We start from the raw sequence: 40,505 nt of genomic DNA on the forward strand, positions 1-40,505 counted from the left end.
ACCTCAGCGTGCGCTCCATGCTGACCGCGTCGGTGCAGGGCCTGGACCCGGCGATCGCGTTCCGGTTCCGGCTGCTGGCCGCCGTGCCCGGTCCCGCCGTGGACGTCGAGACCGCGGCCGCCGCGTGGGACGTCGGCGCCGACGACGCTCGAGGCGTGCTGGAGCACCTCGTCGACGTGCGGCTGATCGACTCCGCCGCGCCCGACGAGTACCGCTGGCACGACCTCGTCGACGACCACCTGCGCGCCGTCGCCGACACCCACCGCGTCGTCGCGGCCCGGCGCCGGCTGGTCCGGTACTACCTGCGCTGCCTGCACAACCTGTGGCCGGTGCTGCGGCCCGGCGGCACCGCCGCCGAGTCCGGCGCCTGGTTCCCCCACGAGGTCGCCGGGCGATCGTTCGCCGACCGCGCCGAGGTGCATGGCTGGCTGCACCCGCACGCCGCGCTCATGACCTCGCTCGGCCTGGCCGGCCTGCACAGCGACCAGCAGGACATCGTCGACGAGTCCGCCGCGCTGCTGCTGGCGCTGGCCCGGGCCCGGTACGAGTGCTGCCGCGAGGCGCACACCGAGGACCTGTCCCGGGCGGTGCTCGACATCCCGGCCAAGCTCGGCGACCCGGCGCTGACCGCGCGGGCCTGGCACTCGCTGGCGCTGTCGCTGGGCGCGCAGAGCCGGCGCGAGGAGGCGCTGGAGGCCGGCGCCCGGGGCCTCGCCGCCCGCCGCGAACTGGGCGACCGGTACGGCGAAGTGATCATGCTGCACAACATGGCGGTCTGGTACGAGCTGGACGGCCGGTACGAGGAGGCGGCGGCGCTGTTCGAGCGCTGCGCCGACGCCGACGACGTCCTCGCGCCGGAGGTCCGGCGACGCTGCCGGCGCAACCTCGCCGACGTGCAGGTCAGCCTCGGGCTGTTCGACGAGGCCCGGCGCAACCTGGCGCTCACCGGCGAAGGCCTCGGCGACGAGCCCGGCGTCGAGCTGTTCGACCAGCTGCTGGCCGACGGGCACCTGGCGCTGGAGACCGGCGCCGCCGACGACGCCGTCGCCGGGTTCGCCCGCGCGGTGGCCGTCGCCGCCGAGCTGGGTTCGCTGCCGCTGCAGGCCGCCGGGCTGGTCAAGGAGGCCAACGCGCTGCGCCGGGCCGGTCGCGACGGTGGCCCGCCGGCCGCGCGGGCGGCGGCTCTGGCCCGCGAGGGCCACCTCATCGACGTCGAGGCCGAGGCGCTGGCCGAGCTCGGCCACAGCCGGGCCCGCGACGGCGACGGCGAGACCGCGCGCAAGCACTGGACCGCGGCGCTGCGCATCTTCGAGTCGCTCGGCTCGCCGCGCGCCGACGAGCTGCGCGAGCTGGTGGCGGAGCGGCCGTGACCAGCGCTCCGGACCTCGATCCCGGCCGGCCGCTCGGCCCGCCCGGGCCCGAGGCCGGCGCGGACACCACCGTCGACATCCGGCTGCTCGGCCCGGTCGAGGTCCGTCGCGACGGCGTGCCGGTGCCGGTCCCGTCCGGCCGGCCGGCGGTGATCCTCGCCGCGCTGGCGCTGCGGACCGGCGGCGTCGTCTCGCAGGGCACGCTGGCCCGGCTGCTGTGGCCCGACGTCCAGCCGGAGCATCCACGTGCGGCGCTGCAGACGCACGTGGCCCGGGTCCGCGCCGTGCTCGGCCGGAGCGCGATCGAGTCCACCGGCGACGGCTACCGGCTGGTGCTCCCGCCCGAGTCGGTCGACGTCGGGCGGCTGCGGGCGCTGTCCGCCGCCGCGCGCACCGTCGAGGAGCTGCCGGAGCGGCTGGCGCTGCTGGACCGGGCGCTGGCGCTGTGGCGGGGCAACCCGCTGACCGGTCTCTGGCCCGACGTGCTGACGCGGCAGAGCGGACCCGCCGTGCTGGACGAGATCCTCGGCGTCGCCGAGCGTGCCCACGAGCTGCGGCTGCTGCTGCACGGACCCGACGACGGCGTGATCCGCGAGCTGCGCGAGCTGGTGACGGCGCACCCGGAGCGCGAGGGCGCCGCCGCCCAGCTGATGGCGGCGCTGTACCGCGAGGGCCGCCAGGGCGACGCGCTCGGCGTCTTCAACGACACCGTCCGCGCGCTGCGGGCGGCCGGTCGCCGTCCGGGCCCGGAGCTGGCCGCGCTGCACACCAGGATCCTCGCCGTCGCGCCCGACGCTCCGGAGGTCGCCGGCGCGCCGGTCGAGGACGCCGGGCACGCGGCCGCCCCGTCCGGCGCGCCGTCCCGGCCCGGGCAGCCGCGACCGGCCCAGCTGCCGTCGCGGCCCCGGTCCTTCGTCGGCCGCGCCGGCGAGATCGCCGTACTCACCGCCGCGCTCCGATCCGGCTCCGCCCCCGAGGGGCGCTGCCGGACCGTCGTCATCTCCGGCCCCGGCGGCACCGGCAAGACGACGCTGGCGCTGCGGGTGGCGCACGAGGTCCGTGACCACTACCCCGACGGCCAGCTCTTCGCCGACCTGCGGACCAGCAGCGACGCGGCGGCGCTCGGCACCGACGCGCTGGCCGGGCTGCTGCGGGCGCTCGGCGTCGGCGGCCCGGACCTGCCGCCGTGCCCGCAGGAGCGGGCCGAGCTGTTCCGCCGGCTGTGCGCCGGCCGGCGGCTGCTGGTGCTGATGGACGACGCCGACCCGGAGGCGGCCGCGTCGCTGCTGCCGGCCGAGCCGGGCTGCGCCGTCATCGTCACCAGCCGGCGCCGGGTCCCGGAGCTGCCCGCCGACGCGCGGGTCGATCTCGGCATGTTCACCGAGCCGGAGGCGCGCGAGCTGCTGGCCTCCGTCGTCGGCGCGGAGCGGCTGGCGGCCGAGCCCGACGCGACCGCCGCCGTCCTGGACCGGTGCGCTGGGTCGCCGCTGGCGGTGCGGATCGCCGCGGGCCGGCTGGCCAGCCGCCCGGCCTGGCCGATCGAGCACTTCGCCGGCCGGCTGCGCGGCGACGACCGGCTGGGCGAGCTGCGGGCCGGCGGGCTGGCGGTGCGCGCCGCGCTGGACGCCACCTACGTGAGCCTGCAGCCGGTCCAGGCGCAGCGGTACCGGCTGCTCGCGGCGCTGACCGGCGCCGCCGTCGACGCTGAGACGGCGGCCGTCGTCTGGGAGGTCGACGCCGGAGAGGCGCGCCGGGTGCTGGACCGGCTGGCCGGCATCCGGCTGGTCGAGCCGGCCGGCGACGGCTACCGCTGGCACGACCTCGTCGACGACCACATCCGCGCGGTCACCGACCCGCAGGCGGCCCGGGCGGCCCGCCGGCGGCTGCTCCTCCACCTGTTGCTGACGCTGCGCAACGCCCGGCTGCGGCTGCGCCCGCACGACGCCGTCCCCGGCCTGCCCGGCGCGCGCGACGACCTCGCCGGCGGGCGGCCGTTCGCCGACCGGTGCGAGATCCACGCCTGGCTGCATCCGCGGCGGACCCAGCTGGTCGCGCTGGCCCGGACCGAGCTGGCCGGCGGTGAGCAACCGGCCGTCGACCACGCTGCGGCGCTGCTGGTCCTGCTCGACGCCGTCGCCCGCGAGTGCTGCGACAGCGGCGACGACGAGGAGACGGCGCGGACGGTGCTGCGCGCGGCCACGCCGCCGTCGGACCCGGCGATCACCGCGGCCGCGTGGACCAACCTCACGCTGACGCTGGCCGCGCAGCACCGGCTGGACGAGGCGCTGGCCGCGGCGGAGCGCGCCGTCGAGCTGCGCCGCGAGCTCGGCGACCGGTACGGCGAGCTGATCATGTTCGAGAACCAGGCCTGCATCCACATCGAGGCGGGCCGGTACGAGGACGCCCTCGCCGTCATCGCGGCCTGCGTGGACGACCGCGAGTTCCTGTCCGCGCAGATCCGGGCCCGCAGCCTGCGCACGCGGGCCCGGGCACACGCCGGGCTGGGCCGGTGCGCCGACGCCCGCGCCGACCTCGCCGCCGCGAGCGCCGTCGAGGAGCCGGCGCCGGTGTCCTACGACGCGCACTACGAGGCGGCCGTGACGGCGGCCGTGCACCGGGCGGCTGGCGACCGGGCCGAGGCGCTGCGGGCCTGCTGGCGCGCCGTCGACCTCGCCGTCGCGCTCGGCTCCACGTGGATGCACGCGCTGTCGCTGCTCGACACCGCGCGGACGCTGCGGCACTTCGGCGCCGACGGCCGCGCGCCCGCCGCGGACGCCGTCGCCGTCGCCGTCGAGAACCGGCACGTACGGCTGGCCGCGGAGGCCCGTGCGGAGCTGACCCTCGCCGGCGCCGGTCGCTGAGCCCGATTCTTTGTCCGCATTGCCGGACCGGTGATATCTCGGGAGAAATGTTCTGCGGAATTCGGTGTGACCACTTGGTGATGCAGCTGTCATGTGCCGATCGACTTGTGTAGCGTGATCTCGCCCCGGTTTCCGCACGTCAGCGGCCGTATTCCGGCCGAACGGGCGAATCCGGGCAACGCCATGTCAAGTGGAGTATTTGGAGAATTTTGTGAGCGCAATGCTGCCGCGACGGCGGAATGCGGCACGGATCGCCGGGGTGCTCGTCGCCTCGGCCGTGGTGAGCGGCGGCATCTTCGCCGCCAGCACCGCGGCCCAGGCTGACGAGCAGATCCCGGTCACCGTGCCGACCTTCGCCGCCGACGACTTCATCGAGCTGGCGGCGCAGCTGCCGGCCACTCTCCGAGCGGCGATCGAGCGCGATCTCGGCGTCGCCCCCGAGCAGTACCTGGCCAACGCGGAGCGGGCTCGTGCCGCCTCCGACGCGGCCACCGTGCTGCGCGACCGGGGCGTCGGCGTGCTCGGCGTGTCCATCGACGGCCAGGACGTCACCATCAACGTCGAGAGCGAGTCCGACGCCTCGACCGTCGAAGCCAGCGGCGCACGTGTCGTCGTCGGCCCGATGGACTCGCTGCGCACCGAGCGCGAGGTCCAGCCGGCCCGCGACCACAAGGGCGGCTACGGCTACGCCTACCAGATCAGCGAGCCGGACGAGACCGGCGCGTTCGACCTGAGCCGCTGCTCCGTCGGGTTCAGCGGGTACGACCCCGACGGCGACTCGCGGTTCCTGACCGCCGGGCACTGCGGCGTCGACGAGACCGGCACGCAGTACACCTACCCGGTGCACCACATCGAGCTCGACGCCCCGATCTGGGCGACCGAGGAGTGGGCGGCGGAGTTCCCCGGCGAGGACCTCGGCGAGTTCGTGCCGGGCACGTTCACCTACGGCAACGAGCACGACGGCGGCCTGGTCGACGTCACCGGCGCCGACTGGGAGTCGGTGCCGCAGGTGGCCGGCTGGGGCGGCGGCGCGGGCGCGCCCGACGACGCCTCCGTCACGATCCGCGGTCCGATCACGGCCGTCGCCGGCGCCCAGGCCTGCAAGTCCGGCGCCACGTCCGGCTGGACCTGCGGCGAGGTGCTGGTCCCGGCGCAGAGCACGGCGGTCGGTGAGCAGAACGTCACCGGCTTCATCTTCAACGCCTGCATGCTCGGTGGTGACAGCGGCGGCTCGATCGTCGTGGGCAACTACGCGCTGGGCGTGAACTCCGGCTCCACGCACGACGGCCGGACCGACTGCGACAGCTGGGTCCCGGCGCAGTCGCCCGACACCGGCGACGCCGACTTCAGCATCGGCTACTCGCTGGCGACCGGCGAGTACAACGCGCTGAACCTGCTCGGCAACCAGTGGGAGCTGGCCGTCGCCGTCAGCACCCCGGTCGTCACCTCGCCCGAGGACGGCGGCGAGACCGGCCCGCGGCCGACGTTCACCGGCACCGTCGAGGCGGCCCGGTCGACGCACAAGGTCCAGGTCGTCATCGACGGCGAGCACACCTACGAGGGCGACGTCACCGACGAGGGCACGTTCTCCGTCCCCGTCACCGACGAGCTGGTCCCGGGCGAGCACACGTACGAGGTCACCGCGTCGTACGGCAACTTCTCGCGCTCCGAGGTGGCCGAGGGCAGCTTCACCTCGACCGAGCAGCAGGTCGAGCAGCTCACGGTCGCCTCGCCGAGCGAGGGCCAGACCACCGGCAACGCCCGGCCCAGCTTCACCGGCACCGGCCAGCCCGGCGCGACGGTGACGCTGTCGGTCGGCGACACGGTGTACGGCGAGGCCACCGTCGGCGACGACGGCAGCTGGACCATCGCCCCGTCGGCGGACCTGCCGGTCGGCGAGCGGTTCGACGCCGCCGTCACGCAGTCCTTCGAGGGCGACACCCAGTCCGTCACCGTGGCCGGCCTCGGCATCACGGCGCCGGCGGTCACCATCGACGAGCCGGCCGACGGCTCGACCGTCGAGGGTGACGTCGTGTTCAGCGGCACCGCCTACCCGGGCGCCTCGCTGACGCTGGCGATCGAGGGCACCATCACCGAGGCGTCGGAGCGGGTCCAGGCGGCCGCCGACGAGTGGGCCGGCGACCTGGAGATCGGCGAGGACGGCACCTGGACGTTCACCCCCGACGAGGCGCTGAAGGACGGCGAGTACACGCTCACCGCCACCGCGTCCGTCGAGGGCGGCGACCCGGAGCTGACCTCGTCGGAGGCGTCGGTGTCGTTCACCGTCGCCGCGGGCTCCGACGACGACGAGCTGCCCGACACGGGCTCGTCGAACCTCTGGATGCTCGTGGTCGGCGTCGCGCTGCTCGCCGCGGGCGGTGTCGCGATCGCGATCCGCGCCCGGCGGGGCGGCTCGACGGCCTGACTGACGCCGTAGTCCGCGTTTCGTACCGGCGGCCCCGGTCCCGCAGCCAGCGGGACCGGGGCCGCCGTCCGCGTTGACCTGCGTGAATGTGCGATGAAAGCGATCTGAAAGCGGGCCTGCCTAGGGTTTGAGTCAGCGCGGGACAGAGGAAGTCCTCCACCGCCTCGGTCCGGCGCTCGCCCACGGGCGCTTCCACGGGGGAGCTGTCCCGGATATAGACCGGCCCCGCAGGTCCGTGCCCGGCCTGCGGGGCCGCCCTATGTCCGCCCGGTCTCCGCGGGTGCGGTCACTCCGCCCGCTTGGCCGCCTTCTTGGCCTGCTTGAGCGGCAGGTCCTTCGTCTCCTCCGGCAGCCGCCACACGTCGATGCCGCCCATGAGGTTGTACGCGAGGATCCGGATCCGCGGCGCGCCCGCCCGGGCTGGTCGCCGGCTGCCCCGCTCACCGGTGCCGCCCATCAGCGAGAACCCGCCGACCTCGACGTCGATGGTGTCAGGCACGTAGATGTCCATGCCGCCCATGATCGTGATCGCGACGATCGTGGTCTCGTCCGAGTCGAGCTCGGCGTGCCGCAGGTCGATGTCGTGGCCGCCCATGACGGCGACCGCGTTGATCCGCTCCGCCGCCCGCCAGCGGCCGCGCTTCTCCGTCCCGCCCATGAACGCGACGATCCACCTGGTGGCCGACCGGCGCGGCGCGTCGCCGCGGAACACGGGGCTCGTTGCGGCCGCCGGCGCCAGGCCGCCGGGGCCGGGCAGGTCCGCCGTCAGCTGGGCCAGGTCGTCGCGGGTGACGGCCCGATAGGCCAGGCCGATCCGCTCCTCCAGCTCGGCCAGCGTGAGCCGGCCGGTGGTGGCGTGCTCCGACAGCGCCTGGACGACCTGCTCCCGCTCGTCGTCGGAGGCGCGCACGCCGGGGACGACCTGCGGCTCGCGGGGGACGATCGGCTCGCCGGGCCGGCTCGGTTCGGGCCGGTCGGGCGCGTCGGCGGGTTCGGGCGGGGTGGTCATACCCGCCAGGCTAGTGCCGGCCGGCGCGGGCGTCGTCCACCGCTCAGTGGACACCTCGGGGGTCAGGCCCGGGCGGACGGGCAGCGCTCGAGCAGCGCCTCGACCACGGCGACGTCGGCCGGCAGCCACGGCACGCCGGCCCACTCGCCGGGACCCAGCCAGCGCAGCTCGTCGTGGTCCTCCAGCGGCGCCGGCACACCCTCCTTCACCACCGCCAGCCACAGCCGCATCGACAGGCCGGCGCCGAGCGCCCATCGGCCGTCGTACGGTCCGGGGACCTCCGGGCCGACCTCGACGGCGATGCCGAGCTCCTCGCGCAGCTCGCGGTGGAGTGCGGCCAGCGGTCGCTCGCCCGGCTCGACCTTGCCGCCGGGGAACTCCCAGCCGCCGGCGAGCTCCGGCGGCTCGCTGCGCCGGGCCGCCAGCAGCCGGGCCGGCCGGACGAGGTCGTCGACGATCGCGGCGGCGACGACGAGCCGTTCCGGCGTCGTCTGCTGTTCGCTCATGCGGGACATCTTCGCCGACGACGGTGGCCGGTGAGTTCTCTGGCTCTGTGTTCAGTGTTCACATTGGCATTTCTTGATCAATGTTTGAGATGTGAGGTTCCTGGACAAAACTGCCCGATGGCTGTGAAATGTCGGTTCTGATCTAAATCCGGTGCGGTGCCGCCGAACCGGGTGGAAGGGGTCTATCCCGGTGAGCGCGAACCAGCCGCGATTCGGACAACGGCGCGTTCGTGGCGTGCCCCTGGTGGTCAGGGCCGGCCTTGTGGTGCTCGTCGGCCTCCTGGCGATCGCGGGGGTGGTCATGGCGATCACCGACGGTCCGCCCGTCCTGCACGCGCGTGCGGAGGGTGGGTCGGGCGAGCCCGACTTCACGACCGGGGAGCCGACGCCCGAGCCGGGAGACTCGCCGTCGGGCAGTCCCAGCGATCCGGGGGAGACGCCGTCGCCGTCGGACTCCGGTTCCGGCGACCCGTCCGAGGACTCGTCCGACGGTCCGGGTGGCTCCGGTGACTCCGGTGACGGGTCCGACGACGTGCCGGGCGACGAGTACGTCGCGACGACGCCGCCGCGGGATCCGGACTCGCCGGACCCGTCGGAGCCGTCCGAGCCCACCGAGGAGCCGTCGGAGGATCCGTCGGACGAGCCGTCGCCGGAGCCGTCCGAGCCCACCGACCGGCCGACGACCGAGCCGTCGGAGCCGTCCGAGCCGACCGACGACCCCACATCGGGCTTCCCCGACCTGCCGATCATCGAGCTGTCGTCGTCGGAGGAGAAGCTGCTGGACTCCGCGGAGGAGGCCCGGTCCGAGGCCGGCTGCCCCGCCCTGCGCGTCGACCCGCGGCTCACCACCGCCGCCCGCGAGCACAGCGAGGACATGCGCGAGCGGCTCTACTTCTCCCACGTGAGCCCGGACGGCCTGACGCCGGAGGACCGCGCCGCCGCCGAGGGGTACACCGCGCCGGTCGGCGAGAACCTGTCGTACGGGCTGCACAGTGCTCAGCAGGTGGTCCGCGACTGGGAGGGCGAGGAGCGCGACCGCCTGCTCGACTGCTCCTACACGTCCGTCGGCATCGGAGTGGAGCGTGGCCTGCTCAGCGCCTGGTGGACGCTGATGCTCGGCACCGACTGACCCGCGGCGGGGGATCGAGGGGGTCGACGGAGTTCGCGGCGGGTGCCGGTGACGTGCCTGGCGGGGCCGGAAATTCGCTCGCGGCAGGGTGCGACAGGCCCGTACGGTGTCCACCGTGAGCACCGTCGACCTCGAGCCCCTGGCCGTCCGTGCCGCCGCACCGGCCGAGTTGCCGCCGCTCCCCGCCGACGTCGGTCTCACCTGGCGGCCCCTGACGCCCGATGACGTGCCGGCCTGGTTCGCGTTGTGCGAAGTCGTCGACGATCACGACGACGCGAACGAGCGGGTGGCGAAATCCGAGCTGATCGACCGGTTCAAGGGCAGCTGGCACGACCCCGCCCGCGACAGCGTCGCCGGCTTCGACGCCGACGGGAACGTCCGGGCCTATGCATGGTCGGTGTACCGGCAGGTCACCGAGGGCACGCAGGCGCCGGTGCTGTTCGGCGCGGTGCATCCCGGCCATCGGCGCCGCGGCATCGGGCGGGCGTTGCTCGCGTGGTCCGAGGCACGGGCACGGCAGCAACTGGCCGCGGCCACGGTGAACCTGCCCGCGCGGATCCGCGTCTACCTCGACGAGTCGCACGCCGAGGCGCGCCGGCTGGCTGAGGCGGCCGGCTTCACGCCCATCCGCTGGTACGTCGTCATGCGGCGGGATCTTGCGGTCGCGCTGCCGTCCGGCGACGTGCCCGATGGCCTGCGGCTGGTGCCGTACTCCAAGGAGCGCGACGAGGACATCCGCGTCACGCACAACGAGTCGTTCGCCCGCGACCACTGGGGTTCCAGCCCGATCGACGCCGAGGCCTGGTCCATCGACGTCGTCGGCGGCGAGAAGTTCCGCCCCGACTGGAGCTTCGTCGCCGTCGAGGAGGCCACCGGGCGGGTCGTCGGGTACTTGCTCTCCGGCGCCTACGACCAGGACTGGGGGCCGCAGGGCTTCACCGAGGGCTGGACCGACCTCGTCTCCGTCCGGCGGGAGTGGCGCGGCCGCGGGGTGGCCGGTGCGCTGCTCACGGCCGCCATGCGGGCCTACGCCGGCGGCGGCATGCAGTACGCCGGCCTCGACGTCGACACCGACAACCCGAGCGGCGCCCTCGGCACCTACACCCGCCTCGGTTACGAGCGCCAGCAGGGCAGTGTGCTGCTGACGAAGGAGATCTGAGCTTCCGGTCCACCGGGAACTGCGAGCTACTCTCAGTTGACCGTGATTCGGCGCTACTATCGGCGCTGATGACCGAACAGACGACTCAGCGCCCGCCGGGCCTGCGCGAGCGCAAGAAGCTCAAGGCGATGCGCCACATCCAGCAGGTGGCGCTGGACCTGTTCGACCGCGACGGGTACGCGCACGTCACGATCGAGCGGATGGCCGCCGAGGCCGAGGTGTCGCCGAGCTCGATCTACCGCTACTTCGGCACCAAGGAGATGGTCGTCCTCTGGGACGAGTACGACCCGATCATGCTGCAGGCCTTCGACGACCGGCTGCGGGCGAAGGACCCGATCTCGGCGCTGCGCGACGTGCTCACCGAGGTCGTCACGACCGCGATGTTCGAGCAGGACGAGGAGTTCCTGCGGCGGCGCATGTCGTACGCGATGGAGGAGCCGTCCATCCGGGCCGCGATGAGCAGGCAGGCCGACGAGACGGCCGTCGACCTGCGGCGCACGATCGCGAAGCACACCGGCCGCGACCCCGATGGCCTGGAGCTGCGGGTCGTGACGGTCGCGCTGATCGCCGCGTTCATGGAGGCGATCGCCTACTGGCACGAAACCGGGTTCCGCGATCCGCTCCAGGACATCGTCGCCGGCGCTCTGGACGTCATCGAGCGCGGCCTGCGCGTGAGCTGAGCCTCCGGCGTTTTCTAGCGGGCCAGCCGGGCGCGCTCGAGGAAGGTGAGCACGGCGGCGTTGAAGGCGGCCGGTTGCTCCATGGCCAGCGTGTGCCCCGTCCCCGGGACGACGGCGCTGGCGGCGAACTGCGCCTCGGCCTCGATCCGGCCCGCGACCGCGTGGATGTCGCTGGAGTCGAGGTCGCCGACCAGCACCAGCAGCGGCGTCGTCAACTCGCTGAGCCGATCCAGCGCCCCCAGCTCGCGCAGCGCCCCCGACCCCGCCGAGTGCGCGTCGATGACGGCTCGCGCCATCTGCCGGCAGCGCTCGCGCAGCCGCGGGTCGACCGCGTCGGCGCCGCGCTGTGGCCCGTCGACCCAGGCGCGCAGGAAGTACTCCACGTACCCGTCGACGTCGCGGGCCTGGGCGGCCTCTGCCTGCTGCCGCATGAGCGCGAGGATGGCCGGGTCGGTGAACTGCATGCCGCTCACGCCGGGACTGGCGAGCACCATCATCTCGACGGTGTTCGGGTACGCGAGGGCGAAGTCGATCGCCGTCCGCGCGCCGTACGACAGGCCGACGAGCGAGGCGCGGGAGATGTCCAGTGCGGCGAGCAGCTCACGGAGGTCCTCGTAGGCCGCGAAGTCCGACTTCGGCGTCGTCGACTGGCCGTGCCCGCGGGCGTCGTAGCGGATGACCCGATACCCGGCGCGGACGAACGGCCCGACCTGGTCGTCCCACATCCGGTGGTCGAGCGAGCCGCTGTGCAGCAGGATCAGCGGATGCCCCGCGCCCCGCTCGTCGAAGTACAGCTCGCCGTCGCGGACCGGGACTCGGCCACTGGACATCGCACGCATCTCCCGTTCGGTCGTCGTGAACAAGGCGACCCTGTCGCAAGGTATGACACGACAAGACGACCTCGGTAGCGTCGTCCATCTCGTGGGCACCCGCGGCTGCGGCCGGGCTTGCAACGACAACTGTGTCGGACCGAGCGGCGATGATGGGCCGGAATGCTCGGTTCGGGTGATCTTTTTTGGATTGGCGAGAGGTGATCGGTGCTCCCCCACGACGGTGACCGGTTGCGTTCGGGCGGTGACCGGCCGCGTTCGGTGACGGTCCAGGTCGTGGCCGAGTGGCTGCCTGCCCTCGCTGCCGACGGTCTGCGACGCGGACCCGCCGCGCTGGCCGACGGCGTACGCATGGTCTCGTCCGCCGCGCCGCCCCGGGTGGTCGACACGGCGGTCGTTCAGGTGCTCCGCGCCCAGGTCGACCGTCTCTGGACCGCCGGCTGGCTCCCCGTGGATCTCTACGAGGTGACGCGGCGGCAAGGCTCTGCACTGGCTGCCCTTGTCGCTGTCGACGCCATGGCCGACGCCGCGGCGCAGTATCCCGTCGCGACGACGCATCCGCGCTGGCTGGCGCAGTTGGATGAGGTCGGTGCGGAGCGTTGGTGGGATCCCGCCGTGCCGTATCCGGCCCAGTGGACCACGCGTCACGACGCCGATCGGGACGCGCTGCTCGCGGCGGCGCTCGAGCTGATCGGCCTGACGCTGCGGCTGCCGGCGCTGCAGACGATCGTGCCGCCGCCCGGCCAGGCGACCAGCCCTCCCCGTCAACACGCCGCGGGTACGGATCGCGAGCCGTCCGATCCACGTGCCCGCAGCGCCCGCCCAGCCGCTGACCCTACTGACGCCCGGCCGCCCGCCGACAGCGCTGGTACAGGTGGACCGGCCGCCGGTGGCGCGAGTGGTTCCCGTCGTCCGCATTCGTCGCCGGAGAAGGTGCTCGGCCGAGTGCGCGCGCTGCTGGCCAAGGCCGAATCGACGCCCTATCCGGAGGAGGCGGAGGCGCTGTCGGCGAAGGCGCAGGAACTGATGAGCCGCTACTCCATCGAGCAGGCCCTCGCCGACGCCCTCACCCCGGAACGTCGCACCACCGTCGCCGCGGCCCGGCGCATCTGGCTCGACGCGCCGTATCTCGGCCCGAAGACCCTGCTGGTCGCGGAGGTCGGGTCGGCCAACCACTGCCGCACCGTCTCCAGCGAGAAGCTCGGCTTCGTGACCGTCCTGGGCACCGAGCTCGACCTCGACGTCGTCGAAGTGCTGTCCACGTCGCTGCTGGTCCAGGCCGCCCGCGCCATGCTGGCCAGCGGCTCTCACCCCAGCCGCCTCGGCACGTCACGCATTCGCTCGTTCCGGCATTCCTTTCTGCTGTCGTACGCCACGCGCATCGGCGAACGGCTCCGCGACACCGCCGCCCAGACCGCCGCGGCCGCCGGGACCGACCTCGTCCCCGTCTTCGCGGACCGCTCCCTCGCCGTCGACACCCTCTTCGACTCCCTGTTCACCACCACCGTCCGTCGCTCGTTCTCGGCCGGCAACGCCGCTGGATGGGGAGCCGGCCGCAGCGCCGCCGATCGTGCGGTGCTGACGACCGAGCGGCGTGCGGTTCGCCGATCACCCGGGCGCTGAGCGCTGCCCGAGCACAAGCGCTCACCCACCGGCAGAGAGACCGCGTGTGCGGACCGCCGACATCGCGGCACCCGGTCCATGCGCCGGCGGAGGGACCGTGTGCGCAGGGCGCAGCCACACCGCGACACCGGGGCTCAGGTAGCCGTCTCCTTCGTAGTCGCCCGAAGCCATCACCTCGTTCCCGTGGTGTCGGCGAGCTCGACCCGGGCCACGAGCCAGCTACCCGCTGCGGCGCGGTAGCTCAGGCCGACCCGCAGCACCATGCCGGTGTCGTAGGTCAGCGTGCCGCGAGTGTGCGCCGTCGCGCCCGGCTCGGAGACGTCAGCTCTCAGCAGCCGGCCGCCCGGGATCGCCTCGACGGGCACGTCGCGGTACGCGGCAGCCTGCTCCGGCGTGAGCCACGACGACATCGTCCCGAACCAGGCCTCTCGGCCGACGCCGGTGCGGGTGAACGCGAGTCCGAAGCCGCGCGCGACCTCGGACCAGCCCGACGGGACCTGATCGTTCGCCGTGGACGTCGGCGGTGCGCGCTTGCTGTGGTCACCGCCGTCCGGTACGCCACCGGTCGCGCCATCCCCGGTAGCCGCATCGTGCGGTGTCCCCGGCTCGGCGCGGGGCGGGCTGCCCGGCACGTCGGCCGTGTCTCTCGTCGCGCTGTCGAGCGGATCGTCCCGCGCAGCGGATCCGCTGCCAAGGCCGTCGTCGACCATTCCTGGCGGGTCGGCGTAGTGACCGGGGACCTCCGGTGCGGTGGCCGCGCCTGATGGGATCGGCGGCGGAGCAGCCGGTGCGCCGCTGCTCGGGCCGGCCGTCGCGGCGAGTGGGGCGCCGGCAGCAGTCCCATCGGGCGGCAGGACCGCCTCTGGACCAGGGCCGGAGACCAGCGTCGTCGCGATGATCACCGTGCCGGCCACCACGACCGCAGCGACCAGCAGCCACAGGATCGGCTCGACCCGTCGACGTCGCCCGGCGGAAACACCGGGCGCCCCCAGCGGCGGCCAGCCGTCATCGTCCGGTGCGGTCGCCGGGTCGGGCGGCAAGACCCTCCGCGGCGGCCGCACCGGCGCACCAGTGTGAGGCGCGCCGACGTCAAGAGAGTCAGTCCCGGCCATGCTGCCACCCTTCGATCGACGCGCCTCACACCTTCTATGGGTGCTTTCGCGAAGCCGAATGTGACAGCGGCGGTGAAATTTCTCTGATCGTTTTCGGTGGAGCGCGGAGTCAGTCCAGGCCGACCGCGTCGGCGAGTGCGTCCATCTCCAGCGCGAGCACCGTCGCCGGCCGCAGGCCCATCCCGTTGAACAGGCCGACGGCCTCGATGCTGACGACGCCGTGCAGCCGGACCCACGCCGTCACGACGCCGGCGAGCGCGACGTCGGGGGCGGTCGTGGCCGCTGGGCCGAGCGCCGCACGAACCCAGTCGGCGACCGCCGGGATCTCGTCGATCCAGTCCGCCAACTCCACGCGCAGCGGCTCCGCCCGCGGCCAGGTCCGGCCGGCGGCCAGGATCTCCAGCAGCGGCGCGAGCACGGCGCGAGCGCTGTCGACGGTCTCGGCCGGCGCGTCGTAGCGCGGCACCGGCGTCCCGGTCAGCAGCAGATAGCGATGCGGCTGCGTGACCGCCCAGTCGCGGTACGCGCGGGCGATGGTGTGAAGACGCTCGCGGGCCGGCGAGCCCTCTGACGCCGCCGCCGCGTCCCGGAGCGCGTCCGCCAACGAGGCGTAGCTGTCGACGATCAGCTCGGTCAACAGGTCGTCGCGCCCGGCGAAGTACTTGTAGAGCGCGGGTCCGGAGACGCCGATCTCCTTGGCGACGCCGGTGAGCGTCAGCGCCGCCGCCCCGTCGCGCGCGATCTGACCGAGCGCGACCTGCTTGATCTCGTCGCGGACCTGCTCGCGGTAGCGCTTGCGGCGTTCGGCGGCCTCGACCACGGCTCCTCCTCGGTGTTGATAGGAATCCTAACTTGAGTTAGAGTCCGTAACTAACAGTTAGAACTAGTAACCAGGAGGAAGAGATGAGTCGGGAACTGCATGTTGTCCTCGGGACCGGACCGGCGGGGATCACGCTCGCCGAGGAACTGCAGCGTCGCGGGCACGCCGTCCGCGCGGTCGACCGACGCGGGTCGACGCAGCTGGCCGGCGTGGAACCGCACGCCGCCGACGTCCGCGACCCGGCGGCAGCGGCCGACGCGGTCGCCGGTGCGGCCGTCGTCTACCACTGCGTCAACGTGCCGTACGAGCAGCAGATCGAGGTGATGCCACGCATCCAGGAGTCCGTGCTGGCCGCGGCCGAGACCGCGGGCGCACGCCTCGTCGTCACCGACACGCTGTACCCGTACGGCCCGACCGGCGGCGAGGTGATGACGGAGGCGACGCCCTGGCGGGCGGTCGCGGCGAAGGGCCGGATGCGCGCGGACCTGGACCGTCGCTACCTCGACGCCCACGCGAGCGGACGGGTCCAGGTGTCGCTCGGGCGGGCCGCCGACTTCTTCGGTCCGCGGGTGTTCACCTCCAGTCTCGGCGCGATGGTGTTCCCGGCGGCGTTGATGGGCGAGACGGCACTCGCCCTCGGCGACATCGACCTGCCGCACAGCTACAGCTACATCCGCGACGTCGCCGCCGGGCTCGCGCTGCTGGGCGAACGGCCGGACGCGGCCGGCCGGGTCTGGCACCTGCCGACGGCGCCCGCGGTGTCGACGCGCCGGGTGCACGAGCTGATCGCCGGGCTCACCGGACGCCCGCTCGCCGTCGACGTCCTGCCGGAGCCGCGGCCCTGGGGACCGCTCGACGACACGTTCATGGCCGAGTACGAAGAGCTCTTCTACCAGTACCTCGAGCCGCAGATCATGGACTCCTCGGCGTTCGAGCAGGCCTTCGGCGTCCGTCCGACACCGCTCGCCGACGCCCTGGCCGAGACCGTCGACTGGTATGCCGCCGCGCTGCGCCCGGCCGCGGGCTGACGCCGTCGACCCTGTCGGACCCGAGCGGCACAATCGACCGCATGGTGACGATCGACGACGTGCGACGGCTTGCGCTGACGCTCCCTCGCACCACCGAAGGTCTGGTGCGCGACAGCGTCAAGTTCCGCATCGGCAGCATCGTCTACGCGGCGATCTCGCCCGACGAGACGATCATGGGCTTCGGATTCCCCAAGGACGAGCGGGACGACCTGGTGGCGTCGGATCCGGCCAAGTTCCTCCCGCCGTTGAAGTCGGACGAGCGATATCAGTGGGTCCGGGTGCGGCTGGCGGCGATCGACGAGGACGAGATGCGCGAACTGGTCACCGACGCCTGGCGCATGTGTGTGCCGAAGAAAGTGGCCGCCGCCTACGACGAGTCCGGCGGAGCGGCCCTGGGCTGACCGGTCACAGCCGTGACGATGTCGGCACTCGCTGTGCCGCTCGCCTCCAGTGTCGTGATGCCGACGAGGGGCAGGATCGCCGCCGGCTCGGTCGCGTCGGCCCGCACCACGATGCGGTTGCCGTCGATGCTGACGGACCCGCTGAGGCCCGCCGCGGCGAGGTGATCGCGGGCGGCCGCGACCGCCCGGACGCGGTCGAGCCCCGGCGAACCCGTCAGCGTCGATCCGTCGATCTCCTGGCCCGCCGCTCTGGCGGCCTCGGACGCGACGGCGTCGGCCCGCTGCTGGGCGGTCAGCTGCCGCCGGCCGTCATGGACGAGGCCGGCGATCGCCAGCAACGCGATGGTCAGGACCGCGAACATCAGGGTGAAGCTGCCCGTCTGGTCGGTCAGGCGGCGCATCGGTCTCACCTCTCTCGATAGGTGTCGACGGGACTGACGGCGGTCGCCGTCAGCGTGGTGGCCGGGACGCGCAGCGGCAGGTCCGCGACCCGCAGCCGACAACTGACGGTGACGGTGACGCGGCCGGGCCGGCCGGGCGGCGCGCGCAGGCCGGCGACGTCGACGTCGATCTCGGTGCGCAGACACGACAGCCCCTGATCGGCCAGGGCGGCACGGGCGACCTCGGTCGCGGCGTCCCGGCCGGCCGACGGGGTGCGTTGCAGCGAAGCGGCCCGGGCAGCCTCGGCGGCGGCCTGGTCAATGGCCCCGTCGGCGATGGCGTGGCGGCCGGCCAGCGCGACCAGCGCGATGAGCAGCAACAGGCCGGGTGCGAGGACGGCGAGCTCGAGCGTCGCCGAGCCGCGCTCGTGGGTTCGGCTCATGGGCTGCTCCAGCGCCGGATCGGCGCCGTCGCCGACTGGCTCACATCGACCCGCCAGCCGGGGATCAACGTGGTCGAGGAGCCGGTCACGGTCACCGTGACGGTGTCGGCGTCGGAGAACTCGCGGATGTCGCCGACCCGCATCACCGTGCCGTCGGTGGTGGCGGCGAGCAAGTCCGCCGCCCGTGCGGCGCCGCCGCTGCCGTCGTCGAGGCTGGCCGCCCGGGCGCCCTCGCGTGCGGCCGACAGCGCGACGTTGCGGGCGTGGAACCAGAGGCCGGCGTGCACGATGCCGAAGATCAACAGGAACACCGCCGGCCAGAGGATGACCGTCTCAAGCGTGGTCGAGCCGCGATCGGAGCGTCGTCGAAGCATCGCGGTCACCCGATCCGCATGGCGACGGGAGCGGCGAGAAGCAGCATGAACACGACCGCCGTGGCCGCGAGCGGCGCCGTCGCGCGCTCCGTCCGTGCGCCGGCCCGCGCCTGGTCGCCGGTCAGCAGCTGGGTGCGCATGGCCGACGCCCGGGACCGGAGCACGTCGTAGACCGTCGCGCCTTCGCGTGCGGACATCCGCAGGACGTCGCCGATGTCAGTGAGCTCGGGCAACCGGAGATCGCGGCCGACCGTGCGCAGCGCCTCCCAGGCGGGTACGCCGGCCCAGCGCGCACGCGCCAACTCGTCGCGCACCCGCTGGAACGCCCACGACGCGCCGATGCCGGCCGCCGACTCCAGCGCCTGGGTGGGTCCGGACCCGGCCGCCCGTTCGAGCGCGACGAGGTCGACGTAGGCAGCCATGGCTCGCCTGAACTCCATCCGCTTCGTCCGGGCCAGGTCGGCGACGGTGTAGAGCGGCAGGTACGACAGCGCGACGGCCGCGACCAGACCGGCCACCGCCGGTACGGCGAACGGCAACCGCACGACGGCGATCGCGAGGGCCGCGGCGGCCGCCGTCGGTGCGATGAGGCCGACGACTGCGTAGAGGGCGCGCTCGCCGGCGAACTGGGCCACGCTGCGGCGGAGCAGTGCCAGGTCGCGGTAGGGGACGTGCAGCAGCGATGCGGCCAGCCCGCGCCGCAGGACGAGCCGGCCGAGGTTGTCCGTCAGCCGGTCGGTCCTGGCGGACGGGGTGAACCGGCCGGCGGCGCCGGGGCGGTCCCTGCCGGCGGCGCCGAGGTGGCCATGCGGGCCGGCAGCGTCGGCAGCGTCGGCTGGGTCCGCGCGGTCGGCGGCATCGTGGTGGCGACCATGCGGGTCAGCGGGACTGGTCGGGCCGACGAGGCCGGTCGGGCTGATTGGGCTGGGCGGGTCCGCGAGGCCGGTGTGATTCACCGGGCCGGTGCCGTCGGCATGGTTCATCCGGTCGACGGGGCTGGTCGGGCCGGCTGGGCTGGGCTCGTCCACGAGACCGGCCTGATCCACAGGACCGGCGCGGCCGGCAGGGCCCACCCAGCCGGCGGAGCCACCGGGGCGCATCCGAACGGCGGGGCCGGCAGGGCTCCTCTGGCCGGCGGGGCCGCCGAGGCGCGCTCGGCCGGGGCGATGGCTGCCTCCACCGGGCTCGGTTGACGGTGTCACCGTCGCGGTGAGCAGCTGCGCGGTGTGCACCGGATGCGGCAGCCGGCCCACCCGTCCGATCGCCTCGCGCAGGATCAGCAGGAGCCCCGTCCCCGATCCCAAGCCGAGCAGGACCGCAAGCTGTGTCGTCGTCATCGCACGCCCTCCGGGACGAGGATCCGCAGCTGCCGCGGCGTGGCGGTGATGCGGCGCATCCACACCAGGCAGCCGACATAGCAGGTCAGGAGTCCGACGAGGAGCAACTGGCCGGGTCCGGCGCGGTACGGGTCGGCGTACGGGGTCAGCAGCATCAGGCCGAGTCCGCCCGCGCTGATGACTGTGACCAGCCGGGCCGTGGTGCGGCCGCGCGACTGCTCCGCGTCGACGGTGCGCCGGACCCGCACGTCGTCGCGGACCGCCGCCGCCAGGCCGTCGAGCACGCTGCTGAGCTGGTCACCGCGGCGACGGGCGCCGAGGACCAGCGCCGCGGCGAGCAGGTCGCCCGTCGCGTCGTCGAGGTCGTCGGCGAACGCACGCAGCGCCGTCTCCGTGTCCCAGCGTGCCTGAAGCCGGGCGACGAGCCTGCCCACCTCCGGCCGGATCGGTTCGGGCGCGCTCACCAGGCTTCCGCCGATGGCCTGCTCGATGCCGACTCCGACACCGAGCACGGTGGCGAGGTTCTGCGCCCAGTCGCTCATCGCCTCCAGCCGGACGATGTCGGACTTCGCCGCCGAGGTCTGCAGCAGCACCGGCAACCCCCAGACGGCCGCCGGGAGGAGCGCGACCGCCAGCAGCCAGCCGGTGACCAGCCAGACCACGAGGCCGACGGCTGCGGCGGCAGCGACGCGACGACGGGATCGGCCGGCGGCCGGCGTGGAACCGCGCAACGTCCGCGACCAGCGGGTCAGGGTCGCCCGGCGCGGCGCCGCTGGATCGTCCGGCGTTCTGACCAGGCCGAACCCGGTCGCAGCCAGTCCACCCAGGCCGGTGACCGTCGTGATGGCGGCGATGGCCGGCCTCATGATCGGTCCCCGACCTCGTCGGTCGCCCCCGGCCACGGCCCGCCGAACCACGACGGCGCGGAGCCGGGATGCAGCCGGCCGTCGGCGCCGAGGCGGAACACGTCGGTGATGGCGGGCAGTCCGCGTTCGCCCGGCTCGAGCGCGATGATCTCGGTGACCAGCCGCCGTCGCCGCGCAGCCCCTTCGGCCGTGGTGCGGCACTCGACGTGAACGACGAGGTCGACGTGCTGGGCGATCTGGCGGTAGGCGAAGTCGGCGGAGACGCGGTCGCCGGCCTCCATCGCGCAGGTGACCAGGCGTTCGATGGACGCCCGGGCCGAGTGGGCGTGGATCGTGGACAGCGAGCCCGCGCCCGCCTGCATGGTCTTGAACATCGGCAGCACCTCGCGGCCGCGGACCTCGCCGACGATGAGGCGGTCGAGGTTCATCCGCAGCGCGTCGTAGACGAGGTCGTCGAGCGTGATCTCGCCGGCGGCGCGGCCGCCGGGACCGCGTTCGCCGCTGCCCGGTCGCGCCTCCCAGGCGATGACGCGCCGGTGCCGCTCGCGCATGCGGTGCAGGCCGAGCTCGTACTCGGTCTCGATGGTGCCGAGCTTCTCCTCGGGATCGATCTCGTTGGCCAGCGCCCGTGTCAGCGTGGTCTTGCCGGCGCCCATCGATCCGGACACGACGATGCTGCGGCGCGACCGGACAGCGGTGCGCAGGAACGCCGCCGCCTGGCCGGTGAGCGTGCCGCGGGCGACGAGGTCGTCGAGGTCGATGTCGACCAGCCGGTGGCGCCGGATCACCACGACCGGCTGGTGCGTCGTCCAGCCGGACGCGGCCAGCCGATGGCCACCGTGCAGGTGCAGATGCAGGCTCGGACTGGCGGTCGAGAACGTGCGCTCACTGCTGCCGCCGCGAGAGGCGAGGAAGGTCAGCATGTCGACCAGCTCGTCCGCGGACTCGACGACCGGCGGCCGCCGGGTGATGCGGCCCTCGCCGTCGATGACGACGACCGGCTCGGCGCCGTAGACCTCGATGTTCTCGATGGCCGGATCGTCGACCAGTGGCTGCAGCCGGCCCAGGCCGAAGAGTGCGTCGAAGACCGCCCGGGCGAGCGCGGTCTGCTGGTCGACTCCGACGGTGGCACCGCCCGCGGTGACGGTATGACGGACGTGCTCGTCGAGGAGCTGGGCGATGATCGCACGGCCGGCGGCGCGGCGATCGGCCTCGGCCGTGGTCTCGTCGACCTGCTCGGACAGCCGTGCTGCCGCCTGCTGACGGAACGCGCGGACCAGCGCCCAGTCGACGCCCGGCGGGTCGGGCGACGTCGTCAGCGCCAGGGCGGCCAGCGCCTCCCGGACGCTGCGCCGCTGCGGGCCGTCGCCACCGGGCGCGGGCGGTCGCGCGAAGATCGGCAGGCCGGTGATCGATGGCTCGGTCATCGGACCCCCTTCCCGCTGAGTACCGTCGTGTCGAGCGGAACGTCGAGCACCTGGCGCCGGCGGTCGTCGGCGGCGAGCAGATCGGCCACGGCGCCGCGTGCGGACCGCATCAGCCGTGACGACGTCAGCCGCGACAGGCTGGTGCGCAGGCGCTCGCGGCCGTTGATCCGCTCCGCGGCGACGGGATCCCAGTCGACGCTCGTCCAGACCGGCAGCGTCGTGGCCTCGGCCGCCTCGCCGGCCCGGTGCGGTCGTCCCGCGCCGACGAGCAGGAGGCCGTGCCGGTCGACGGCGGCGTCGCCGGCGCCGTCGGGCAACTGGCCGGCGTTGGCGCGGACGGCCACGAGGTCGTCCAGGGCGGTCCGGCAGACGACGGCGATCAGGTCGGCCGTGCGGAGGAGCGGGTCCGGGCCGTGCCGCATGCCGAACCGGCCGCCGTCGACGATCACGTCGACGCCGTGGCGGGTGACGCCGCGCAGCAGAGTGGCCAGCGTGGCCCAGAAGTCGTCGGTGAGGCTGGCCGCCTGTGCCTTCGTGGCCAGGCCCGGGACGGCGAGGCGGGCGCCGTCGTCGGTGAGGGCGATGGTCTGTCCGCGCAGCGTGCTGAGGCTGAGGGCGCCGTTGCGATGCGCGAGCGCGAGGTTGATCAGGCCCAGCTCGTGGCCGACCTCGCCGCGTAGGTGACCGGCCTTGATGCTGCTGCTTCCGGCCGCGTCGGCCTCGATCAGCAGGACCGGACGGGGCCAGGTCAGCGCGGCGACCAGCGCGGTGGTGGTGACGCCGGGAGCGCCCCGGACCGAGGTGAAGGCGAGGACCGTCATCGCTCGTCACCACCCTCAGTTCCCGCCTCGGCCTCGGCGGAGTCGAGCACGATGGCGACGCGTCCGGTGGCGACGTTCGCGACCAGCGTGCCGGCGACGTCGTCGGCGACCACGACATCGACGACCAGGTGGCCGGAGTCGAGCACGTCAGAGACGCCGAGCACCGTCGCGGCGACCGAGCGGAACGGATCCGACGGCGGCGCGTCGCCCTGGTTCGGCGTGCCGAAGACGCGCACGCGGTCGCCGGGGACCAGGTCCGTCCGCGGCAGCTGCGCCTCGGTGACCGCGACGCCGACGACGCTCTGACCAGCGGCCGGCAGGCTCGCCGCCGTGAGCGAGGCGTCGGTGAGCAAGGTCCCGGCCGGTAGGTCGGTCGCGGCGCGTCGCCCGACGACGGCGGAGAGCTCGCTGGCCGCGACCGGTCGCAGCGCCGGGTCGGGCGCCGCCCGCGCCGTCGTGAGCCGGTCGGCGTCGAGGACCTCACCCCGGTGCACGGTGTCGGTGACCGCAAGGACCTGCACGGTGTCGCCCGACGACTGCGCCAGGTAGGCCGCACCCGCCCCGCACGTGGCCAGCAGGCCGACGCCCAGGCCGATCAGCGCGGGCCGTCGCCGGTACCGCCGGACGGGTGCGCCCGGTGGGCCCGACGCGGGATCGAGCAACTGGTCGAACGGGTCGGCCTCTACCCGGGTCGTCTGCGCCATGATCGCCTCCTGGAGGGTCGCGGTCGTCCGCGCGCCGGCCGACGGCCCGGCGAGCCCGCGAACGCCCGTGGTCGGATCGGAGTCGTCAACTGATCGCCCTTTCTCGCGCAGGTGATCGAGCTGTCAGGCGGCCTTGGTCAGCGCCTGGCGCCGGTCTCGGACGGCGCCGGACAGCCGCTGGATGGCACGGCTGCAGCGCTGCCTGACGGCGGCCGGGGTGAGCCCGAGCTCGCGGGCGACGAGGTGCGCGCTGCCGAGCTGGCCCGGCAGCGGGCAGTAGACGCGGACCAGCAGCTCGGCGTCGTCGGCCGAGATGATCCCCTTGCTGACACCCCAGGTCAGGGTCGCGAACACCTCGACGACGGGCGCCGGCGCGGGTCGGATCACCGGCTCCGCCGTGTCGAGAACGGTGGCGTCGACCAGCTGTGGTGCGTCGTCCTCGAGCGCGGCGTTGAAGTGGCTGAGCGTCTCCATACACAGGTTCACGGCCACCTTGTTCCGCCGTCTCTCGACCGGGTAGGTGGCGATGGCGTGCCACAGCGCGGCGACGGCGGCCGCCGTGAGCTGCGGCAGATCGCCTCGGACACCGGCCGCGCCGAACCGGTGCGTGCGGCGGGCGAGCCGCACCGCCCGGCCGAGCATCACCTGCAGGACGAGCCGGCCGGCAAGATGGTCGTCGCACACCGAGCGCTGATCGAGCAGGCCGATCAACAGCCCATCGGCGACGGCCGGATGATGCCGGCGCGTTCGCCCGATGGTGTCGGCGGCGTCGGCGAGCACCGCGCAGCCGGAGAACTCCGGCAGCCACCGCTTCGGGACGGGTCTGGCCCCGAGCCGGCGCCACTCGGCGTTGAGCTGGTCGGTGACGAGGACGGTCGTGCGGGCGGTGGGGACGGCGATCGTGTTCACCTGCGGGCTCCCAAGTGGATCTGAGGGGTGATGACCCGCAGCAGTCCAACCGACCCGGTTAGCCCGAAAGTTAGCCCTAACCGCCTCCGGACCGGGTTTTCTGGTTGCCCGTTTTCGGGCAACTACCGGATTCCGCGTGCATAGCCGTGAGTTATCGGGCATCCTGGAAGGCTTTGTTCATCCCGGCTGTCACATTCGCCGGCTCGAGCGCACCCATAGTGAGCAGGTGTGCTGGAGGGAGGTGCACATGATCACTTCGTCGACACCGCGCGCCGTGCTGCGCAGCCTGGCGGCGCTGCTCGGTCTCGCGGTCCTGGTCGTGGGCGTACCGGCGGTCCTGTGGGCGGCCGGTGGCTCGCCGCTGCCCGGCGAGTGGCCCTCGCTCGCCGGTGTTCGCGCTGCCGCGTTCCGGCCGGACGACGGCTCGCTGTTCCTGACATCGCTCGTCGCGGCCGGCTGGCTGGGCTGGGGAACGTTCGTCCTGAGCCTCGTCGTCGAGGTGCCGGCGGCACTGCGCGGAAGGGCGGCGCCCCAGCTACCCGGACTCGGCAGGCAGCAACGGCTGGTAGCGGGGCTGGTCGCGACGGTGGCGGCGATCGGCGCGGGCGGGCACGCCGCGTCGGCCTCCGTGCCCGTCGCGGCGCCCGCGTCTGCTTCGGCGGCGCCTGCTCCGGTCGAGTCTCCGCCGCCGGAGCCGTGGGAGCCGGCGCCGCCCGTGACGACCGACCTGCTGGAGGCGTCGGCGCGCGCCGGTACGTACATAGTCGTGCCAGGTGACACGTTGTGGGAGGTCGCGGGTGCGCGGCTGGACGATCCGCTCCGCTACCCGGAGATCTTCGCCGCGTCGAGGGCCACGGCGCAGCCCGGCGGGCGGCGGCTCACCGATCCTGACCTGATCCTGCCCGGCTGGACGCTCACGATCCCGGAGCGGACCGGTGGACGGTCCGGTCTGCCGGACACCGGCGCTCCGCCCGCGGGCGAACCGCCGGCCGGCTCAGCTGCCGGCTCATCCACTGGCCCGGCGCCTGGTCCGGCAACGGGACCGGCCCCTGGACCGAGATCGGCAACCGGCGGCGTGGGCATTGGTGGCCTGCCCGTGGCACTTGGACCTGGGCGCATCGGACCTGACAGCTTGCCGGACGTCGGCTGCGGGAGCGACACGGGTCGCGGGGATCCCGGTGGCGGCGACCCCGATGGTGGCCACGAAGATCCGGGCGATGCGAGTAGGGCCGCCGCCGGGGCTGGTGGCGACACGGGTCGCGGGGATCCCGGTGGCGGCGACCCCGATGGTGGCCACGAAGATCCGGGCGATACGAGTCACGCGGTCGCCGGGGCTGGTCGTGTCACCGTCGAGGCCGGTTCGGGTGAGACCGATGTCGATCTCCGGGCGGTGGCGAGTTCCGCGGCGTCCGCTGACTCGTTGCTCTCCAGCGGGGGCGACACCGGTGAGGTGGTGCGGACTGCTGGCGGGGTCGGCGCGGTGCTGGCAGCGGCACTCGTCGGCGTGCTGGCGACGCGGCGGGCCCGTGAGCGGCGTCGACGCCGGCCGGGAGAACGGATCGGCGCCGGTGACGCGAGCGACCGGAGCGCCGAGACCGAGCTGCGGCAGGCCGCCGACCCCGTCGCGGTCGAGGTGGTGGATCGCGTGCTGCGCGGGTTGGCCGCCCGGCTGGCGCGAGCCGGACGCGGGCTGCCGCCGTTGCGCGCCGTCCGCCTGACCAGACGCACGCTGGAGGTGTACCTCGCCGCGCCGGCGGAGCTGCCGGCGCCGTTCGTCGGCACCGCGCACGGCGGGGTGTGGACAGTCCCCCTCGATGCGGTCGGCGACGGCGAGGCGGCAGACGTGCCGGCGCCGTATCCGAGCCTGGTGACGCTGGGCCACGATCACGACGACGCGCTGGTGCTCCTCGATCTGGAGCAGGTCGGGACGCTCGTGCTGGACGGTGCGCCTGAGCTGGTCCGCTCGGCGCTGACGGCGGTCGCCGCCGAGCTGGCGACCAGCGCGTGGGCCGATGACCTGCGCGTGACGCTCGTCGGGGCGCAGGCGCTGGCCGATCTCGACCTGCTCGACACGGGCCGAGTGCGCCACGTGACCGAGGTGGAGGACCTGCTGGCCGAGCTCACCGTGCGGGTCGCCGACGATCGGCTGCTGCTGGCCACGGCCGGGGTCAACAGCCTCGGTGCGGCTCGGGTCGCGCAGGTGGCCGATGCCGCGTGGACGCCGGAGATCGTGGTGATCGCGGAGCCGCTGCCGGCCGAACAGTGGGACCGGCTCGAGGCCCTGATCGTCACCGCGCCGAGGGTGGCCGTGGCGGCGGTCGTCGGCACCGGCGAGCCGAGTGACCTGCCGTCGCGTGGGCACCGCCTGCGGGAACGGGTGCGCCACGCCGGTGGTGGGACCTGGGTGCTGCGGCTGAGCGGTCCGCCGGGGCGGGTGACGGCGGTGCTCGATCCGCTCGGGGTCCTGGTGCGCCCGCAACTGCTGGACGAGGAGACGCACGGCAGGTTCCTCCGGCTGCTCCGCGCGGCGGCCGGGTCCGACGGTTCAGCGAGTGAGCCGGCGGCGCGGGTCGACCAGGTACTGGACGGGGTGTCCGCGAGGTCCGCGGACGGGAGCAAGGGCGTCGGCGGCGAGCCTGACAGCGTGGCTGGCGGCTCGCCGGCGGGCGATCACCGAGGTCGCGCGGGCGCGGCCGGTGGAGGCCGGCGTCGTGGGGGTCTGTCCGGTGACGACGGGAGAGGTGACGGCGTGCCCGGCGGCCGCGCGCGTGGCGGAGCTGCGTCGGGCGAGCGTGAGAGTGAGCTCGGCGACGGCTCGGTGGGTGGCGGCACGCAGCGCGACGGTGGCGCAACGCCCGGCGGACGTCGGCGGAGCGGGGGTGCCTCGGCCGGTGGTGCAGGCGTGGCCAGCGGGGATGGGGCGGGCGACCGTGGGAGCGGTGAGGCCGGGACCGGCTACGGCTCCAGCGACTCGGCTGGTAGGCGGAGCACGGATCGGCGGTCGGCGGATCCTGCGCCGGTCGGCGGGCGGGACGAGGCGTCTCCGGCCGGCGGGTCGTCTCAGGGGCGCACGGCCCGCGAACCGTCTCAGGGGCGTCCATCCGGCGGGGCGTCTCCGAGGCGTCCGTCCGGCGCGTCGCACAGCGCCGCCGCTCCGCGGGCCGGCCAGGACGGAGCGTCGCTGTTCGCCGAGTCGATCGGTCCGGCGACCTATGGTCGCGGGCGGTCGCTGCCGCGGTTGCTGATGCTCGGCCCCGTCGGGGTGGAGAACGCGGCCGAGCTGGGCGAACACACCAAGCTCGGTCAGCTCACGGAGCTGGCGATGTTCATCGCGCTCAATCCGGGCTGCGATGCCACAGCGATCGACGAGGCGATCTGGCCCGGCTCGGCGGTCACCAAGACGACGCGGGGGACGGCGATCTCGAAGCTGCGGCGCTGGCTCGGCACCGACGCGGACGGGGAGTCGCTGCTGCCGCGCACCGAGAGCGGCTACACGCTGCGCCCGCTCGTCCGCAGCGACTGGGACGACTGGCGCGACCTGCTCCCGCACGGGACGTCCCGGGCGGCCACCGCCGACCTGCGCGCGGCGCTCCAGCTGGTGCGCGGCCGGCCGTTCTCCGGACGCGGCCGGCGCCGGTACGCGTGGGCCGATCACCTCGCGCAGGAGATGATCGCGTCCATCGTCGACGTCTGCCACGAGCTGGCGCTGCGGTCGCTCGTCGAACGCGACCCGTGGGAGGCGCTGCGCGCGGCCCTGCTCGGGCTGTCCGTCGAACCGGGGATGGAGCTGCTGTGGCGGGACCGGCTCAAGGCCGAGGCCGCGATCGGCGACGGCAAGGTGGTGCTGGACAGCGTCGAGTGGCTCCGCGCGACCGCAGTGGATCTCGGCGGCGAGCTGGAGGCCGAGACGGAGGACCTGATCGAGGAGCTCTCGTCCGGCTGGGCGGGCGCGACGCGCTCGCCGGCGGGGAGGTGAGCCGCGCCGCATACGCTTCTGAGCATGACCGAAGAACGTGGCGTCGAAGCCCTGCGCGAGTCGGGCCTGGCCCATCAGATCGTCCGTCACGCACCGGTGAACAGCCTGGAGGAAGCCGCCGCCGCGCGCGGGGTCGAGCCGGCCGCCGTCATCAAGACGATGGTGGTGCGGCGGGCCGACGACGACTACGTGTTCGTGCTGGTGCCCGGTGACCGCACGATCGCCTGGCCGAAGCTGCGCACGCTGCTCGGCGTCAAGCGGCTCTCGATGCCCGACGCCGAGGCGGCGCGCGACGTCACGGGATACGAGCGCGGCACGATCACGCCGTTCGGGTCGACGCGTGCCTGGCCGGTCATCGCCGACGAGCGGGTGCTGGGGCGGACGGTGTCGATCGGCGCCGGCGCCTTCGGGGTGTCCGCGACGGTCGACGGGGACGAGCTGGTGAAGACGCTGGACGCGACCGTCGCCGACGTCACCGAGTAGGAGTCAACGGGCCACGGCGGAGCCGGTCAGGACCGACGCCAGCACGGTCAGCACCGGCGAGCAGCCGGCGTCGACCTTGACGGTGGCGAGGTCGTCACCTCGGGTGAGTCCGCGGTTGACGATGATGACCGGGCGGCCGGTCTTGTGCGCGTGCCGGACGAACCGCAGGCCGGACATGACCGTCAGCGACGATCCGGCCACGAGCAGCGCTCCCGCCGAGTCGACCAGCGCGTACGCGGCCTCGACCCGCGGCTTGGGCACGTTCTCGCCGAAGTAGACGATGTCGGGCTTGAGGATGCCGCCGCACACCTCGCAGTCGGCGACCCTGAAGTGCGCGGTCGCCTCGATGACGGCGTCGGCGTCGGGCGCGATCTCGGCGTCGGCGACCTCGTCGGCGAAGTCCGGGTTCAGCGCCGTCAGCCGGGCCGCGACGTGCTCGCGCGGGACGACCCGGCCGCAGCTCAGGCAGATCACCCGGTCGTAGCGGCCGTGCAGGTCGATGACGTTCCGGCTGCCGGCGGCGTCGTGCAGCGTGTCGACGTTCTGGGTGATGACGCCGACCGCGACGCCGTCGGCCTCCATCCGGCTGATCGCGAGGTGCCCGGGGTTGGGACGCGTGCGGTGGACGTGCCGCCAGCCGACGTGGTTGCGGGCCCAGTAGTGGCGGCGGCGGTCGGGGTCGCCGACGAACTGCTGGTAGGTCATCGGCGTGCGCGGCGGGGAGTCGGGGCCGCGGTAGTCGGGGATGCCGGAGTCGGTCGAGATGCCGGCGCCGGTCAGCACGGCGACCGACCGGCCGGACAGGACCGCGGTCGCCTCGCCGACGGCCGGCCAGGCCGGGTGGCCGGGGTCGATGCGGTCGAGCACGCTTCGAGCCTATGCGACGACGCCGCCGTGGGCGCCGGGCGGCTGGGACGCCTCGGCGGTAGCGGACCTGGCCCGCGTCAGGGACGGAGGATCGGCGGCACCAGGCCGTCGTCGGGCCGCGGCGATAGAGCTGCGCCGGCTCAGCCGAGGTGGTGGGCGAGCACCTTGCGGTGGGTGTCGCGGGCGTCGGTGTGGCGGGCACGGCCGGCCTCGGTCGCCGTCACGAAGAGGGCGCGACGGTCGTCCATGCACATCGCCCGGCTCACCAGCCCGGCGCGCTCCAGCCGCGCGACCGTGCGGGAGAACGCGCTCTGGCTGAGGTACATCCCCTCGGCGAGCTCGTGCATCCGGACCTTCTCCTGGCCGGACTCGATCAGCCGGTCCAGCACCTCGAATTCGCTCATGCCCAGTCCGTGCTGGTCCTGCAGCTCCCGATCGAGGTCGCAGGCGACCTTGTTGTAGCAGGTCACGAGGTCGCGCCACTGTGCGACCAGGGTGCCCTCCTCGGTCCCGCTCATGGAGCGCACTCTAACACCGCGAGCACACGCATGCAAGGACATTTAATGCTTGTGCAATTGATGCGTGCGCATGTAACGTCTCTCCCCGTGACTGCTACCACCGCACCGCGTTCGACCTCTGCTTCACACGACGACCAGCGCTGGACCCCGCGGCTCTGGGGCGTCCTCGCCGTGCTGTGCCTGGTGATGTTCCTCGACGGCCTCGACGTCTCGATGGTCGGCATCGCGCTCCCGTCGATCGGCACCGAGCTGGGCCTGTCGACGACCTCGCTGCAGTGGATCGTCAACGGCTACGTCCTGGGCTACGGAGCGCTGCTGCTCCTCGGTGGCCGGACCGCCGACCTGCTCGGCCGCCGCCGGGTCTTCCTCATCGCGCTCGCCGTCTTCGCCGCCGCGTCCCTCGTCGGCGGCCTCGTCGACGACGGCACGACGCTGATCATCACGCGGTTCGTCAAGGGTGTCGCCGCCGCGTTCACCGCGCCCACAGCGCTGTCCATCCTCACCACCACGTTCCGCGAAGGACCGGCGCGCAACAAGGCGCTGTCGATCTTCGCCGTCTTCGGCGCCAGCGGCTACTCGTCCGGGCTCATCCTCGGCGGCCTGCTGACCAGCGCCGGCTGGCGGTGGAACTTCCTCATGCCGGTGCCGCTGGCGATCCTGGCACTGGTCGCGGGCATCGCGCTGATCCCGCGCGACCGTCCCGCCGACTCCGGCGGCCACGACCTCGCCGGCGCCGCGACGCTGACCGCCGGCATGCTGCTCGCCGTCTACTCCGTCGTGTCCGCGCCGGAACGCGGCTGGGCCGACCCCATGACCATCGTGCTGTTCGTGCTGGCGATCGCCCTGCTGACGGCGTTCGTCCTGATCGAGCAGCGGATGGCCCACCCCCTGGTGCGGCTCGGCATCCTGCGGATCGCCACGATCGTGCGGGCCAACCTCGGGATGATCGCGCTGTTCGGCTCCTACCTGAGCTTCCAGTTCATGCTGACGATCTACTTCCAGGCCGCGCTGGGCTGGTCGCCGCTGCGGATGGCGCTCGCCCTGCTCCCGGCCGGGCTGATCGTCGCGTTCGGCTCGCCGTACATGAGCCGGGTGATCGACCGGTACGGCACGGAGCGGCCGATCGTCGCCGCGATGGTATCGCTGAGCGTCGCGTACCTGTGGTTCCTCGTCGCCGGCGACGACCCGACGCCCAGCTACGTGACGGACATCCTGCCCAGCGTCGTGCTGATCGGGCTCGGATTCATGCTCGCGTTCTCGGCGCTGATGTCGCAGGCCACGGCCGGGGTCGACGACTCCGAGCAGGGGCTGGCGGCCGGCCTGGTCCAGACGTCCGGGCAGATCGGCGGCGCCGTGGTGCTCGCCGTGACGACCGCGCTGGTGACGTCCGGGTCGCACTCGGCCGACGGCATGAGCGCGGCGACGTTCGACCAGTTCCGCCCCGGCCTGACGCTGGTGACGGGGGTCGCCATCGCCGGGCTCGCGGTCATGGTGTTCAAGCGCCGCAAGCGCGACGCCGGAGACGCCGGCCCGGAGCCCGTCGTCGAGGACGAGGTGCTGGAGCCGGCCGCGCCCTGACCGAACCAACAGAACGCCGGCGGCGACGGGGTCAGCGGTGCCCCCGTCGCCGTCGGCGTCGTATGGGATCAGCGGACGCGGGAGAGGTTCGGTGTGCGCTGCGCCGGGATCGCGGCGCCACCCGACGGCCCGTCCAGATCCGGACCGTCGTCCGCCGAGTCCTGGGCATCGTGGATGGCGGCCCGGACCGCTCGCTCGCGCTTGAACCGTTCGATCAGCACCGCGACGCCGAGCCCGGCCACGACCACCATGCCGCCGACGACCGCGTCGACGACGTAGTGGTTGCCGGTGAGCACGATGGCCGCGAACATCAGCAGCGGCATCGTCGCGCCGACGATGCGGACGATCAGGACCCGCGACAGCGCCACCCACGCGATCCCGAGCAGCAGGATCCAGCCGAAGTGCAGGCTCGGCATGGCGGCGTACTCGTTGACGAGCCTGGATGAGCTCATGTCGCGGTAGGTCGGCACCTGGAGCGAGACGGTGTCGACGAAGTCGTGCCAGGGAAGGAAACGCGGCGGGGCGAGCGGATAGAACGCGAAGATGACCAGGCTGAACGCGCCCGATGCGAGCAGCGCGTTGCGGTAGAACGGGTACGCCACCGGCCGGCGGGCGATCAGCCAGACCAGCGTGAGCACGAACACCGGCCAGTAGCCGTAGATGTAGAAGCTGTTGGCGGCGTCGATCGCCCATTCGTGGTCGAGGATGAGGCTCTGCAGCTCGGTCTCGACATGGATGCCCAGCGTCTTCTCGAAGGAGATGACGTCTTCGGCGTTGCGGAACGCGGCGTCGACGCGGCCGCTGGTGAGGCCGCGGACCAGCGTGTAGAGAAGCGCGGCCGAGAGAAGGAAACCGATCTCCTTCGCGGCCGTGGCGAGTCGTGAGTTGGTGCGAACGCGGCGAAGCGTGGGCGGGTGCCGCGACAAGGTGTCCGAGGCCATCGGTCCTCCATGCTGGCGACGTGCCAGGAGCGCCAGCGCCCCCTTGAAGTTGCCTCTACTTGTCGGCCGACAAGTGGTCTGAGTCTCACGCTACGACCGCACTTGTCGGCCGGCAAGTAGTTAACGTATTGTGTGGCCGCCCTCACTTCCCGATCAGCGAGGCGGCGACGGAGATGACCGACGAGGGACGAACCGGCGCGGACACCGCCGGAAACATCCGCGAGGTCGCGCTGGACCTGTTCTCGCGGCAGGGCTACGAGCGCTCGACGCTGCGCGAGATCGCCGATGCACTCGGCATCACCAAGGCGGCCGTGTACTACCACTACCGCACGAAGGTCGAGATCCTCGACGACCTGCTGCGCCCGATGGTCGACGGCGAGGATTGGATCATCGCGGACGCGGGATCGGACCCCGCGGCGATCGGCGACCCGGCCTGGCGGCTGACGCTCGTCGAGCGCTACATCGACCTGCTGCTGGCGCACCGGCGGGTGGCGACGTACGCGATGAACGACCTCGCCGGCGTCGCCAACTCGACGCTGCTGGACCGCATGCGCGCCAATGACGAGCGGCTGGCGGTGCTGCTGGCCAACGGCGACCTGTCGCTGGAGCAGCGGGTGCGCACGTCGGCGGCGCTGGGCGTGATCGTCGCGATCCTGGCCCTGCCGGACGTCTCGAACGCGGAGCTGCGGCCGCAGCTGCTGCGAGTCGTGCGCGACGTGCTCGGGCTGGCCGAGCAGGTGGCGGACGCGGCCTCGGCCTGAACCGGGCGACTCGCCCGGCTGGGGGTGCGGCCGAGCGGTGCCGGTGTGATGGTGGGGCGACTCGCCCTGGTGGGAAGACGACCGAGCGGCGCCAGTGTGATGGCGGGGCGACTCGCCCTGGTGGGAAGACGACCGAGCGGCGCCAGTGTGATGGCGGGGCGACTCGCCCTGGTGGGAAGACGACCGAGCGGCACCAGTGTGATGGCGGGGCGACTCGCCCTGGTGGGAAGACGACCGAGCGGCACCAGTGTGATGGCGGGGCGACTCGCCCTGGTGGGAAGACGACCGAGCGGCACCACCCCGGGGGGCGAGAATGGTGCCGCTCTTGACAACGAGGCTATGTCCGGTGACGGCGATTGGCGAAGGGAACGAGGAAAAATTTTGCCCGGCTCCGTGACACGTGGGGCAACGGGGAGTCGTGTGCTTGTCGTGACGCTTGCGGCGCTCCTGCAGCTCACGGCCTGCTCCGGCTCGGACCCGGATTCGACGGGTACCGGCTCACCCTCCGGCGGGGGTGCTCCCGAAGAAACCCGTGCGGACCCCTCTCCGGAGACGGCTACGGCGCCGTCGTCCGACCCGTCGCCGGACTGCGACCGTCCCTGCTACGGCGACGCCGAGACCGTCGGCACGCTCGGCGACGACACCGTCGTCGAGGTCAGCGGGATGGCCGCGAGCGTCCGTACTCCGGGGCTGTACTACGTCGTCGGCGACGAGCCCGGCACGACGCAGGTCGCGGCCGTGCGCGAGGACGGCACGCTCGTCGCCACGATCGAGCTGGCCGGCATGGACACCGAGAACGCCGAGGCGCTCGCCGTCGGACCGTGCGGCGACGACCCGGCGTCGTCGTGCCTGTACGTCGGCGACATCGGCGACCACGTTGGCCGCGACCACGTCACCGTCCACCGGGCGCCGGAGCCCGACCTGGACGATCCGCCGGCCAGCGTCGAGGCCGACGCGCTGGAGTACACGTACGAGGACGGGCCGACCGACGCCGAGGCGCTGGTCGTGGACGCCGACGGCCGGCCGCTGATCGTCAGCAAGGCGCCGTTCGACGAGGACACCGGCGAGACCGGCAGCACCCGGCTGTACCGCGGCCCGGCGGACGGCGGCGAGTTGGCGCTGCTGGGCGAGATCGTCCTGCCCGAGCCGGAGAGCGGGTTCCTCGCGGGGCTGGTCGGCAACGTCGTCACCGACGCGTCCGCCGACCTCGGCGCCGGCCGCGTGCTGCTGCGCACCTACGACGAGGTGCTGGAGTACCGCGCGCCGGCGCCCGGTGCCGACGTCGCGGAGTTCCCGGACTGGCCGCTGCGCCGGGTCCCGGCCGGCAGCGTGCTCCAGGCCGAGACCGTCGCGTACACCGTCGACGGGTGCGGGTATCTGACGACGTCGGAGCTGACCGGGGACGTCGACGCGGTCCGGTGCACGGACTGAGCCGGCGCGGCGGCGCCAGGGCCCGGCCCGGATGTGGGGTCGTTCCCACAACGCCGTAACGTTGGCCCGCATGCACGACAATCGCGCCCTGGTCGAGAACCGTCTGCGCCGCGTCCTGAATCAGCGGCTCAAGCCCGCCGTCCACCGCACGCTCGCACCCCTGACGCTCTCCGTCTGGCACGTCGACGGCGGCGGCGGCGAGCCGGTCCCGCCGCAGGTCGCGCTGCCCGGCGGTGAGGCGGTCGCCGACGGCCGCTACGTCCCGGCCGCGGCCGGCGATCGCTGGGGACCGCCGTGGGGGACGTCGTGGTTCCACGTGACCGGCGAGGTGCCGGCGGCCGCCGCGGGCCGCCGGGTGGAGCTGGTCATCGACCTGGGCTGGGCCGATCACTCGCCGGGCTTCCAGGCCGAGGGGCTGGTGTACCGGCCCGACGGCACCGTGGTGAAGGGACTGAACCCGCGCAACACCTGGGTGCCGGTCGCCGACCCGGCTGTCGGCGGCGAGCGGATCGACCTCTACGTCGAGGCGGCCGCTAACCCGCAGGTGCTGACCGGCGGCGAGATGATCTTCACCCCCACGCTGCTGGGCGAGAAGGCGACCGCCGGCACCGAGCCGCTGTACCGGGTCCTGCGCGCCGACGTCACCGTGTTCAAGGCCGACGTGTGGGAGCTGTGGCAGGACCTGGCCGCGATCGGCAGCCTGATGCCGGAGCTGTCCGAGGGCGAGCCGCGACGGTGGCAGCTGCTGCGCGCCGTCGAGCGGGCCCTGGACGCGCTGGACCTGCAGGACGTCGAGGCGACGGCGTCCGCCGCCCGGGCCGAGCTGGCCCCCGTCCTCGCCAAGCCGGCCAACGCCAGCGCACACCGGCTGTCCGCCGTCGGGCACGCGCACATCGACTCCGCCTGGCTGTGGCCGCTCCGCGAGACCGTCCGCAAGGTCGCGCGCACGACGGCGAACGTGGTGAGCCTGCTCGACGAGTACCCGGACCTCGTCTACGCGATGTCGTCGGCGCAGCAGTACGCCTGGATCGAGGAGCATCGTCCAGAGGTCTTCGAACGCGTCGCCGCGCAGGTCAAGGGCGGCCGGTTCGTGCCCGTCGGCGGCATGTGGGTCGAGTCGGACACGAACCTCCCCGGCTCCGAGGCGATGGCCCGGCAGCTGGTCCACGGCAAGCGGTACTTCCTGGAGACGTTCGGCATCGACACCCAGGAGGTCTGGCTGCCGGACTCGTTCGGCTACTCGCCGGCGTTGCCGCAGCTGGTGGCGTTGTCCGGGTCGCGCTGGTTCCTCACCCAGAAGATCTCGTGGAACAAGCAGAACGTCTTCCCGCACCACACGTTCTGGTGGGAGGGCCTCGACGGCACCCGCGTCTTCACCCACTTCCCGCCGGTCGACACCTACAACTCCGACCTGTCCGGCGGCGAGCTCGCGCACGCGGTGCGCAACTTCCGCGACAAGGCCGACGCCAACCGCTCGCTGGTCCCGTTCGGCTGGGGCGACGGCGGCGGCGGCCCCACCCGCGAGATGGTCGCCCAGGCCCGCCGGACGGCGGACCTGGAGGGCTCGCCGCGGGTGACGATCGAGAAGCCGGCCGACTTCTTCGCCGCCGCCGAGGCCGAGTATCCGAACGCGCCGGTGTGGTCCGGCGAGCTGTACCTGGAGATCCACCGCGCCACGTACACGTCGCAGGCCAAGACCAAGCAGGGCAACCGGCGCAGCGAGCATCTGCTGCACGAGGCCGAGCTGTGGTCGGCGACGGCGTCCGTCGCGGGGCTGGCCGAGTACCCGTACGACGACCTGGACCGGATGTGGAAGCAGGTGCTGCTGCACCAGTTCCACGACATCCTGCCCGGCTCCTCGATCGCCTGGGTGCACCGCGAGGCGCGGGAGCAGTACGCGCGGATCGCCGCGGAGCTGACCGAGCTGATCGGACGGGCGCAGCGCGCGCTGGCCGGCGAGGGCGGGACGCCGATGGTGTTCAACGCGGCGCCGCACGGCCGCGGCGACGTCCCGGCGTTCGCGGCGGCCCCGGCCGCGCCGTCAGCGGGTGCGACGACGACCGTGACGCCGGCCGAGGGCGGCTACGTCCTCGACAACGGCCTGCTCAGGGTGACCGTCGACGGCCGCGGGCTGCTCACGTCCGTCCTGGACCTGGAGGCCGGGCGCGAGGTGCTCGCCGGTCCGGCCAACCTGCTCCAGCTGCACCCGGACCTGCCCAACCAGTGGGACGCCTGGGACGTCGACGAGTTCTACCGCAACACCGTCACCGACCTCGTCGCCGTCGACGAGCTCAGCGCCGACGGCGCCACGGTGCGGGTCGCGCGGACCTTCGGCGACTCGCACGTCGTCCAGGAGATCACCCTCGAGCCCGGCGCACAGCGGGTCGACGTCACGACCGAGGTCGACTGGCACGAGCGGGAGAAGTTCCTCAAGGCGGCGTTCCCGCTGGACGTGCAGACGCAGCGCGCGGCGTACGAGACGCAGTTCGGCCACCACTACCGCGCGACGCACGAGAACACGTCGTGGGACGCGGCCAAGTTCGAGGTGTGCGCGCACCGGTTCGTGCACCTGGAGGAGCCCGGGTACGGGATCGCGCTGGTCAACGACTCGACCTACGGTCACGACGTGCGGCGCTCGGCCGCGCCGGCCGGCGGGACGACCACCACTGTGCGGCTGTCGCTGCTGCGCGCGCCGCGCTATCCGGACCCGGAGACCGACCAGGGCGTGCACACGCTGCGGTATTCGCTCGCGCCGGGCGCGACGATCGGCGACGCGGTGCGCGAGGGGTACGCGCTGAACCTGCCGGCGCGGCTGGTCGAGGGCGCCGGTCACGCGGTCGAGCCGCTGGTCCGGGTGTCCGGCGGTTCGGTGGTCGTGTCGGCGGTCAAGCTGGCCGACGACCGGTCCGGCGACGTCGTGGTCCGGCTCTACGAGGCCGGCGGCGGACGCGCGACGGCGACGCTGACACCGTCGTTCCCCGTGGCAGGGGTCGAGGAGACCGACCTGCTGGAGCGGCCGGTCGAAGCGTCAGCGCTGGTCACCGGTGGTGATGGCGTGACGCTTCGACTGCGGCCGTTCCAGATCGTGACGCTGCGGCTGCGCCGGGCCTGACCGTCAGGGCGCCGGTACGAACTTCACCGCGCTGGTGCGCAGGTAGCCGCGGCCGGCGGCGTTGGAGACGGTGACGTCCCCGGCCGTCCCCGCGGCGAAGTCGTACCGGCCGAGGAGGATCCACTGGTTGCCGCCGGTGGTCTGGTCGACGTCGACGGCGTTCTGCCCGCCGGCGTGCGTGACGGTGTACCGGGCGGCCGTGGTGCTGTTGGTGTGGTTGGGCACCCAGGCGTACACGTCGTAGCCGCCGGCCGTCGGCAGGTCCGGCCGCCAGGTCGCCGTCGCGGTCGTGACGTTGCTGGTGCGCGTGCTGGAGCGCAGCCAGCCCGCCACGCTCGACGCCGTCCACGTGCCCTGCTCGGAGTAGCCGGAGTCGGTGATGCCGACGATGCTCATCGGCAGCGGCGTGACGGAGACGGCGGCCGGCGCCGACTCGTTGCCGGACAGGTCGACGGCGCGGACCTCCAGCTGGTGCGGCTGGTTGTTGGCCAGGTCCTCGACCGGGAAGCCCAGCCGGGTGAAGCTCGGGTCCGCGATGTGCCCGACCGGCCCCTTGGTGTTGACCAGCTCGCCGTCGGCGTAGACGTTGTAGCCGAGCAGGTCGACCTCGGCGTTCTGCGACCAGTAGAGGATGGCTCGCCCGTTGGCCGCCTCGCCGGCCAGCCCCGTGGGTGCGGCGGGCGCTCGCGTGTCGACCGGGATGCGCACCGGCGCCGGCCGCGACGGCGCCGACTCGCGCCCGGCGCTGTCGACGGCGGTCACCGTGATCTCGTAGCGCTGGCCGGCCAGCATCTCCCGCATCCGGAACCACGACCGCTGCACCGGCTGCCAGGTGACGCGCTGGCCGTCGAGGTACACGTGGTAGCCGACCACGTCGGGGTCGTTGACCCGCCGCCAGTGCCAGGTCAGGACGGCGTCGCCGGTGGCCGGGATCGCGTTGACGGTCCCGTTCACCCCGGCCGGCGCGGGCGGCGCCGTGTCATCGGCCGTCGGCACCGGGACGAACTTGACCGCGTCGGCCCGCAGGAAGCCGGTGACGCCGTAGTCCTTGCCCAGCTCGACGTACCCGCCGGTGCCGGCGGCGAAGGAGAACCGGCCCAGGTGCGTCCACCGGTCGACGACGCCGTCCGCCGGCACCTCGGTGGTGCCGCCGGCGTGGGCGACGGTGAACCGCGCGGCGCCGGTGTTCAGCGGGTTGCCGGGCGTCCAGGCGTAGACGTCGTACGTGGTGGTCGCCGGCAGGACGGGCGTCCAGCGGGCGGTGGAGGACGAACCGCTGGCGTAACGGGTGCCGGTCTTCAGCCACCCGGTCACGGTCGACGACCCCGCCCACGTCCCCGTCTCGGAGTAGCCCGGGTCCGCGTCGTCCACGACCACCGCGGGGGTGAACCTGGCCGCGTCGGCGCGCAGGGTGCCGGCGCCGGCCGGGTCGCCGGCCACGCGGACGCCGTGGCCGCCGCCCGGGGTCAGCTCGTACGAGCCGAGGCTCACCCAGCGCTGGCCGGCCGTGCGCTGGTCGACGACCACGTCGGTGGTCCCGCCGGCGTGCGTGACGGTGTAGCGGGCGGCCGTGTGCCCCGTCGCGAGGAAGCTGGGGTTCCAGACGAAGACCTCGTACTCGCCGGCGTGGTCGACCTCGGGGGTCCACGCCGCCGTCGCGCCGGACTCCGTCGACCGCCGCGTCTCGCGGTCCTGATAGCCGAACGCCTCGCCGGTGTCCTCCCAGCCGCCGGTCTCGGCGTAGCCGGGCTCGCCGTTGTCGACGACGATGCTGCCGGGTGCCGCTCGGTTGCCGTCGTCGGCCGGCGCGTAGTAGCGGAAGTAGTCCCACGTGGTGACGCCGGGCAGGTTGGACTCGTCGACCGGTGCGGTGTAGCCGAGCGTGGTGAGCCAGATGCTCTGCAGCCCGTGTGGGCCCGCGTACGGCTGCACCCGCGCGAGGACGCCGTCGACGTACCAGCGGATCTCGTTCGGCAGCCATTCGAAGCCGTAGGTGTGGTAGCCGTCGGAGCTGTCCGGGCCGACGTAGACGCCGCCCTGGTTGCCGATGTGCTGCGGCACGAACCAGTGCGAGTGGTGCTGGACGCGGTCCGGGGCGTGCGAGTCGATCTCGAACCCGTCGATCTCGTTCACCCGGTTGTTGGGGCCCTTGTAGAGCGGCGCGTCCGGCATGCTGTCGCCGAGTCCCGTCGTCCACATCGCCGAGTGGAAGCCCTGGTCGCCCCAGAGCTGGGCGCGGGTCTCGTAGTAGCCGTAGCCGAACCACTCCGTGCTGATCACGCCGCCGCAGGTGTACGGCATGCCGTTGCGGTCCTCGCGCTTCAACGCGATGTGCAGCAGGCCGCCGGAGACCGTGACGTTGTCCGGGCTGTTCGAGCAGATGACCTTCTCGCCCTCGCGGTAGTACCAGTCGTCGGTGTTCAGACCGGTGCCGTCGGGATTGACGCCGTCGAACTCGTCGGCCCAGGCCAGCTCGTATCCGGGCAGCGGCGCGGCCGGCTCGCCGCCGGTGTCCGTCGCGGCGGGCTCCGTGGCGGTCGCCGGCTCCGGAGCGGCGGCGCTCAGCGCCGCCGCGGTCAGGGCGATGCCGGCCGCCAGGGCGCACCAGGCGCGGGCGGGGCGGG

33 protein-coding genes (1 of these 33 cut by a window edge) are annotated in these 40,505 nt (G+C 73.5%); 15 read left to right on the forward strand and 18 right to left on the reverse strand.

Annotated features, from left to right (window positions below):
• The 3 genes from C1I92_RS01410 to C1I92_RS01420 all read left to right on the forward strand — a co-directional run.
• A protein-coding gene (locus C1I92_RS01410; protein WP_111252864.1) for an AfsR/SARP family transcriptional regulator crosses the window boundary here: on the forward strand, positions 1-1,370 show its final stretch. The gene continues 1,525 nt to the left of window position 1, outside the view; the window shows 1,370 of its 2,895 coding nt (coding positions 1,526-2,895); the start codon falls outside the window, past its left edge; it ends in the stop codon at positions 1,368-1,370.
• Positions 1,367-4,231, forward strand: coding sequence for an AfsR/SARP family transcriptional regulator (locus C1I92_RS01415; RefSeq protein ID WP_158563879.1), 2,865 nt, complete (start codon positions 1,367-1,369; stop codon positions 4,229-4,231). Before C1I92_RS01410 ends, C1I92_RS01415 begins: the two co-directional genes overlap by 4 nt.
• Positions 4,232-4,451: 220 nt before the next feature.
• Positions 4,452-6,656, forward strand: coding sequence for an Ig-like domain-containing protein (locus C1I92_RS01420; RefSeq protein ID WP_111252866.1), 2,205 nt, complete (start codon positions 4,452-4,454; stop codon positions 6,654-6,656).
• Positions 6,657-6,942: 286 nt separating this feature from the next.
• On the opposite strand, the gene C1I92_RS01425 is transcribed toward C1I92_RS01420, so the two are convergent.
• Positions 6,943-7,665, reverse strand: a complete 723-nt coding sequence (locus C1I92_RS01425) for a DUF1707 SHOCT-like domain-containing protein (protein ID WP_111252867.1) — start codon at positions 7,663-7,665, stop codon at positions 6,943-6,945.
• 62 nt (positions 7,666-7,727) lie between these two features.
• Complete coding sequence (locus tag C1I92_RS01430; protein ID WP_111252868.1) at positions 7,728-8,171, reverse strand: (deoxy)nucleoside triphosphate pyrophosphohydrolase; 444 nt, start codon at positions 8,169-8,171, stop codon at positions 7,728-7,730.
• Positions 8,172-8,406: 235 nt separating this feature from the next.
• On the opposite strand from C1I92_RS01430, the gene C1I92_RS01435 reads away from it, so the two are divergent.
• From C1I92_RS01435 to C1I92_RS01445, 3 genes are all read left to right on the forward strand, one after another.
• The gene (locus tag C1I92_RS01435) at positions 8,407-9,300 is read left to right on the forward strand and encodes a CAP domain-containing protein (RefSeq protein WP_146604974.1); all 894 of its coding nucleotides are present in this window, start codon (positions 8,407-8,409) and stop codon (positions 9,298-9,300) included.
• A 115-nt stretch (positions 9,301-9,415) separates the two neighbouring features.
• Positions 9,416-10,459, forward strand: coding sequence for a GNAT family N-acetyltransferase (locus C1I92_RS01440; protein ID WP_199520852.1), 1,044 nt, complete (start codon positions 9,416-9,418; stop codon positions 10,457-10,459).
• 68 nt (positions 10,460-10,527) lie between these two features.
• Positions 10,528-11,139 carry a TetR/AcrR family transcriptional regulator gene (locus C1I92_RS01445; RefSeq protein WP_111252870.1) on the forward strand — a complete coding sequence of 204 codons (612 nt, stop codon included), beginning with the start codon at positions 10,528-10,530 and terminating at the stop codon, positions 11,137-11,139.
• Between the two features lie 14 nt (positions 11,140-11,153).
• Here the strand turns inward: C1I92_RS01445 and C1I92_RS33600 are convergent, their stop codons facing one another.
• Positions 11,154-11,969, reverse strand: a complete 816-nt coding sequence (locus C1I92_RS33600) for an alpha/beta fold hydrolase (RefSeq protein ID WP_158563882.1) — start codon at positions 11,967-11,969, stop codon at positions 11,154-11,156.
• Between the two features lie 261 nt (positions 11,970-12,230).
• Here C1I92_RS33600 and C1I92_RS01455 point away from each other — a divergent pair, with 261 nt between their 5' ends.
• Positions 12,231-13,592, forward strand: a complete 1,362-nt coding sequence (locus tag C1I92_RS01455; RefSeq protein ID WP_199520853.1) for a DUF2786 domain-containing protein — start codon at positions 12,231-12,233, stop codon at positions 13,590-13,592.
• A gap of 170 nt (positions 13,593-13,762) precedes the next feature.
• Here the strand turns inward: C1I92_RS01455 and C1I92_RS33275 are convergent, their stop codons facing one another.
• Complete coding sequence (locus C1I92_RS33275) at positions 13,763-14,632, reverse strand: hypothetical protein (protein ID WP_146604975.1); 870 nt, start codon at positions 14,630-14,632, stop codon at positions 13,763-13,765.
• Positions 14,633-14,813: 181 nt separating this feature from the next.
• Complete coding sequence (locus C1I92_RS01465; RefSeq protein ID WP_111252872.1) at positions 14,814-15,524, reverse strand: TetR/AcrR family transcriptional regulator; 711 nt, start codon at positions 15,522-15,524, stop codon at positions 14,814-14,816.
• A gap of 83 nt (positions 15,525-15,607) precedes the next feature.
• Between C1I92_RS01465 and C1I92_RS01470 the strand changes: the two genes are divergently transcribed.
• Together C1I92_RS01470 and C1I92_RS01475 are read left to right on the forward strand one after the other, a co-directional pair.
• Positions 15,608-16,552 carry an NAD-dependent epimerase/dehydratase family protein gene (locus C1I92_RS01470; RefSeq protein WP_111252873.1) on the forward strand — a complete coding sequence of 315 codons (945 nt, stop codon included), beginning with the start codon at positions 15,608-15,610 and terminating at the stop codon, positions 16,550-16,552.
• 41 nt (positions 16,553-16,593) lie between these two features.
• Positions 16,594-16,953 (forward strand): MmcQ/YjbR family DNA-binding protein, encoded by a 360-nt coding sequence (locus C1I92_RS01475; protein ID WP_111252874.1) that lies wholly within the window; start codon positions 16,594-16,596, stop codon positions 16,951-16,953.
• Here C1I92_RS01475 and C1I92_RS01480 read toward each other — a convergent pair.
• The 9 genes from C1I92_RS01480 to C1I92_RS01520 all read right to left on the reverse strand — a co-directional run bounded on the left by C1I92_RS01480 (position 16,920) and on the right by C1I92_RS01520 (position 24,214).
• Positions 16,920-17,354, reverse strand: coding sequence for a pilus assembly protein TadG-related protein (locus C1I92_RS01480; RefSeq protein ID WP_111252875.1), 435 nt, complete (start codon positions 17,352-17,354; stop codon positions 16,920-16,922). The genes C1I92_RS01475 and C1I92_RS01480 overlap by 34 nt on opposite strands.
• A gap of 5 nt (positions 17,355-17,359) precedes the next feature.
• Positions 17,360-17,776, reverse strand: coding sequence for a TadE/TadG family type IV pilus assembly protein (locus C1I92_RS01485; protein ID WP_111252876.1), 417 nt, complete (start codon positions 17,774-17,776; stop codon positions 17,360-17,362).
• The gene (locus C1I92_RS01490; RefSeq protein ID WP_146604976.1) at positions 17,773-18,150 is read right to left on the reverse strand and encodes a TadE family protein; all 378 of its coding nucleotides are present in this window, start codon (positions 18,148-18,150) and stop codon (positions 17,773-17,775) included. Before C1I92_RS01490 ends, C1I92_RS01485 begins: the two co-directional genes overlap by 4 nt.
• 5 nt (positions 18,151-18,155) lie before the next feature.
• On the reverse strand, positions 18,156-19,487 hold the full coding sequence (locus tag C1I92_RS01495; RefSeq protein ID WP_146604977.1) for a type II secretion system F family protein: 1,332 nt from the start codon (positions 19,485-19,487) through the stop codon (positions 18,156-18,158).
• Positions 19,484-20,353, reverse strand: a complete 870-nt coding sequence (locus C1I92_RS01500) for a type II secretion system F family protein (protein WP_111252879.1) — start codon at positions 20,351-20,353, stop codon at positions 19,484-19,486. Before C1I92_RS01500 ends, C1I92_RS01495 begins: the two co-directional genes overlap by 4 nt.
• Positions 20,350-21,780 (reverse strand): TadA family conjugal transfer-associated ATPase, encoded by a 1,431-nt coding sequence (locus C1I92_RS01505; RefSeq protein WP_111252880.1) that lies wholly within the window; start codon positions 21,778-21,780, stop codon positions 20,350-20,352. Before C1I92_RS01505 ends, C1I92_RS01500 begins: the two co-directional genes overlap by 4 nt.
• Positions 21,777-22,601 (reverse strand): hypothetical protein, encoded by an 825-nt coding sequence (locus C1I92_RS01510; protein ID WP_111252881.1) that lies wholly within the window; start codon positions 22,599-22,601, stop codon positions 21,777-21,779. Before C1I92_RS01510 ends, C1I92_RS01505 begins: the two co-directional genes overlap by 4 nt.
• Complete coding sequence (locus C1I92_RS01515; RefSeq protein WP_111252882.1) at positions 22,598-23,305, reverse strand: SAF domain-containing protein; 708 nt, start codon at positions 23,303-23,305, stop codon at positions 22,598-22,600. Before C1I92_RS01515 ends, C1I92_RS01510 begins: the two co-directional genes overlap by 4 nt.
• Positions 23,306-23,428: 123 nt before the next feature.
• On the reverse strand, positions 23,429-24,214 hold the full coding sequence (locus tag C1I92_RS01520; RefSeq protein WP_111252883.1) for a hypothetical protein: 786 nt from the start codon (positions 24,212-24,214) through the stop codon (positions 23,429-23,431).
• Positions 24,215-24,461: 247 nt separating this feature from the next.
• On the opposite strand from C1I92_RS01520, the gene C1I92_RS01525 reads away from it, so the two are divergent.
• A complete protein-coding gene (locus C1I92_RS01525; RefSeq protein ID WP_146604978.1) occupies positions 24,462-28,190 on the forward strand; it encodes a hypothetical protein in 3,729 nt (1,242 codons plus the stop codon).
• 24 nt (positions 28,191-28,214) lie between these two features.
• Entirely contained in the window at positions 28,215-28,673 is a 459-nt protein-coding gene (locus tag C1I92_RS01530) for an aminoacyl-tRNA deacylase (RefSeq protein WP_111252885.1), read from the forward strand.
• A gap of 3 nt (positions 28,674-28,676) precedes the next feature.
• Here the strand turns inward: C1I92_RS01530 and C1I92_RS01535 are convergent, their stop codons facing one another.
• Entirely contained in the window at positions 28,677-29,540 is an 864-nt protein-coding gene (locus C1I92_RS01535) for an NAD-dependent protein deacetylase (RefSeq protein WP_233506818.1), read from the reverse strand.
• A 140-nt stretch (positions 29,541-29,680) separates the two neighbouring features.
• Positions 29,681-30,058, reverse strand: a complete 378-nt coding sequence (locus C1I92_RS01540; RefSeq protein WP_111252908.1) for a MarR family winged helix-turn-helix transcriptional regulator — start codon at positions 30,056-30,058, stop codon at positions 29,681-29,683.
• A gap of 60 nt (positions 30,059-30,118) precedes the next feature.
• Between C1I92_RS01540 and C1I92_RS01545 the strand changes: the two genes are divergently transcribed.
• Positions 30,119-31,636, forward strand: a complete 1,518-nt coding sequence (locus tag C1I92_RS01545) for an MFS transporter (protein WP_111252886.1) — start codon at positions 30,119-30,121, stop codon at positions 31,634-31,636.
• A gap of 68 nt (positions 31,637-31,704) precedes the next feature.
• On the opposite strand, the gene C1I92_RS01550 is transcribed toward C1I92_RS01545, so the two are convergent.
• Positions 31,705-32,577, reverse strand: a complete 873-nt coding sequence (locus C1I92_RS01550) for a phosphatase PAP2 family protein (protein ID WP_111252887.1) — start codon at positions 32,575-32,577, stop codon at positions 31,705-31,707.
• Between the two features lie 173 nt (positions 32,578-32,750).
• On the opposite strand from C1I92_RS01550, the gene C1I92_RS01555 reads away from it, so the two are divergent.
• From C1I92_RS01555 to C1I92_RS01565, 3 genes are all read left to right on the forward strand, one after another.
• Positions 32,751-33,338 carry a TetR/AcrR family transcriptional regulator gene (locus C1I92_RS01555; RefSeq protein ID WP_111252888.1) on the forward strand — a complete coding sequence of 196 codons (588 nt, stop codon included), beginning with the start codon at positions 32,751-32,753 and terminating at the stop codon, positions 33,336-33,338.
• Positions 33,339-33,767: 429 nt separating this feature from the next.
• The gene (locus C1I92_RS33605; RefSeq protein ID WP_158563885.1) at positions 33,768-34,769 is read left to right on the forward strand and encodes a hypothetical protein; all 1,002 of its coding nucleotides are present in this window, start codon (positions 33,768-33,770) and stop codon (positions 34,767-34,769) included.
• Between the two features lie 70 nt (positions 34,770-34,839).
• Positions 34,840-37,881, forward strand: coding sequence for an alpha-mannosidase (locus tag C1I92_RS01565; protein WP_111252889.1), 3,042 nt, complete (start codon positions 34,840-34,842; stop codon positions 37,879-37,881).
• Positions 37,882-37,884: 3 nt separating this feature from the next.
• Here the strand turns inward: C1I92_RS01565 and C1I92_RS01570 are convergent.
• A partial coding sequence (locus C1I92_RS01570) for a golvesin C-terminal-like domain-containing protein (RefSeq protein WP_111252890.1) occupies positions 37,885-40,505 on the reverse strand: 2,621 nt, incomplete at its 5' end.

Origin of the sequence: Jiangella anatolica, from assembly GCF_003236295.1 — a bacterium.
In the GTDB taxonomy this organism is placed as follows: Bacteria; Actinomycetota; Actinomycetes; order Jiangellales; family Jiangellaceae; genus Jiangella; species Jiangella anatolica.

Bases quoted from the DNA above. Each gene is read 5' to 3' on its own strand.
- C1I92_RS01420 (WP_111252866.1), top strand. From the start codon at position 4,452: ATGCTGCCGCGACGGCGGAATGCGGCACGGATCGCCGGGGTGCTCGTC.
- C1I92_RS01425 (WP_111252867.1), bottom strand. From the start codon at position 7,665: ATGACCACCCCGCCCGAACCCGCCGACGCGCCCGACCGGCCCGAACCG.
- C1I92_RS01430 (WP_111252868.1), bottom strand. From the start codon at position 8,171: ATGAGCGAACAGCAGACGACGCCGGAACGGCTCGTCGTCGCCGCCGCG.
- C1I92_RS01445 (WP_111252870.1), top strand. From the start codon at position 10,528: ATGACCGAACAGACGACTCAGCGCCCGCCGGGCCTGCGCGAGCGCAAG.
- C1I92_RS33600 (WP_158563882.1), bottom strand. From the start codon at position 11,969: ATGTCCAGTGGCCGAGTCCCGGTCCGCGACGGCGAGCTGTACTTCGAC.
- C1I92_RS01470 (WP_111252873.1), top strand. From the start codon at position 15,608: ATGAGTCGGGAACTGCATGTTGTCCTCGGGACCGGACCGGCGGGGATC.
- C1I92_RS01475 (WP_111252874.1), top strand. From the start codon at position 16,594: ATGGTGACGATCGACGACGTGCGACGGCTTGCGCTGACGCTCCCTCGC.
- C1I92_RS01480 (WP_111252875.1), bottom strand. From the start codon at position 17,354: ATGCGCCGCCTGACCGACCAGACGGGCAGCTTCACCCTGATGTTCGCG.
- C1I92_RS01485 (WP_111252876.1), bottom strand. From the start codon at position 17,776: ATGAGCCGAACCCACGAGCGCGGCTCGGCGACGCTCGAGCTCGCCGTC.
- C1I92_RS01490 (WP_146604976.1), bottom strand. From the start codon at position 18,150: ATGCTTCGACGACGCTCCGATCGCGGCTCGACCACGCTTGAGACGGTC.
- C1I92_RS01495 (WP_146604977.1), bottom strand. From the start codon at position 19,487: ATGACGACGACACAGCTTGCGGTCCTGCTCGGCTTGGGATCGGGGACG.
- C1I92_RS01500 (WP_111252879.1), bottom strand. From the start codon at position 20,353: ATGAGGCCGGCCATCGCCGCCATCACGACGGTCACCGGCCTGGGTGGA.
- C1I92_RS01505 (WP_111252880.1), bottom strand. From the start codon at position 21,780: ATGACCGAGCCATCGATCACCGGCCTGCCGATCTTCGCGCGACCGCCC.
- C1I92_RS01510 (WP_111252881.1), bottom strand. From the start codon at position 22,601: ATGACGGTCCTCGCCTTCACCTCGGTCCGGGGCGCTCCCGGCGTCACC.
- C1I92_RS01515 (WP_111252882.1), bottom strand. From the start codon at position 23,305: ATGGCGCAGACGACCCGGGTAGAGGCCGACCCGTTCGACCAGTTGCTC.
- C1I92_RS01525 (WP_146604978.1), top strand. From the start codon at position 24,462: ATGATCACTTCGTCGACACCGCGCGCCGTGCTGCGCAGCCTGGCGGCG.
- C1I92_RS01530 (WP_111252885.1), top strand. From the start codon at position 28,215: ATGACCGAAGAACGTGGCGTCGAAGCCCTGCGCGAGTCGGGCCTGGCC.
- C1I92_RS01540 (WP_111252908.1), bottom strand. From the start codon at position 30,058: ATGAGCGGGACCGAGGAGGGCACCCTGGTCGCACAGTGGCGCGACCTC.
- C1I92_RS01545 (WP_111252886.1), top strand. From the start codon at position 30,119: ATGCGTGCGCATGTAACGTCTCTCCCCGTGACTGCTACCACCGCACCG.
- C1I92_RS01550 (WP_111252887.1), bottom strand. From the start codon at position 32,577: ATGGCCTCGGACACCTTGTCGCGGCACCCGCCCACGCTTCGCCGCGTT.
- C1I92_RS01555 (WP_111252888.1), top strand. From the start codon at position 32,751: ATGACCGACGAGGGACGAACCGGCGCGGACACCGCCGGAAACATCCGC.
- C1I92_RS01565 (WP_111252889.1), top strand. From the start codon at position 34,840: ATGCACGACAATCGCGCCCTGGTCGAGAACCGTCTGCGCCGCGTCCTG.